Raw genomic sequence first — 56714 nt, 5'->3', positions numbered from 1 at the left:
CCCGGCGGGCAAAAATATTGCCGATATTATCAATGCGGATCGTGCAGCCCTCGGCACGGCACCACTGAATGAACAGGTCGCGGCCCTGGCGCTCCAGGTCGGTCAACGCCTGACGGTTCACGCCGCCCTTGGGCGTGGCCCCTAGTTTGGCCATCTCCATGAGCGACGCCCAAAGGCGGTCACTGTCGGTACGTAAATCTGTGCGGTGGCTGGGGGTAACGTAGGTGTTCATCTCATGTCTCCTCGCCGAATCAAACGGCGGTATATTCCGTTGGCAGATCGTGCAGCTTGGATCGATGGTGCGAGTTATTCGTTAGTGCGGTGCTGACCAGCATCTGGGCGGCCATTTCCGTTTCCAGTGCGCTCATGTGGTGCTCGGCATCGGCCATGTGCTCGGCCATGATGCGTCGCACACGCGGGGTATCTTCCGCGCGGTAGGCGTCCACCAGTTGGCGGTGGTAATCCTGGTTGGCGTGATCGAACTGCTTGCGTTCGGGCACGTAGGCTTTTTTGATCACCACGAGATCGCGCAGCATGTCGTTCAGAAACTGGCACATGAAGGCGAGCAGGGGGTTTGGGCAGGCATGGGCCAGCCGTTGATGAAACTCCAGCTCCAGAAAGCGCTGGTGCCGGTGGTCGTCTTCATCACTGGCGCAGCAGGCGCAGGCCGCCATGTTGGCTTCCAGCTGCTGGAAGTCATGTTCGGTGAGCCGTCCCACAACCGAAGCGGCCAGCTCGACTTCCAGCAGTTTGCGTAGCTGGTACACCTGCTTGCCATCCAGCTGCTGGAAGTGCAGGAAGTTACGCAGCATGCGGCTGGCGGGCTCCATGCTCGGCTGATTGATGACCGCGCCCCCTTTGGGCCCGGTCTTCAACGTGATGAGCCCCTCGACTTCGAGAATCTTGAGCGCTTCGCGCACGGTGCCCTTGGCGCTTCCGTAAAGCTCCATCAGCGCTTTTTCGTTGGGTAGCCGGTCGCCTTCCCCTAGCGACTCTGCGGCTATCCAGCGCTTGATGTCGTCACTGATCAGCTCGGCGAGCTTGGGTCTGCGCGGCGCGGCAGCAGGGGCTTGAGTCATCGACCCACTCCTTATTTGCGAAGAGCGCTGGTGGACACTGCCTGGGAGTAGGCGGGCAAGCGCTCTGGGTGATACTCGGCATCGTAGTCATGGCGTGCCTGGGTAAAGCGTTCCACGACGGCGGTATCGCGGCGGTTCAGCACATGGCTGAGTGCCACGAACAGCGCTGCATTCAGCAGCAAGCCCCAGACCCCGGCGTGGTAGCCAAAGGGGGCACTTAGCGGGCCAAAGGTCATGAGCAGGACACACGCCACCCCCGCCCACAAGCCCACCAGTGCGGCCGTGGGATGGGCCTTTTTCCAGGTGATGGCACCGAGGGTGGGAATGATCAACTGGGCCGTGCCCGCCAGTGCTGCAATGCCGATGGTGACCAGTACACCCGGCACGGTCAGCGCCATGATGTAAGCGGCCAATGAGAAGCCCACCAACGAAAGACGGCCGATGTAGACGATGCGTGCCTGGGTGGCATCACGGTTCACGTAGCGTTTGTAGATATCCATCGTCACCACGGTGGACACCGCGTGAATCTGCGAGTTGGCCGTGGACATGGCTGCCGAAGCGCCCGCCGCCATGATCAGCGACGCGAGCAGGTAAGGCGCATACTCCATGAGCATGATGGGCAGAATCTGGTCAGGATTGGCGATGTTGGGCTCGAGCAGTACGCCCGAATAGCCGGAGAGAACCGAGCCGACATAGGCAAAGGCTGCCAGACCCAGCAAAAACGGCATCAAGTTGAACAGCTTGCCGTGTTTGACCGAGTACATGCGCAGCCAGATTTGTGGGCCCATGAAGGCCCCGATAGCGGTAATGGCAAACAGCGAGAACCACATGGGGTAGCCCATCGTACCGTTCGGCCCTGGCATGGTGAGATGCTCGGGGGAGCTTTGTTGAAGCTGGCCGAACAGCGCCGTTGGGCCACCCACCTGGGTCGAGATGTAATAGCCTGCATAGAGCATGCCGAAGAACAGCAGCGCGCCATAGATCACGTCGGTCCAGGCAATGGCGCGAATGCCGCCAATCCACACGTAGATAATGATGATGAAGTAGAAAAGCAGGGCCGCTAGCCAGAAAGGAATCAGCCCGCCGGAGGCGACTTCGATTAAATAGGCGCCGCCGGTTAGCTGGATCTGCAAATAAGGCACGGTGAAAATCAGCGTAATCGCCGCCACGGTAATACGCAGCGCTTCGCTGTTATAAAAATCACCGATTAAGTCTGAAGGCGTTAAATAGTTGAATCGTTTGCCTAAAAACCAGACTCGTTTGCCAATCCAGTAGTACATGAAGCCAAACAGCAGGTTCCAGGCTAACGCAGTAAGAAATACGGGCCCGTTGGTATAAAACGTGGCATTGGAGCCAAGGAACGCGAACGCGCTCCACCAGGTGGCGGCCACGGTAAAAAATACCGCGATGCTGCCCATGGCGCGACCCTGGACAAAGAAGTCCTCGCTGGTTTCCTGTGACTGTCGAGCCGATAACACGCCCACCATGAGTGGGATGATCATAAAGGCTGCAATGATGATTAAGCTGCCGGTCATGATGAACCCCTTTTCTTACCGCTGTGAAGTGGCGTGAACAGACGAAGGTTCGGGGCTACCCCAGTTGGTGAAGTAAGCCACCAGAAATAGCGCCGTCAACGCAAACCACCAGAAAAGGTTCCAGACCAGTAGAAAGGGGAGTCCCAACACCATGGGTTCAATGCGATTAGCCAGCATGATGACGGGGCTTTCCAGCATGAAGAAGCTGAAAATCATACCGCCATAAAGCGATAGCTTGAGCGGAGTTACGTGTTTCATAGCGATTTAGCCCTTTGTTTATATTGAGTTCATGAGCTTTGTTTCAAACGTTGACGCGCCAGCGGCCCGTCTTCGCAAGCCGAGCTTCAGGCGCAGAGTAACGTTTGGGCGTGTTCCAACTTTTTTATTGTATTTATTCGTATAAATATAATGGTTAGGCCGATTTTGCTGCTTCGTCAAGCGCTGGCAAGTCCTCAGGGCGCGCTATTACGTATCTATTCCCTAACGTGAACAAAAGAAAAGCGTAATTTTACATACGTGTCGAGTGGCGCATGCTGGCTGCATGCTATATTGCCAGGCAGCCGAACATGAGGAGACGAACACCATGTTGGACGTACAACGACCATCCGCCACGCAGACCGCCGAGCACGCATCCCGTGAAGGGGGAGCGTCTGCGCCGCTGAATCAGCACTATTGGATGCCCTTTAGTGCCAACCGGGACTTCCGTGCCAACCCGCGCATGATTGCGGGCGCCGAAGGGCGTTATTACATCGATGACCAGGGACGCAAGCTGTTCGATTCGCTCTCTGGCCTGTGGACCTGCGGGGCGGGCCATAACCATGAAGAGATTCAAAAAGCGGTAGCGGCGCAGTTGGGCACGCTGGATTTTGCCCCCGGCTTTCAGATGGCCCACCCGTTGGCGTTCAAGCTGGCAGAGAAGGTCGCCAGCTTAACGCCTGCCGGGCTGGATCACGTGTTTTTCACCAACTCCGGCTCAGAAGCCGCCGATACCTCGGTCAAGATGGCCAAGGCGTATTGGCGGTTGAAGGGTAAGCCGGAAAAAACCCGCATGATTGGCCGCGCCAAGGGCTACCACGGGGTGAATATCGGCGGCACCAGCCTGGGGGGCATTGGCGGTAACCGCAAGCACTACGGCCAGTTGATGGACGTGACGCACCTGCCCCATACGCTGCAAGCGGGCCATGCCTATACCCGTGGCCAGGCGGAAACCGGTGCTGAGCTGGCCGATGCGTTGCTGGATCAAATTGCCTTGCACGATGCGTCGACCATTGCCGCCGTGATCGTGGAGCCCATGTCGGGCTCGGCGGGGGTGATCGTGCCGCCCAAGGGCTACTTGAATCGGCTGCGGGAAATCTGCACCGCCCACGATATTCTGCTGATTTTCGATGAAGTCATTACCGCCTTTGGCCGCAGCGGCGCCACCACTGGTGCCGAAGCGTTTGGCGTCACGCCGGACATCATGAACGTGGCCAAGCAGATCACCAATGGAGCGGTGCCCATGGGGGCCGTGATCGCCTCCCGGGAGATTTTCGACACCTTCATGCACGCCGGTGGCCCGCAGCATGCCATCGAGTTTCCCCATGGTTACACCTACAGCGCTCACCCCGTGGCCTGTGCTGCTGGCCTGGCGGCGCTGGAGCTGTTCGAGCGTGAGGACTTCCCCGCTCAGGTCAGTGCGATTGCCCCGGTGTTCGAGCAGAAACTGCACGCCCTGAAAGGCCGCCAACATATCGTCGATATTCGCAACTACGGCCTGGCCGGTGCCCTGCAGCTTGCGCCGCGTAACGGCGACCCGACGATTCGCCCCCGCGATGCCCATATGGCGCTGTGGGAAGCCGGTTTTTACGTGCGCTACGGCGGTGACACCCTGCAGTTCGGCCCTCCCTTTGGCACCACGGAAGCCGAGCTTGAGCGTTTGTTCGATGCCGTCGCCAGTACCCTGGATTCCTTGGCATAACCTTGGCCCACCCTGTTTCGGAGTTTCATGATGAGTGTTGTTTCCCACCTGATTAATGGTGAACTGGTGGAAAGCCAGCGTACGCTGGACGTGACCAACCCCTCCACGGGCAAGGTGGTTCGCCAAGTGGCGGATGCCAGCGCGGCGGATGTGGAGCGGGCGATTGCTGCGGCTCAGGCGGCGTTTCCTGCCTGGCGTGATACGCCGCCCGCCAAGCGTGCCCAGGTCATGTACCGCTTCAAGCAGCTGCTGGAAGAGCACGCTGACCGCCTGGTGCAGCTGGTCAGCGAAGAGCATGGCAAGACGGTGGAAGACGCCATGGGCGAGCTCAAGCGTGGCATTGAAAACGTCGAATACGCCTGTGGCGTGCCGGAGCTGCTGAAAGGCGAGTACTCCCACAATGTGGGGCCGGGAATCGATGCCTGGTCCAACTTCCAGCCGCTGGGCGTGGTGGCGGGCATTACGCCATTCAACTTCCCCGCCATGGTGCCGCTGTGGATGTACCCCATGGCGATTGCCTGCGGTAATACCTTTATCCTCAAGCCCTCCGAAAAAGACCCGTCGGCCGCCATGGCCGTGGCCGAACTGTTGCAAGAGGCCGGGCTGCCCAAAGGCGTGATGAACGTAGTGCATGGCGGTCGCGAAGCGGTGGAAACCCTGCTGGATGCCAAGGCCGTGAAAGCCATTTCGTTCGTGGGCTCTACCCCCGTGGCAGAGGCGATCTACTCCCGTGGCTCGGCGGCAGGTAAGCGCGTTCAGGCGCTGGGTGGAGCCAAAAACCACGCAGTGATTCTGCCGGACGCCGACCTGGAAAACGCCGCCAACACGCTGATGGGCGCCGCCTACGGCAGCTGCGGCGAGCGCTGCATGGCGATTTCGGTGGCGGTGTGCGTGGGTGATGAAACCGCCGACCGTCTGGTCGACACCATGCTGCCCAAGATCGCCCAGTTGAAGGTGGGCCCCGGTACCGATAAAGGCCTCGATATGGGCCCGCTGGTCACCGCCGAACATCGCGATAAAGTGCTTGGGTTTATCGAAGACGGCGTTAACGCTGGCGCTTCGCTCGTGGCGGATGGGCGCGGCCTGAGCGTGGCTGGCCATGAAGAGGGCTATTTCGTCGGTGGCTGTCTGTTCGATCACGTCACTGCGGAGATGCGCATTTATCAGGAAGAGATCTTCGGGCCGGTACTCTGCGTGGTGCGGGTCGGTAGCCTGGACGATGCCATGCAGCTGATCAACGACCACGAATACGGCAACGGCACCTGCCTGTTCACCCGCGATGGCGAAGCCGCCCGCCGCTTCACCGACGGTATCGAAGTGGGCATGGTAGGGGTGAATGTACCGCTACCCGTGCCGGTGGCCTACCACAGCTTTGGCGGCTGGAAGCGCTCGCTGTTTGGCGACCTCCACGCCTACGGCCCAGACTCGGTGCGCTTCTACACGCGTCGCAAAGCGGTTTCCCAACGCTGGCCCTCCGTCAGCGAAGCCACCCGGGCGGAGTTCTCGTTTCCCACCAACCAGCGTTGACGCGATGCGCTAACTACGCCATCTTCTCTGCACCACCGCCTGCCTCCTCGTGGGGCGGTGGTGCAGTTTTTGGTGCGTATTGTGAGAGGGTGTTTACAAATGTCACGAGGGACGGCCAGGCAAGGCGAAATCAGCCGAAAAAGCGCAGTTTACGAGGTGTAAATGAGCATTTTGAGGTTGGTTTCAGCGCCGCATGGCCTAGCGCAGTAGTTTGTAAACACTCTCTGAGCGGACGGTTGCAAAGGGATACCAGTGTGGCGAGAACACAGGACGAAATACGGCAAACCAACGTCAAGAAAATCCTTCAAGCGGCGGAGCAGCTGTTTGCCGAAAAAGGCTACGCCGGTGCCTCCATGGGCGACATTGCCCAGTTGGCCGACCTGCCAAAGTCCAACGTGCACTACTATTTCTCGACCAAGAAGGCGCTCTACCAGGAGGTGCTGCTGGCGCTGCTGGAGGTGTGGAAGCAGGACGCGCTCTGCTTCGAGCTGTACGACGACCCACGGGTGGTTCTCTCCACCTACATTCGCGCCAAAATGAATCATTCTCGCTACCGCGCCCATGGTTCCAAGATATGGGCGGCCGAAGTGATGCAGGGCGCCCCGATTCTCAAGGAGCGGCTGCGCGACAACCTCTATGAATGGGCCAAGCTGAAAGAGTCGAAAATTCGCGAGTGGATCGACTCCGGCCAAATCAACCCCGTCGAGCCTTCGTACCTGCTCTACATGATCTGGGCCTCTACCCAGCACTACGCCGACTTCGACTACCAGATTTACCTGCTCAACGACGATAAACCGCTGGACGACCTGCAGTTCGAAAAAGCCGTGCAGTCGGTGACCTCGGTGATTTTGAGAGGGATTGGGTTGACGGCTTGAATCACACTCAAGTGCGAAGCGGTACCGACGTATCAAACTTATGCCGCTTGCGTGATAGCAGCGTGCGGAACTTGCGCAGGTTGTCGTCACCGTAGAGCACACGGTCGCAGAAGTGGTCGTATTCATCTAAATCGGCCACCGTGACGATCAACACAAAATCGCATTCCCCGGTTACTTGATAACACTGTTTTACTTCAGGGGCGCCCAACGCTGACGCTAAAAACCGTTGGTATAGTAGCTTGTTATCCCTCTCCATGGTGACTTCCACCACTATATGCAGGCATGGCCCCATGGTATCGGGGTTGAGCAGTGCAACCTCCCGTTCAATGATTCCCGCGTCGCGCAATCGATTGACTCGCTTTAAACAGGCCGAGGGAGAGAGCCCTATCTCATCCGCCAACGCTTGATTGGTCAGGCTGGCGTCACGTTGAAGCTGGTAAAGAATTCTTCGATCAATGGCATCCATGAAATAACCTGCTCTTTCTTTGTTTATAAAGAACGAATATTGATTGCTAGTGCTGTATTGGAGAGAAGATTCTGCGTCATCGTCGATATCATAACGTTTGTCCGAGCGATGACAACGAGGGATCAATGCGGATCGACATTTACCATCTATTGGCTGGGGCAGGCTGTTTATTGCAAGACGCGCTGCGTGTTTACGTGACGTTACTCAAAATCCTGATTCCGGCACTGCTCATCGTCAAAGGGTTAGAGCTCTTGGGGGGGATCGGCTGGCTGGGGTCGCTATTAGCCCCCTTGATGAGTGTACTGGGCTTACCCGAGCAAATGAGTATTGTATGGGCGGCGGCGCTCTGCACCAATTTGTACACCGCCATGGCGGTATTTCTTCAAGTCGCCGCTGATACGCCTTTGACTGTTGAGCAAGTCACCGTGTTGGGTGCGTTAATGCTGGTAGGACACTCGATACCTGTTGAAGGAGCCGTTGCCAAGCGGGCTGGTGTCCCTTGGTGGGCGACGTTGGTACTGCGCGTAGGCGGAGCTTTGCTGCTGGCTTGGCTTTTGCACTGCTTTTATACGTACTTTGGCTTGTTACAAGTGCCTGCTGTATGGATATGGCAGCCAAGCTTTTCATCAGCACCAACGATAAGCGGATGGGCGATAGCACAGCTTGAAACGTTGGCGCTTATTTTTGTGATTATTTTAGCGCTGCTGGTGTTGTTGAAACTGCTAAAAACGCTTGGCTTGGAGCGTTGGATACATCTTGGCTTACTCCCGCTACTCAGGCTATTAGGCATCGGGCGTTCGGCCGCCAATGTGACGGTGATTGGATTCACGTTGGGGCTTAGCTATGGCGCAGGGCTATTGATACGGGATGTGCAAACAGGGGTGTTGAGCCGGCGCGATAGCAAGCTGGCTCTTTGCTTTCTCGGCCTTTGTCATAGCGTTATCGAAGACACGTTGCTGATCTTGATGCTTGGTGCTGATCTCGTGGGCATCTTATGGGCACGGCTGTTATTTGCCGTGATCGTCACTGCTGTGATTGCTCGTTGGACGTTACACACAAAGAGTGACCCATAGGCCATCATACTGGCTGTCGTAAGCGTAAAACGGATACGCCCAATCCAATGAAAGCACACCCCATCAAGCGATTGGCCCATGTCATCCGCGAGCGACTGCTCAGCCAGCGGGCAAGCAAACGGCTTGGCAAGCATTAATTTTGCCTTGCCTCACCGACGCCTGCAGGCTAACTTCCGGCGGGTTGCCGACCACTAAAAAGGCGCCTCGGGCGATTCGTAGGGAGGGGCTGATAGTGCCGGTTCCTGAGGTGTCTTTTTATACAAAGTGGGCTCCTGGCCCAGCCGCTCGGCCATGAAGCTGATAAAAGCACTCAGTTTTGGTAGCAGGTATCGAGTCGGTGGATAAAGTACCCAAGCCTCGCCACCATAATAGTGGGTCTTGAATTTCCATTCCGGCAGTACTTGTACGATATCTCCCTGCTGCAATGCATGGCGAGCGGTGAAGTACGGCAAACTGCCGATGCCAAGATGCTGTAACACTGCGTCAAGCCTTGCCCCGGTGTGATTGACCGCGTATCGGCCACGCACCTTGACGCTCACTTTCTTGCCCCCGCGCTGGAATTTCCAGCGGGAATCACCGGGCTCCTCGCCCAGAAAAATGCAATTGTGCACTTTCAGATCGTGCGGATGTGCTGGTGTGCCCTGGCGCGCGAGATATTCTGGTGTCGCGCAAAGCATGTGGTCTATGTCAATGAGCTTTCGCCCCATCAGCCCGGGTGAAGGGCGATCCGTAATATGGATTGCCAGATCCACCTGATCATCAATCAAGTCCACATAATTGTCATTGAGCTGTAGCTGAACGTCGATTTTGGGGTAACGGGCCAGTAAGTCAGGAATGTGGGGATGGATGACGAAACGTCCTACCGCCTTCGGCACACTGACGCGTATTAGCCCTTGGGGTTCTGGGTCGAACTGCCCGGAAATGGCCATCACGGCTTGCGCTGCGTTCACCATATCAACGCAACGCCTATGAACCTCATGCCCGCTTTCGCTCAGCCGTAGTTTGCGGGTCGTACGCTGGAGCAGTCGGGTGCCCAATGCCTTCTCCAGGCGGGCAACCGAGCGGCTGATTGCCGAGGGCGTTGCGCCCAGCTGACGTGCCGTTTCAGAGAAGCTGCCGGTTTCGACCACCTTGACGAAGACCGCCATTTCGCCCAACAGGGCGACCATCCGATTTGTGCTCATGAGGCAAAGAGTATTTGAATTTGAGATGGATTATCGCAGCCGCTCTTTGTCAATACAATTGATAATCGATGGGAGAGGAGCGGCTATATGACACCGTATTATCTTGGGGAGTTTCTTGCCCTGGCCGCCATTCACTTTCTTGCCGTCGTGGCGCCGGGGCCGGATTTCGCTGTAACGATTCGCCAGAGCGTGCTCTATGGGAGGCGTTTAGGCATCGCTACGGCGGCCGGCATTGGGGCCGGTATCTCGGTGCATGTGATCTATACCTTGCTGGGGGTCGGCGCGTTGATGCACACAACCCCCTGGTTACTGAGTGCGGCCGAGTTGGTGGGCGGAGCCTACCTGTTATATCTCGGCGTCACGTTCATCCGGCAGGCAGGCAAGCACACAGCAGGGTTGGCGCTGGATGCCGCAGCCGAGACAGGGGCAAGAAGCTTTCGACAGTCGTTCGCGCTGGGGTTTCTGACTAATGCTACCAACCCCAAGGCGACGCTGTTTTTCCTGGCCGTGTTCACGACTGTGGTCAGTGATTCGACGCCATTGCGTATTCAAATGCTTTATGGCGGCTGGATGTGCCTAGTCAATGCCGGTTGGTTCGTGTTGGTCAGCCTTGTGTTTACCAGCCCGCCTGTTCGCGAGCGATTTCTGCGTATCGGTCACTGGTTCGAGCGGTTGATGGGAGTGCTGCTCATCGCCTTTTCGATGCGTTTGTTGTGGGGAATTGCAGGAGTGATTTTCACCTTTTCAAACTAAGGCACTGCTTGTTGTGCATGCGCTACAGGTCTCTTACTACATATCACCCATAGTCAAGTCTGGAGTTGATGCAGGAGATGCCGATAGGTGCATGATACTTATAGATTTCTCGCCAATGGTTCAAAGAATATGAATATAGTTTTTTCTCTGCTACCGATTCTGATTGCGCTACTTGCGGGGTATGCGATTGGAAGACTGCTTCCCACCCAGATCCGTAAGCCGCTTTTACATTCCATAGCACCTTTGGTTTGGGTGCTTCTATTCCTTATTGGCTTCGAGTTTGGTGAGGTGATTTTGTCGGCAAGCTCGATAGGCATCGTGATGAAGGCCGCGTTTATTTTTGCAGTCTGCACCACGGTGTTTCCATGCCTGCTCATTCTCATGCTTAAAAACAGTCGGCAAAGTTTCCCAGCCAAAGCGCGTCCGCCATTCAGATTGAGCTATATCTGGCCGCCGCTGAAAGAGTGCCTCATAGCCTTGGTGATGGTTGGGCTGGGCGGTGTGCTTTACCTTCTGCAGGATCGCATTCTAGAGGGGGCTCTGGTGCTTCCGTCAAGCGGTGCCATGCTACTGCTGCTAATTCTTTTGGTCGGCATCGACCTAACACAAATCAAACTTAATGTGCAGTGGTTGTCGTGGTCGATATTGGCCATTCCCCTGGTCGTTGTTCTGGGCTCCTTGGTCGGTGGTGCTATGGCTGCCTGGATTACTGGTGAAAGCTTGCGGGTCTCCTTGGCCCTTGCCAGTGGTTTTGGTTGGTTTACGCTTTCTAGCGTCATGATCGGTGATGCGCTTGGGCAAGTGTATGGAACGATGGCACTCATGACAGACCTGCTTCGTGAACTGCTTGCTATTATGGTGCTCTACGCCTTGGGACGGCATCAGCCGCAGATTGGTATTGGCAGCGCCGGGGCAACTGCGCTGGACTCGACGTTGCCGATTATCAAGCAGGCCTGTTCGCCCGATGCGGTGCCATTGGCTCTGGTTAGCGGGTTCTTGTTGACGCTGCTGGCACCGGTGTTCATCACTATCATGATTCCAGGGATTTGAAAGCAGCTTTAACCGCCTGATTGAATTCGTCGCCAGGCGATCATGAGAGGAGTGGAGTCCCGAGCAGGCCAACGCTTTCAAGGGCGGTCAAAAAACCAAAAAATTGCCATCCAGGCCCTTGAAAATCGATTGAGCGCTCCTATGTTGCGAATTATAGAGGCTGCCTCGGTGGAGTGGATAAGAGGCCGCCTCTTATCGCAAGTCTCATAGTCTGCTTAACGTAGGAGGTATTCGATATGTTCGATGATCTCAAGCGTTTTGAAACGGGCTCGTCTCAGCAGTTTGACTGGCTCAACCAGTTGCTGGATAGCTTCTTTCCTGATCGTAATACGATGGACATTCGAGCGGTGCCGCGGGGCAGTTTTCCCATGGTCAACATTGCCCGTAGCGACGATGCCGTCAGGGTCTATGTGTTTGCCGCAGGGTTGGCTCCCTCGGATCTGACCATCGATGTTCAGGACAATGTGCTGACCCTGCGTGGTAAACGAGACACCGTGAAGGGGCTCCATGAGGATAATGACTCGCGTCAGGTACTGCGCCGTGAGCGCGTCAGCGGGGAGTTCGTTAGGTCGATCGCCTTACCCGAGGGTATTGACGTCGAGCGGTCAGAAGCTCGCCATGCCCATGGGGTGTTCGAGATCGTGCTGCCCAAACGCGAGGAGCTCAAGCCGCGGCGTATAGAGGTTCAAGCGGCGTAAATCATGCGTTTAACCTTGTTAAGGAGGGATAAATCATGAATGACATCGTCCGTTCATCCAACTCCCATTACTCCCCGGTTCAGCAGCAAGGGCAGAGCAGCCAGGATCGGCACTATACGGAAGCGTTTTTGCCAGCGGTGGATATTATCGAGGAGGCTAACGCGCTCAAGCTGGTAGCCGATATGCCCGGCGTCACACCGGAGACGCTCAAGGTAGAGATCGATAACCATGTGTTGAGCCTGGAAGGGGAGATAGCGCTGAATATGCCGGAAGGGCTCAGCGCCTTGCATGCTGAAGTGCGCGGTCAGCGCTTCGCGCGGCGCTTCAACCTGAGTCCGGAGGTAGATAGTGAGGCCATTACGGCCACTATCGTCAACGGCGTACTGACGCTGACGCTTCCCAAGCAAGAGAGCCTCCGGGCGCGCCGTATCGAGGTCCAGGCGGCGTGAAGGTAGGCAATGCATGATGAAAAGGAGGAGTGTCCGCGATACCGTGGACACTCTTTTGTACTTCTGGGGCATCACTGTCGGTAAAGCGTGCCCTTGCCCACCACTATGGCGTGCCCACCCACCGTCACCCACCCAGGCTCGATATCGCCATTAGCTGCTGTATAGATGATGCTGGGACGGCCCATTTCAATGCCTTGATGAATCGTGCAATGCAGTGCGTCGCTGGTGAGCGATGCCAGATAGTGGGTCAGGGCGGCGGCGGCACTGCCGGTTGCGGGGTCTTCGCAAAGGCTGGCATGCATGCAGAACATGCGGCTACGAATCACCGTGCGGGTCGCCTCGTGTCGTTCGATGACGTAAAGATAAACCTGGGGGGCCTCGCTGGTCATCACCGCACTGGCCCAAAGTGCCGATGAAATGCGGATGTTCTCCAGCGCCTTCACATCGGCCAGCTCGATCAAATGAAAGGGCAGCCCCAGGGAGGCCATGACGGGGTCGCCTATCACCTGATGGATATCGAGCCCCAGCAGCTCAACGGCCGTCAGCCGGTCGATCGGGCTGGCGGCCAGTAGGGCTGGTTGCGACGTCGTGAACATGGCCTGGCCGTTTTCGTAGCGAACCGTCAGCGCACCAATGGGCGGGTGAAGCACCAGGGGGTGCGTGGGGTTGGCGAGTTCCAATGCTGCCAGCAAGTGTGCGGTACCCACTGTTGGGTGGCCTGCAAACGGAAGTTCTCTCGTCGGCGTGAAAATCCGCATTGGATAGTGGTTCGGTTGCGTGGCGGCACTCAAAAAAACCGTTTCTGCCAGATTCAATTCATTGGCCAAGGCCTGCATGGTGGAGGTGTCCAGTTCATCGGACGCCAGAAAAACCGCGAGCGGGTTGCCGGTAAATGGCTGCTCGGTAAAGACGTCCAGCAGGTAGTAGTCAGCACTTTTCATGGGGAGTCTCCTCAAGGGGCGTATGTTTCCAGAACGCTTTATGGCCTTCTTGGGCTGCCTGGGCGCGGGTGATGCCAATATCCTCGAGTAGCCGGTCATCCAGGGTCAGTAGCTGGCGGCGGCTACGGCGGTAGTGGCGGTACTGATGCAGTTGGAGACGTAGCTGACAGCGGAGCTGGGCAAGACTGAAGCGTGGCATGGCGAATCCTCCAGGGGCATGGCGGTGGGCTGCAGGACTAGAATATTCGGCGCCGTTTCTTTGATACAGACATAGGTTTTTTTATTTTTAAGATACAGATGGGCGTGTTATACCTCTGTATGGCAGTTGGGTACGTTATCTGTATGGTGGGGTGGGCTATAAGAAGGGAATTGTCATGACGCGCTATGAAGAAATCGCCGCTATCCTGCGCGAGCGTATCGAGCACGGTATCTACCGTGTGGGCGACCGCCTGCCCTCCATTCGAGCGGTGTGCCAGGAGCTGGACGTGAGTATCTCGACGGCCCAGGAAGCCTACCGGCAACTGATGGATGTGGCGTTGATCGAGTCGCGGCCCAAGTCGGGTTACTTCGTGCTGCCGAGCCGAGCACCCTCGGTGCTGCCGTCCATGTCGCGGCCTGCCCAGCGGCCGCTGGACATCTCTCAATGGGATCAGGTGCTGGAGCTCGTGGCTACCCAGCGCGATGATCAGCGGCTGCTGTTGGGGCGGGGAGTGCCTAACCTGGAGTACGAGACGCTGCGCCCGCTCTCCAGAATCTTGGCGGGTCTTCACCGTCGCAATGATCTGCATGGTTTCAACTATGACAAGCTGAGCGGCAGTCCCGAGCTGCGCCAGCAAGTCGCCAGGCTCGCGGTCGCGTCTGGCTGCCTGCTGCATCCAGATGATCTGCTGATCACCACGGGCTGTCAGGAAGCGCTGGCTATTGCCTTGCGCACGCTGACACAGCCCGGCGATGTGGTGGCCGTCGACTCGCCCAGTTTTTACGGCACCATGCAGATTTTGAAAGCCAATGGTCTGAAGGCATTGGAAATCCCCACTGATCCGCAAACGGGCATCAGCCTTGAGGCGCTGGAGCTGGCGTTGGAGCAGTGGCCGATCCGCGCCATACAGGTCACGCCCACCTACAATAACCCGTTGGGGTACACCATGCCGGAGGATCGCAAGCGGGCGCTGTTTCAGCTTGCCCAGCGTTTCGATGTGGCGATTATCGAAGACGATATTTACGGTGACTTGTCCTTTAGCCTGCCAAGACCGCGCACCGTGAAATCCTTCGATGACGATGGCCGCGTGATGTTGTGCAGCGGCTTTTCCAAAACGGTGGGGCCGGGGCTACGGGTGGGCTGGCTGGCGCCGGGGCGTTATCGCGATCAGGCGCTGCATATGAAGTACGTCTCCACCGGTGCTTCAGCCACGCTGCCCCAACTGGCCGTGGCGGAGTTCGTTGCCAAAGGGCATTACGAGCGGCACCTGCGCCACGTGACCCGGCAATACCAGCGCCAGCGAGACGTCATGATCGGTTGGGTGCAGCGCTACTTCCCGCCTGGTTCGGGCATCAGCTACCCCCAGGGCAGCTTCCTGCTCTGGGTAGAGTTACCCGCCGCGGTGGATTGCGTGAAGCTCAATCAGCGTCTGGCGCAGCATGCCATCCACGTGGCGCCGGGCTCGCTGTTCTCCGCCTCCGGCAAGTTCCGCCAGTGCCTGCGGCTGAACTATGCGTTTACGCTCACCCCCGCCATCGAAGACGCGGTGCGAACGGTAGGTGAGCTTGCCACTGAGATGGTGGAGGAGGCGCAGGCGTCGCTCGTATAAAAACGACAGAATCAGTCAGTAAGCACATCCAATAGCGCCCTGCACGAGTCGTCTCCCATGAGTGAATGCGAATGCCATAAGAGAGACCTCACTTCTTGAAAACGCTGCATACGTATACGATTGCGCGAGGCTTGGTGCGATTTTTATAGGTTTCTGCAACATACTGATTTTACTGTTCTTTAATAATATTGTTCTGGTCAAAAATCGATCTAAACCGCTGGTGAACTTTCTACTGAACATTTTTATCTTGCAGAACAGCCATCTACAATTAGTCCGTTCCCCGCAGGCGCGGGGATGAACCGCGTTGTCCCGCAGACCGCGCATGTACTCCATGCCGTTCCCCGCAGGCGCGGGGATGAACCGCCGCGGTACTCTTCAGCGGTCTGGTCGCCTTGCCGTTCCCCGCAGGCGCGGGGATGAACCGTAATTTCTTGACGGATAACGCCTAAATTATAGCCGTTCCCCGCAGGCGCGGGGATGAACCGTACACCCATGCCTCAACAGCGCCTGCTGGGGCCCGTTCCCCGCAGGCGCGGGGATGAACCGGACGTTGCTGATATTGAATTAGTATTGGGTGACCGTTCCCCGCAGGCGCGGGGATGAACCGGACAGTCAGGCGTCAGCCGCGATCCGCCAGAACCGTTCCCCGCAGGCGCGGGGATGAACCAGACAAACACGCTCTGATGGAGGCCAGCCGGGCCCGTTCCCCGCAGGCGCGGGGATGAACCGCGGCTACGCTCTCCGGTATTGTTTCTCGCTGGCCGTTCCCCGCAGGCGCGGGGATGAACCGTGGTGGACGCGGTGCCTTGGTAGACGCCGATACCGTTCCCCGCAGGCGCGGGGATGAACCGTTGGCATGAAACGAATCGGAGGCCTCGGCTAACCGTTCCCCGCAGGCGTGGGGATGAACCGCTGCTCGCCAGCCCCTTCCGTGCTTGGTGTGACCGTTCCCCGCAGGCGCGGGGATGAACCGCGCATGAAGGCCGAGCAGGAAGAACGCCGTAACCGTTCCCCGCAGGCGCGGGGATGAACCGCATTCGGATGTAGCCAAATGCTGGGCACGCATCCGTTCCCCGCAGGCGCGGGGATGAACCGAGAATGCCCTCGGGGTCAGCGCGCTACGGGCCCCGTTCCCCGCAGGCGCGGGGATGAACCGTCTACTGTGGCGCGACTACAGAGAAGCAAGCCCCGTTCCCCGCAGGCGCGGGGATGAACCGGCAACGAGTTCTCGCTGATTGAGCGCGACGGTCCGTTCCCCGCAGGCGCGGGGATGAACCGAGATCGGCATCAAGTACAACACCTACTACCGCCCGTTCCCCGCAGGCGCGGGGATGAACCGATAGAGCTGCCGTGGACCCCGGTAGTCGCCATCCGTTCCCCGCAGGCGCGGGGATGAACCGTTACAGCAGCACCGACAGCAGACATTGCAGACCCGTTCCCCGCAGGCGCGGGGATGAACCGGCGATGAGCGCCGGCCGGATGAGACAGAATGACCGTTCCCCGCAGGCGCGGGGATGAACCGGCGGAGAAAAACAACCGGCGCATCGAGATTCACCGTTCCCCGCAGGCGCGGGGATGAACCGTGTATACGCCTGTCGCCGCACCGTTGCCGATGCCCGTTCCCCGCAGGCGCGGGGATGAACCGCTCGAACTCCGAGCGGGCATAGGGCGTTAATCCCGTTCCCCGCAGGCGCGGGGATGAACCGCAGCGTGTGACGATTCCAGCCGTGACGGGATGCCGTTCCCCGCAGGCGCGGGGATGAACCGCACGAGCAACCCAGGCGGCAAACCGCTACATCCCGTTCCCCGCAGGCGCGGGGATGAACCGGTCAACTACGCGGCCGAAGCGGCTGGCCAGGCCCGTTCCCCGCAGGCGCGGGGATGAACCGTCCATGCGGGCGACTTCGCTACCAACAGGAAGCCGTTCCCCGCAGGCGCGGGGATGAACCGGTGCCGCTGGGTAGCCGGTAGCTGACCACCACCCGTTCCCCGCAGGCGCGGGGATGAACCGATCATACAACGGTTGGAAACAACCGCTTTGCGCCGTTCCCCGCAGGCGCGGGGATGAACCGTATGGTGTTTATACCGCTGCCCAGGCTCGAGACCGTTCCCCGCAGGCGCGGGGATGAACCGCTGCGAAAGCCCGCGAGTGCTGGAGGTGCCGCCCGTTCCCCGCAGGCGCGGGGATGAACCGGGTCAGGCGTCAATAGGTAGGCCGGGGCGTTGCCGTTCCCCGCAGGCGCGGGGATGAACCGTGTTGAGGCCAAGAAAGGCAAGGGCACTACGTCCGTTCCCCGCAGGCGCGGGGATGAACCAGCAGCTCCATTGGGCAGCTACCGCTCGGAGTCCCGTTCCCCGCAGGCGCGGGGATGAACCGGGATGTCGCTAATGGGTATGGCGCACGACGGTCCGTTCCCCGCAGGCGCGGGGATGAACCGTTCGAGACGAGAAATAGAGTTAGAAGATAAACCCGTTCCCCGCAGGCGCGGGGATGAACCAAGTTGAAGGGAGCGTTTTCTGGCTGAAGTGGTCCATTGTAAACATAGGAATACACTGTGGACGGCGATCAGGCTAGTGCCTCCAGGATCATCGACTGAATATTCATATCTAAGGCTGGTGTGGAGCTAGAAGTGCGTCTGGAGGTATGAATTCTTGCAAATTTATAACTCTGGGGTTATTTTTTAATTGACCAAAAGAACAAGGAGGAAGGGTGAAAAGCAAGGATGTCATCAAGGAGATGGAAGCTGATGGATGGTATCTAGATCGTGTTAGTGGGAGCCATCACGTATTCAAGCACCCTACCAAGCTCGGCAGTGTGCCCGTGCCTCATCCGAAAAAGGATTTGCCTAAGGGCACCATCCACAATATCAGAAAACTTGCGGGGCTCAGGTAGCTCGGCCGTTCAGGAGGTAACTCATGCAATATCCGGTTGCTATCGAATGGGGCGATGAACACACCGCCACCGGTATCGTCATTCCGGACATTCCCGGTGCTGTGACAGCGGGTGACACGACCGAACATGCTTATGAAATGGCAGTGGAAGTGGCTCATATCCAGTTGGAAGAATTAGCCAACGAGAATAAAGATATTCCCATGCCGCGCAGCATTGCGGAGCATCGCCAAAATCCAGAATTTGAAGGGTGCGGCTGGGGGATTATTGATATTGATATCACGCCCTACCTCGGCAAAACCGAAAAGGTGAATGTGACGCTGCCAGGTCACGTCATTCGTCAGATCGACCAATACGTGACCACCCACGGTATTAAAAGTCGTTCTGCGTTCATTGCCTCGGCGGCATTGGAAAAGCTGAACCACGCGTAACGAACAGGCTGGCTCGAAGCGAAAGACGTATTTATATAGCGAGGCTGAAGCCACAGTCCGAATGGAAACCCCGCACTCTACCGAGCGCGGGGTTTTTTTATGATGACGCAATGCGTTCCATCACCGGTCGTTTTGGACCTTTCTTTCGACCTCTAGACACGCTATCGTCAGTTTTGGTGAGATGGCTAATTTTAATGAGCTGATATGGCTGTCGGTGGAGTCGCCAATGCTCTGCGTTGGTAACCAGGTGGATGTGGTAGCCATCCAGATGAAGGGAGAACATTTTGATCATGCCGAGCAGACCCCCACGCCTACCGGCCTATCATCGTTATGCTGGCAAGGCCCTACCGCGACAGTCAGAGGATGCCTGTCATTTGCTTGCTTGGCATAGCCTGGATGTAGCGGCCGTTGGCTGGCACCTGCTGGCCCCTGAGCGCCCTTTGACCCAACAGCTGGCTGCGCGTCTGAGTATTGAGACCGAGTCATTACGACGGCTGATGGTTTTTTTATTGGGGCTTCACGACCTGGGCAAGTTCTCCCGAGCCTTTCAGGAGGTACTTAAACTCTCGCTCGACGGCATGGCAACGCCGCAAGGCGATGCCTTTGAGCGTCAAATCAGCCGAAGCGTAGCAAGGGGATGGGCATATCATGTTGGTAGATAGTTTTTCCAGCCTGTCAAAAGCTGCGCGGAGCCTATGGTCAAAAAGCGCTATCGAGGGGGGAGGGCATAATCTTTTAGCGCACATGCTGGACGTGGCTGCAGTGGTGGAAACCTTGCTCGAACGTGAGCCACAAAAAAGCCTGGATTGGGCGAGTCACGCGCTTGGATTACCGCGCGAAGGCGCTATTCGTTGGATTGCTGCCATTGCCGGATTGCACGATTTTGGCAAGGCCATCCCGGGCTTCGTACTCAAGTGGCCGTTAGGCCATGCACGTGCTCAGGCTGCCGGTCTTATTTTCCTTGGCCGAGCAGAAGCGCGTAACAATCATTCACTGGCCACTGCAGCCCTTCTAGTAGAGCCGCTCAGCGAGCTGACAAAGGCTCCGTGGGGGTGGGTGCTTGCGGTTGTGCAGGCGATCGCTGCCCATCATGGTCGTCATTTTCGCGCAGACGAGACAGGCCGTGGGCGGCCTCTAGGCGAGCCTCCCGATTGGGCACGAGCGCGTCGCGAGATACTCGATGTGTACTGGCAGATCCTGAATCCTCAAGGGTGTCCGAGCCACGAGGATCTGGATCTTGTAGCGGTGAATTGGCTGGCCGGTTTGACCAGTACCGCAGATTGGATTGCATCCAACGTGGAGTGGTTCGCGCTTGGCGAGCGCCGTGACGATCTGCAGGAGTATTACGATCATGCACGCTCGCTCGCTGTGGATGCACTGGAAAATGCCGGTTGGCCACGGTTTCGCCAGATTTTGACCAATCCTTTCACGACGGATGCCCTGCTTGGCCGTATTCGCGGCGAGCCGACGGCGCCGCGCCCGTTGCAGCAAGTCGGTGAGGCGCTGCTTCAAGACGCGTGCGGGCCTACCTTGCTGCTCGTCGAGGCGCCGATGGGTGAGGGCAAAACCGAGTTGGCTTACCTGGCTTATCTTCGTTTGCAGGCTGCTAACGCGCATCGCGGACTCTATGTCGCCTTGCCCACACAGGCGACCGGTAATGCGCTTTTCGACCGTACCCAAAAGTTTCTTCACGCCTTTGACGACACTACGGCCGTAAAACTCGTTCATGGTGGTGCGGCTATGAGCGAGCAGCTACAACATTTGCGCGGTATCGCGCATGATAAGCAAGAGAGTATCTCGGCCTCGGTCTGGTTTTCCCAGCGGCGTCGGCCATTGCTGGCGCCGTACGGTGTGGGTACAGTTGATCAAGCACTGCTCGGCGTGCTCAATGCCAAACACCATTTCGTGCGGCTGTGGGGATTGGCAAACCGAGTGGTCGTGCTTGATGAAGTGCATGCCTATGACACCTATACCAGCGTGTTGATCGAGGCTCTTGTGCGTTGGCTCAAGGCCATGGGGAGCTCAGTCGTCCTTATGAGCGCTACCCTGCCAAAAGACAAGCTTGATCAATTGGTGCGTGCCTGGGGCGCCGATCCACACGAAGTGCCAGAAACCGATTACCCGCGCCTGACGAAGATCGATGCCTCTTCGATTCGCTGTGAGACGTTCGAAAGTCGGCCGCAGGGTCCCATTACTCTGCATGGCCTCGATGAGTCGTTGGAGGCGATCAAGGACCAAGCGGTCGCGTTGCTCGAAGAGGATGGTTGTGGCGCGGTGATCGTCAATACCGTTGATCGTGCTCAGCAACTATTCCGTTTACTGGAGTCGTACGCAAGCACCAACAGCATCGAAATAGTCCTGTTTCATGCACGATTTCCTTCGGACCAGCGTTCGGAAATCGAAAAGCGTGTACTCGAACTTTTTGGCGAATCGGGAAAACTCGAGGATGGGACGCGACCACGAAAGGGGTTGTTGATTGCGACCCAAGTCGCGGAACAGTCGCTCGATCTGGACTTCGATTTCATGCTGAGCGATCTCGCCCCTATCGACCTGCTTTTGCAGCGAGTCGGCCGCATGCACCGTCATAAGCGGGAGCGACCGACCGCGCACAGGCAGGCACGCTTCTGGATTGCAGGGTTGCATTACGACCATTTGCCGTCATTCAAGGCCACCGCTTGGGAGTATGTGTATGACCCGTACGTACTGGGGCATACGTGGGCCTGTCTACGCGAGCTGCAAATGCTGCAGCTACCAGCCGATATCGATACGCTCGTGCAGCATGTCTACAGCTTTCCAGAATTGCCGACCTCGATTAACGCACAGACCCGCGATTTCATCGAAATCGAGTGCTACGGTGCTCGTTTGGGCGTCGAAAAGGGCAAGCGTCAACAAGCGACCGATATATCGCTCGACCCGGAGGATGAGCCAGCCCGGGCCTACCAGAACAAGCCCTATGGCGGTGATGATGAAGAGGGCATGCGTAATGTGACCCGGCTGGGGCCAGAGTCGGTGAGTCTGGTGCCGATCAATGTGATCGACGGCGCGTGGACGGTCGACGGCATCGTTATCGATCCGGCGCAAATACCGTCCGACGATGTTGCTCGCCGCCTCTATGCCCGACAGCTGCGCGTATCGCGCAAGGCGGTCGTACTGCATTGCAAGCAGACCGAGCTGCCTGTGGTATTCGCCGATCATCCTTTATTGCGGCATCTACACCCCATGCCCATGGCCGAGGGCCGCTGTGAACTGGGTGAACAGTCGCTTTATCTCGATCCGGATCTGGGGCTCGTTTATGAAGCGGGTGAAAAGTGAGGGGAGGAAGTTCCTCCCCTCGTCGACCCCACGTGTGTGGGGAGGTTTAGCAATTCGCGCATAGGCAAAAGGACTATTCGGTTCATCTCTGCTTGGGCAGAGTGCTCGACTATAAGCCAATCGTCGGGGGACGTATATTTTCTTGGTTGAATTTATATAAAAACCTATTCTTGGAAATAGTTAAGTCGTCTGGGGCGTTTCAGTGCGGGGGAGTACATGACAGACACGAGCGATAGCATTCGGGTGGGCGCTGAACTTTCTGTTCCGGCCTATGACCTGCTCCGAGAACCCTGGTTGTCTGTCTGTCTTGCAGACGGAACGGTTACCTCAATGGGGCTGCTCGAAACGTTCGAGCGTAGTCGGGAGATCGTCGCGCTGGCGGATACCGCGCCGCCGAGTGTCGTGGCGCAATACCGGTTGCTGCTGGCGATTACCCATCGCGCCATCTCCACGGCGCAAGGACGCTGGCGAGAGTCCGAGCGGGCTGCATGGTACCGAGACGGCCTGCCCGTTGATGCGATACGCACCTATCTTGAGCAGTGGCACGACCGCTTCTGGCTATTTCACGATACCCATCCGTTCATGCAGGCGGCCGTTCTGGATACGGCCGGGCCGACCCGCGATAAACTCAAAAGCGTAGCGCAAATATCCTTGGCAAGTGCCACCGGCAATACGCCCGTGGTATTCGACCACGCCTATGACAGCGAGCCAGCAGAGCTCACCCCGGCCCAAGCGTTGAACAAGCTGCTCGGGTTTCTGCAATTCACGCCCGGCGGGCTGGTCAAGGTGTTTCGTGGTTCGGACAAAGCCGGGGCGCTGGCCAATACCGCCGCGGTGGTTCCCTTGGGCCAGACGCTGGCGGAGACGATCGCGCTGAGTCTCCATCCGGATGAACGACGCTCGAATGCTGAACCGGATCTGCCCAGTTGGGAGCTCGAACCGCTCACGGAAAAACAACTTGTCGGTGAGCCGGTATTTGCCACCGGGCCGAATGATCGCTACACGCGCCAGAGCCGTGCCGTGCTGTTCAAGCGTGAGGAGAACGGCAATATTCGCTGGCTGCGTTTCGGGGCTGGACTGGCTCTGGGCGATAGCGAGACCCAGCCCGACCCGATGGCTAGTTTTCGATCCGGTCAAAACGGGCTCGTACGCATTAGCTTTACGGAAGGGCGCGCGACATGGCGCGATCTACCCGTGCTTGTACCCGGGCCTGAGACCGAAACCGAAAACCGGCGTCCGGCTGCGGTCATCGCGTATGCCGCAAGCCTGCATCAAGCACTCGGACCCGGCTCGAACCGTTATCAGCCGCTATTGGTGGCCGGACTTGCGAGTGATCAGGCCAAGCTGCTGCGCTGGCGTATGGAGCAGATCGTGCTGCCAGCCAATCTGATGGTCGATCTCGACCGCTCCGAGACCCTCCAAGAGAAAGTGGCAGATGCCGAAGCACTCTACTACACGCTGCGAGCGGTGGCGCGCGGGATGCTCGCCGACAGCATGCCGGATCCGGACAACAAGGAGACAAAGGCCCGAGCTCAAAGTCTTCTGGCGGCCGGGCCACTAGCGCCCACATATTTCGCGTCGGCCGAGCGAGCTTTACCCATCTTAATGGCGCAGCTCGCCGCGGACGAATTCGAAGCCGCGACCGCTAACTGGAACGATACGCTGTGTGACGCGGCCCAACGTGCCTGGCGCGATGTAGTCGTGGGATTGGGTAGTACGCCCCGCGGGCTGCGTGCAGAAGCCCGGCACTATCCGCGGCTGCTGGGTCTGCTCAGCAAATACTCGACCAAGGCAGGCTTCGCCGCAGGAGAAAAGCCATGACCTCCCATGCCGGCAAATTCGTCGGTTATCTCGAAACCCTGTATGCAAATAATCCCGGAGCCATTGCCCGCCTGCGCCATAGCTTGGCTCAGCCGATCGGCGAAGATCCAAAAGCGGTGGCGATTGTCGAGCGTTTTGCAGGCGCGGAACGCGACGTGGACGATCCGTATCGACTGGCGCTGTATCTCACTGCCGGTTTATATGCGAGCCACCCGGAACAGGCAGGCGCCACGATTGCCGAGGCGTTTGGCACGCTATGGCGTACCCGGCAAAACCCCAGCATAGAGCAGCGTTTCATTGCCCTGCTGCAAGCCGATGAACAGCAGATCGCGGCACGTCTGCGCCAAGCCACGACGCTGCTCGCGGCAGATGGCTACGGGTTTGATTACGTTCAGCTCATAGCGGATATCGCGTTGTGGCTTGATCCCCTCAAGGAAGAGTATCGGTGGCAAGCTATGCGCCAGCGTTGGGGCCGCGAGTTTTACCGCACGGCGTTAGCGGATCAGGCCCTGCAAAATGAGCCCGACGCGCTAAAGCAGCACCTGCTGATGCTTGCTAAGAATGAATCCCCGGGACTGGCTCGTCTGCGCCGAAGCCTGACGCTGCCGCCTGGTGAAGATCCAGCGGTATTCCCCTGGATTGAGCCTTTCATTGATCCTGCCTGGGAAAGCGGTGACCCGAGACGGCGTGCGCGCTACCTCGTGGCAGGCCTTTTCGCGGCCCATTCAGAATACGAGCCGGATTGTACCTTGGCTTTCGCGCTTAACCGGTTGGCCGCGCAGGAGAAAAATGACGCAGAAAGCGTTGAGCGTCGTTTCATTGCGGTGCTTGGTGCATCGGGCGACACCATCGCCGATCATCTACGCCAGGTGGTGGCGTTGCTTCGCGATACCCAAATCGGCTACGACCCAGCGCTTCTTATCAAGGATATGGAAGTCTGGTTGGCACGCACGCCGAACGTGGCACGCCTCGATCGGTGCCGCCAGCGCTGGGCACGGGATTTCTACTGGATCCCGCGTAAAGACGAACACAATAACCAATCCGAAATAACACAAGAGCAGGGGGCCTGAACATGCGTGCATTCCTCGAGTTTCACATCATCCAGAACTTCGCACCGTCCAATCTCAACCGCGACGATACGGGGGCGCCCAAGGACGCGATCTTTGGCGGCCATCGTCGTGCGCGGGTGAGCAGTCAATGCTTCAAGCGGGCCACACGCTTGGCGGCGGCAGAATATGATCTCATCGACGAAGCTCATCGCGGCATTCGCACCAAGCGGCTCAAGCGGCTGCTGGTGGAGCGTTTGGCCGACCGCGATCCTGAAGAATCGGCCGGTAAGATCGAGAGCGCCTTGGCAGCAGCCGGTTTGAGTTCGTCAAAGAAAGACAAGGAAAAGACCGAATATCTTTTGTTTCTCGGTGAGAAGGAGATTGCCGGGTTCGCGGAATTGGTCGACCAATATTGGGACGAACTGGCCGACGTCGATGCAACGGCAAACAAGAAACAACGCAAGGCCTCGGCCCCGCCGGAAGTCACTAAAAAGGCTAAGGCGTTGCTCGATGGTGGCAAGGCGGTGGACATTGCCCTGTTCGGACGTATGCTCGCTGATTTGCCAGCCGTGAATCAGGATGCAGCGTGCCAAGTGGCGCACGCGATCAGCACCCATCGGGTCGAGCGGGAATTCGACTATTACACTGCAGTAGATGATCGTGCGCCGGATGACAATACTGGCGCCGATATGATCGGTCAGATCGAGTTCAACTCGGCGACCTTCTATCGCTATGCAGTGCTCGACCTCTACAAGCTATTCGATAATCTCCAGCAGGATCGAGAGCTTGCCCTATCGGCCGTCGAAGCATTCGCGACCGCGTTCGTGCGCGCCGTGCCCAGCGGCAAGCAAAACACGTTCGCGGCCCATAACGCGCCGGATTTTATCGGTGTAACTCTGCGCCACATCGCCCCCATGAGCCTGGCCAACGCCTTCGAGAAGCCGGTTGTCGCCGATCTGCGTATATCGTTGACCGAGCAATCGGTCGAACGCTTGCACAAGGCCGATGAAAAGCTGTCTGCCGTTTACAGCGACGGTCAAGACCAGTGGCTCTATCTGGATCTCACCGGCCAATGGCCTGACAAGAACCGGGGCGAAGCGCAGCCCAATCTCAGTCGACTCGCCCAGCGCGTGCGCGAACTCGCAGATGACGCGCTGGAGGCATAGACGTGGCGACATTGCTGATGTGCTTGGCTGGTCCCATGCAATCATGGGGGACGACCAGCCGATTCGACGAGCGAGATACGCAGCTAGAACCCTCTAAGTCCGGTGTTATCGGCCTGGTTTGCGCCGCACTTGGCCGCGATCGGGCAGAGTCTGTCTCCGATCTCGCGGCCTTGCGCATGGGGGTACGTGTCGATCGCGAAGGTATCCCTATGCGCGACTATCAAACCGCTACGGGAGTGGTCGCCTCATCCGGCAAGGCTGACGCCAATCGCACCGTCGTCAGCCAGCGCTACTACCTGTCGGATGCTGCTTTCCTCGTCGCGCTCGAAGGTGAGCGCGAACTACTGGCTCATATCCATAAGGCCCTACGGGCGCCGTACTGGCCATTGTCGCTGGGCCGCAAGAGTTTTGTACCGTCTCGCCCGGTATTCATGCCGGATGGTTTGCGTGATGGTAGCCTTTTGGAGGTGCTGGGATCGTCAGTGCTGCTCACCGAGGACGATACGTGTCAGGAAATGCAGCAGCGACGCGTTGTCATCGAAGATGATAATGAAGGCACCGTTCGGGTCGATCAACCGATAGCACCATTCTCCGAGCGCCGATTTGGCCCTCGTTTCGTCAAGACGTTGCAACTGACGCCAGGGGGTGACGATGTATCTCACTCGACTCACGCTTGACCGGCGCAATGCAAGCGTCAGGCGGGATCTGGCCGATGCTTACGAGATGCATCGGTCGCTAGTACGAGCCTTCGTGAACGATCCTGATGATGAGCCACCGCGTTTTTTGTGGCGACTGGAGCCCGATTCGGGTCGGCAGGATCCCATCATTGTTGTTCAGTCGCTTGTTCAGCCTGACTGTTCAGGATTCGGGTGTCCGGGCTATCTGAAAGCACAGGTAGAGTCTAAAAATATCGATGTTGATCGAATTCTGACAGCGAGAGGGAAGTATCGATTCAGGCTGTTTGCCAACCCTACGGTGACGCAAGCTGGAAAAAGAGTCGGGCTTGCCAGTGAAGAACTGCAGTGTCAGTGGCTGGCGCGGCAGGCTGCCCAGGCGGGCTTTGATGTGGAGACAGCGCTGGTGATGGCGACAGAAATGCTTGATGTTCGGCAAGGTGACATTCGTTTGCGGCAGGCGTGGTTTGAAGGTGTGCTAACCGCTACTGATCCAGCCCTTTTAAAAAATGCGATCAAAAAGGGAATCGGCCCCGGCAAGGCTTTCGGGCTCGGTCTGCTAAGTATTTCTCCAAGATGATGAAAATACCATGAGCTTCATCCCCCTCAAACCCATCCCGATCAAGGACCGCATGTCGATGATCTTCGTCGGCATGGGCCAGATCGACGTGCGCGACGGTGCCTTTGTCGTGATCGACGAGGTCAACGGCGAACGCATGCACATTCCTGTGGGCTCGGTGGCGTGTTTGTTGCTGGAACCGGGCACGCGAGTCTCACATGCCGCGGTCAAGCTGGCCTCCGTGGTAGGTACGTTATTGATCTGGGTGGGCGATGCCGGGGTGCGGCTCTACAGTGCAGGGCAGCCCGGTGGGGCGCGCTCCGATAAGCTGCTCTATCAGGCCCAGCTAGCGCTGGATGAGAATTTGCGGCTCAAGGTCGTGCGCAAGATGTTCGAGCTGCGCTTTGGTGAAGCGCCGCCCTCACGGCGCAGCGTCGAACAACTCCGCGGGATCGAGGGAGCACGCGTGCGCAAGACCTACCAGGTACTGGCCAAGCAGTATGGTTTGAAATGGCAGGGGCGACGCTACGACCCGAAGCAGTGGGATGCCTCGGACGTGGCCAACCAGTGTCTTTCGGCAGCCACGGCGTGCCTCTACGGTATTACCGAGGCGGCGATTCTGGCCGCCGGATACGCGCCGGCCATCGGGTTTCTGCATACCGGTAAGCCGCTGAGCTTCGTCTACGACATCGCCGATATCGTCAAATTCGAGACCGTCGTTCCGGCAGCGTTTCGCATCGCCGCGAAGAACCCGCCAATGCCGGAGCGCGAGGTGCGCATTGCCTGCCGCGATGCCTTCAAGCAGACCCTGCTACTGCAACGCATCATCCCCATGATCGAAGAGGTGCTGGCGGCGGGCGAGATCGAACCGCCACCACCGCCAGCTGACGCCGTACCGCCCGCCATCCCCGAACCGCCGTCGGTGGGCGATAGCGGCCATAGGAGTCAATGAGATGGCCATGCTCGTCGTTGTCACCGAAGCCGTGCCACCTCGATTACGCGGGCGGCTGGCCGTCTGGCTACTGGAGATTCGCGCTGGCGTGTATGTGGGCGATGTCAGTAAGCGGATTCGAGAAATGATCTGGGAACATGTCAACGTCCTGGCCGAGGATGGCAATGTCGTCATGGCCTGGGCCAGCAACCATGAGTCCGGCTTCGAGTTCCAGACCTATGGTGCTAATCGGCGTGAGCCTTGGGATCACGATGGGTTGCGTCTGGTACGCTTTCTGCCCGCCGAAGCTAAGTAGCTGATAATCCTAGATCTTTAAAAATGCAGTTTGTACAAAAAATAAGCAAAATCGTTGGTGGAATTTCTGCTGTCGATTTTTCTTTTTTAGATCAATTATCTACAGTTAGACCGTTCCCTACAGGCGTGGGGATGAACCGCAGGAGTTTACCCCATGGATTCATATACAGCACCGTTCCCTACAGGCGTGGGGATGAACCGCACATGGTGACCGGGAAGACGATGCGCGTTGACCGTTCCCTACAGGCGTGGGGATGAACCGGAAATGCGCTTTGAAGCGGTTGCCGTGTCAGGCCGTTCCCTACAGGCGTGGGGATGAACCGAAAGCAGGCATTAGAAGATTACCGCTTAGAACCCGTTCCCTACAGGCGTGGGGATGAACCGCCCCTTCATGGTTCTCCTATGTTGATGCAAACCCGTTCCCTACAGGCGTGGGGATGAACCGCACATTCCAAAGTCTCGGATAACCACTTTGGCCCGTTCCCTACAGGCGTGGGGATGAACCGCGTTAGAGTCTTATGTTGCATTGTTCGCAGCTCCGTTCCCTACAGGCGTGGGGATGAACCGCAATCCCTCCTTTTTGGGCACTGAGGGCGTGTCCGTTCCCTACAGGCGTGGGGATGAACCAAAACCAATAGTAGAAAGATTATGACCACTAACCCGTTCCCTACAGGCGTGGGGATGAACCGTGCTTTGTCTATCATTGATACTGCACTCAGGTCCGTTCCCTACAGGCGTGGGGATGAACCGACTACTTCGGGGGTGCAGCATGAACGTTGCTGCCGTTCCCTACAGGCGTGGGGATGAACCGATATTGGCGCGCATGATCGGGGTCTGGTCCTGCCGTTCCCTACAGGCGTGGGGATGAACCGCGCGAGCTGAACCTGCGTGGTGAGTGGGTGCCCCGTTCCCTACAGGCGTGGGGATGAACCGTCGTTTTACCCTTATTTACAGCGCCTTTTTTACCGTTCCCTACAGGCGTGGGGATGAACCGCGCAGGCCCGCACCCAAGAGATAGCGGACGAACCGTTCCCTACAGGCGTGGGGATGAACCGTTGTCAATCGGCGTGGCCTTAGCCATCGGTGCCCGTTCCCTACAGGCGTGGGGATGAACCGTTTGGTATCAAGCCGCCTGAGTGCTTTGTCTACCGTTCCCTACAGGCGTGGGGATGAACCGGCCGCTAACGTGGCCGGCACCATGATGGCGGCCCGTTCCCTACAGGCGTGGGGATGAACCGTCATAAACATAATCAGAAATGGCATCCTGCAACCGTTCCCTACAGGCGTGGGGATGAACCGCTCATGGAGAAATGGCTCTCTGCCCAGCACACCCGTTCCCTACAGGCGTGGGGATGAACCGGCGTGACCCGTTACGCAATCGAGGTTAGCACTCCGTTCCCTACAGGCGTGGGGATGAACCGAGCGGTTAGCGGCAGTAGCGGGCAGTTGCGCCCCGTTCCCTACAGGCGTGGGGATGAACCGGGGAAATAATATGTCAAGGCTACGATTCACAACCCGTTCCCTACAGGCGTGGGGATGAACCGCCGCCAGCCGCCGCAGCTGCCGCGCCCAGGGCCCGTTCCCTACAGGCGTGGGGATGAACCGCAATATAGGAGAGACCAGAGGGGGCCGTTATACCGTTCCCTACAGGCGTGGGGATGAACCGCCGCTCAAACGGCAGAACAACGGGCAATCACCCCGTTCCCTACAGGCGTGGGGATGAACCGGCTGAGTTCAGTCTGCGACCATGTCGCCAGCACCGTTCCCTACAGGCGTGGGGATGAACCGGAAAGCCGGAAGAGATACCACCCTGAACACCACCGTTCCCTACAGGCGTGGGGATGAACCTGCTTGGTACCGTGGCTATCGGGGTCGTTATTGCCGTTCCCTACAGGCGTGGGGATGAACCGTAATCGCGGATGGCTACGGCACGTTCATAACCCCGTTCCCTACAGGCGTGGGGATGAACCGCCATTCACGCGTGCCGCCGTATCTGGGCGAGCCCGTTCCCTACAGGCGTGGGGATGAACCGGCCTGGCGAGCGCTTTCATCAAGCGTGCGTCCCCGTTCCCTACAGGCGTGGGGATGAACCGGGCTGGGGACCAGGTGACTCCGAAAGTCCGTGCCGTTCCCTACAGGCGTGGGGATGAACCGCTCCGCGTCCTCCCCGACGCCAATCAGGTAATCCGTTCCCTACAGGCGTGGGGATGAACCGAGCTGCTGGCCATCGACTGGATCGCGCCGAAGCCGTTCCCTACAGGCGTGGGGATGAACCGTCCATACGAGACATATCCCACTTATTGGGCTCCCGTTCCCTACAGGCGTGGGGATGAACCGCTACGTGCTGGGTCAGGCTGCTGTAGGTGAGCCCGTTCCCTACAGGCGTGGGGATGAACCGTATGGCGTCAGCCGCATCATCCAGGTGCTGGTCCGTTCCCTACAGGCGTGGGGATGAACCGCTGAGCTTGCCTGTTTTGACGAACTCCGTCAGCCGTTCCCTACAGGCGTGGGGATGAACCGATAACGAATATGATCAATGGAGGGAGCGTCAGCCGTTCCCTACAGGCGTGGGGATGAACCGTCTTCCAAATCATCCCGACGTTGCGGGTATGGCCGTTCCCTACAGGCGTGGGGATGAACCGGGTGAATTAACCACCGGAGGTAACATGAACAACCGTTCCCTACAGGCGTGGGGATGAACCGTGCCCGCTCGCAATTTCAAGCAATACAACAAGCCGTTCCCCACAGGCGTGGGGATGAACCGGGCGGAACGTACCGCCGAGCGGTTGGAGGTTACCGTTCCCCACAGGCGTGGGGATGAACCGCCCGTTGACAAACTGAAAATTATGGGGCTTGACCGTTCCCCACAGGCGTGGGGATGAACCGATTCGCTCTGGCGAAGAGCAATACACAGTACCCCGTTCCCCATGCTCCAGCTTGATGCGGTGTTCGCTGCGTTGAGGGGCAATTAGCTCGGCGTGGCGAGCGATCGGCTGTAAATCTTCCGGATGCTCTATACGATCCACCATGAGCAGGCCATCCAGGTGGTCTACCTCGTGCTGGATCAGTTCAGCCAATGCCGCTGAAAGGTGATGCCAGTGGCAGGTTTTGCCGTTTTCGTTTTGGTACGTCAGGCTGATACTGGCGTGGCGCCTGACATTGGCAATATGGCCGGGCACGCTCATGCAGTCGTCCCAAACCGGCCGCGTCTCTTGACTTCGCCAGACAATGGCTGGGTTGATCAAGGTAAATGGGCGGCCGCCCAACTGAACCGCCACGATGCGCAAGGGTTCGCCTATTTGAGGGGCAGAGAGGGCACGGCCAACGCCGGTGCGTGCTTTGAAATCGACAAGTGTGGCATGTAGTTCGGAAATTACCTTTGCGATATCGGGTGTGATTTCTTCTACTGGCTGTGAAGTAGCTCTTAAGCGTGGGTCGCCCTCGGTCAGGATCGTGCGTACCTGGTTCATGGTGTTGTCTCTGCCTGTATGGTTAAGTCTTTGCTTGCGTTGAGTTAGCTTAACGGGCAAGGCCTTTTTACTGGCCGCATATCCTGACGGCCATTGCGGGGAGACTGCATAATGAGTGACCAAACTGCGGGCGAGCGGCCCACAGAGCAACTGGATGATTTTGATCGTCGGATTTTGGCTATTTACCAGCACGATACGCGTGTGACCGGGGAGAGTATCGGCCAGGCGGTTGGCTTATCGGCGGCAGCAGTTCAGCGGCGGCTCAAACGGTTAAGGGCGCGGGGCGTTATTATTCAGGAGGAGGCTCGGCTGAATGCTAAAGCATTAGGCTTGCCAACTACCTGCATTGTCGGTGTCGATCTCGAGTATGAACGCAACCAGCATGTCGATGAGTTTAAGCAGCGGATGCGAGAGCACCCCAATGTGCAGCAATGTTATTACGTCACAGGGAGCATGGACTTCGTGCTGATCGTAGTGACCCGTACGCTGCAGGAGTACGAAGATTTTACCCGCGAAGCACTGATGGAACACCCCAATGTGCGTTCGTTCACAACGATGGTTGCCATGGACGCGGTCAAGTCGGGATACGCATTGCCTTTAAGTGACTGAGCCTCTGAGTATTATGCTCTTTCAGCCGGATGAAGAGTACTTCATCTGTGCCCCTCATTTACGAGGTACTTATGCATCGCCATGCTCTCACCTACCGGACCTTCGGTAATCCGCTTGAAACATTGAACATGGAAACGGCTGAGGTGCCTGAACTGAGCGCGAATAAGCTCAGGGTCAGTATGCTGTGTGCTCCCGTGAATCCCTCTGACCTGATTCCTATCCACGGAGCGTACTCGCATCGCATAGCACTGCCCGCCGTTGCGGGCTACGAAGGCGTAGGGCGCGTGATGGAGGCACCTCAAGCGTATGCTTCGCTGATCGGAAAACGTGTGCTTCCACTACGCGGTGAAGGCACTTGGCAGACGCTTGTGGATTGTGACCCTGCGCTTGCCGTGCCTGTCCCGGATGACATTCCTGATGCCGTGGCAGCACGGGCCTACATCAATCCCTTGGCAGCTTTGACGATGCTGGAAATGTGGCCTGTCAGGGGCAAGCGTGTGCTGCTCACTGGCGCGGGTTCGAATTGCGCGGAATACCTGGGAACATGGGCCTACCAGCATGGGGCTCGTGAAGTCATTGGGGTATACCGCTCCGAGAGCCGAGCCGCCCGCCTCGAACAGCTGGGTATTCGGCCGCTATCCCTTCAGGATACGTCGCAGATCACCCATGTGGCGCGCGTGTCCGATGTGGTCTTTGACGCCTTGGGCGGTCCAGTGGCCTCGAACATTCTGCAGTCAATGGCGCCTGGTGCGATGTTTATCGCCTATGGGTTATTGACGGGGCAGGCTGTTCAATTGGATGGCAAACCTCGCGCTCATTACAGAAGGTTTCATCTGCGCGATAGCTTGGCCAGGATGCCTGCAGACACCTGGCAGCATCAGTTCCTGGCCATCTGGAAGCTGCTGAGCCAGCTAGAGATGCCGAATTATCGCGTGTTTGCATGGCAGGATTGGCAGCGAGCGGTCGAGGCGGTGCTGCAGCCACAGAGCCAGAAAAGCCTATTGGACTTTACTCGCCTGGCGTAGGCGATGATGACCGTAGCAAGTCAGCCCGGGCGCTGAAACTGCCTGCGCGCCTGTTCCACCTGTTCGCGTGTGATGCAGTGGAGCGAGTGGTCGTTGAGCAGCCCCATGGCCTGCATAAAGGCGAACGCCGTGGTGGGGCCGAAGAATTTCCAGCCGCGTTTTTTCAGCTCCTTCGCCATGGCGATGGATTCTGGCGAGGTGGTCTGCGATTGAGGGGCCACGGTGTCGCTGGGCTCATAGCGCCAGAAGAACGCCGCCAGCGACCCTTCCTGCTCGACCATCTCCTGGGCGCGCTGGGCGTTATTGATGGTGGCTTCGATTTTTCCACGGTGACGAATGATGCCCGCGTCTTGCAGTAAGCGCTCCACGTCCTGTTCGCCAAAGTGGGCTACCTGATGAAAATCGAAGTGGTGAAAAGCGGCGCGAAAGTTGTCGCGCTTATTGAGGATCGTGCGCCAGCTGAGCCCCGACTGAAAGCTTTCCAGGCAAAGTTTTTCGAACAGGCGCTGGTCGTTATCGACCGGAAACCCCCACTCCTGGTCGTGGTACGGCAGGAATTCCGGCGCTCCTGCGCACCACTGGCAGCGGGGTTGCCCATCCGGGGCGATAAAGCTGTTCGTCATCAGTCGTGTACCGTGGTCAGTGGATCAGGCAAACCATTCCCGAGCGGTGCGCCACAGGCACATGCCGGTGAAATAGACCGATGTCAGCACCCAGCCCCACAAGGCCCAGGCGGCATGGGCGGGGTTCGAGAGAATCAGTGAAGTCGTGCAGACACACCACACCAGCGTGACCGTGATGTTCAGCGGCATGAATTGCCGTACCCGGAAAGGGTGCAGAAACTTCATGCGGGTGACGGTGAGGGCCGCCATGAGCAGAATGATCGCGAAGGTGACAAACGGCGGAAAATCAAGAATGTAGAAGTAGGCGGCGATGATGTTCCAGGCAGCAGGAAAACCGACAAAGTAGTTGTCCTGGCTTTTCATGTTCACGTTGCAAAAGCAGAACATGGAGGAGAGCAGGATGATGAAGACCGAGAGCAGTTCGAAGTGGGTGGGCAGCTCGACGAAAAAGTAGATGAACAGCGCCGGGATGAATGCCCAGGTGAGATAGTCGATCACCATATCCAGCGTGGAGCCATCGAAGTGGGGCAGAATGGTCTTCACTTCATACTTGCGCGCCAGGGTGCCGTCCAGGCCGTCTACCATCATGGCGGCGCCTAGCCACAGCAGGCAGGCCACGGGGTTGTTATCGATCAGCGCCAACAGCGCCATGGTGCCCAGCAAGACACCGCTGGCAGTGAAGACATGCACGCTCCAGGCCTTGTAGACCGAGGCGCGCGATTCTGTGTGTGAAGAGAGCAATTGAGCCACCTTGACCCCATGGGGAACGGCCGTTCCCTTTCTATCAGGTTTATAAATGAGCGTATAAAGAACGCTACACTACTACAAGAGTGCCCCCCTAGAATACGTTGGTCTTGTGACCATTGCGGGAAAGTGGCGTGTCGGGAGTGCGGGTTTGATGGGCCAGATACGCGTTGCTCAGCCACTGTCCTGCCCAGGCCAGGGTCTGTTCGTTGGCACTGGCATAGCCAAGCACCAAACCGAATCGCTTGTTGGCGGAAAGGTAGTAATGTGACAGTGGCGACAGTGTAATGCCCGCCTGGGCAGCATGACTGACCAGAGCCGTTTCCTCCTCGATACTGCTCAGCTCGGCCAGCAAGTGCATGCCAGCATGCCCCTCCGATAACCGTAAACCTGCCGCAACGGCGGGGGCCAGGGCGGCACGTAAACAGCTTTGGCGGTGACGGTAGGCCGTCCGCATGCGGGTGATGTGGCGGGTGAAGTGACCACTGGCCATGAAGGCGGCCAGTGCCGACTGGAGTGGGTAGTGACCCTCTCGATGTAAACGGGCCTGGGCCCGGCACACATCGGGAGCGAGTTCAGGCGGGGCGACCAGATAGCCCAGACGCAAACCGGGATACAGGACTTTGCTGAACGTGCCCACATAAATGACCGGCGCCTGTTCGGTCAGCCCCTGGAGTGATGGGAGCGGTGGGGTGTCATAGCGAAACTCACTGTCGTAATCGTCTTCGATGATCCATCCGCCGCAGCGTTCGGCGACGTCCAGCAGTGCCAACCGACGAGTGACGGGCATGGTCACGCCGGTGGGGTATTGATGGGAGGGGGTGGTATAGATCAGTCGAGGGGCGGGAGCACTCTTTTCGCCCAGAGCCGGGTCGAGCCCATCGGCATCAACGGGAACGGGCGTGACATCGAGCCCGGCTGCCAGAAAGCAGGCTTTGGCACCGCCGTAGCCAGGCTCTTCCATCCAGACCGCGTCGTCAGGGTCGGTCAGTAGCTGGGTGATCAGCTCGAAGGCTTGCTGTGCCCCTTGAGTGATGATGACCTGTTCAGGCTGGCAGCGTACCGCCCGAGAGAGCCTCAGGTAGTCGCTGATCGCCACTTTCAATGCTGCCAGCCCGCCGCCGGTCTGATAATCCATCCACGCCACATCGGCGTTGCGCTGATGCTGGCGCACAAGCCGTTGCCACTGCGCTTCAGGAAACAGGTCCAGGGCGGGTACGCCGGGTGAGAACGCTCGGTAGCCGTTGCTGAGCGTCTTGCTCAGCGCCAATAGGGTGCGCCCGCGGGAAGAGTAGTGAACGGCCTTTGGAGGCGGTGTGGTCTCGGTATCCAGCACGCGAGGCAACTGCGCTACGTAAAGCCCCGCCCCTTGGCGTGCCACCAGCAGCCCCTCGGCCAGCAGCCTGTCCGTTGCCGCGAGGACGGTATTGCGGCTGACGCCCAGCGCATCCGACATGTGACGTGACGAAGGCAGCCGCTGGCCCGCCGTGAGTTTACCCTGGCGTACCCATTCCTTGAGCGGATGGTATAGCCGCTGACTGAGTGATCGCGTTGCGTGTTGATGCATGCGCAAGGCCAATGCGTCGATGATCCAGTCACTGTCGCTGGCGCTCTGTTTCACTGGTTCTCCTGAAAGGGTGCAAAGTGGCTCTTTTTAAGGAACCACTATAGCGGCAGACTGGGGCATTACTCCATGACTATCGAGGCAATGACATGACCCAGATTCGTCCAGCGGTGTTTGATGACCTGGCTCCCTTGAGTGAGCTGCTCGATGGCTATCGCCAATTTTACCAACAGCCCAGCGACTTGCCGGCTGCACGGAGGTTTCTCGAATTGCGGATGGGGTTGGGCGACTCCTACATTCTCGTCAGTGAGGCGAGCGATGGCTCACTGACGGGGTTCGTGCAGCTCTACCCGGGTGTTTCCACCGTGGGGCTGAATGCTCGGTGGACGCTCAATGACCTCTTCGTGCAGCCAGCGTCGCGCACGCAAGGCACCGGCAGAGCGTTGATGGAAGCCGCCGCCAGGCTGGCCCAGGAGCATGGAGTCGCACGCTTGATCCTCATGACACAGGTAGAGAATCAGCGCGCCCAGGCGCTTTACGAGTCACTGGGCTGGCAGCGCAATACGGCGTTTTATGGCTATCTACTGGATGTGAAGTAAGGAGGCAACGATGACCACACCCCCCATGTCAGCGGTGATGGCATTTCCACCCGCGCCACCTGACCGCATGGCATCGGCCATGCATGACAAGCTTTGCTACCACACGGATGCCTGGGACGTGGCGCAGGATTTGGCCGCAGGCATCAACGACATCGTGGTGATCGATGCGCGTAGCTTCGAACACTACTGTGCTGGGCACATCCCTGGCGCCATCAGCCTTCCTCACAAGGAAATGACTCCCGAGCGCTTGGCGGAGTTGGATAAGCAGCGCGTCTACATCACCTATTGCGATGGGATTGGGTGTAACGGCTCTACCAAAGCAGCCTGGAAGCTGGCCAGCGCAGGGCTACAGGTAAAAGAGCTGCTGGGAGGTCTGGACTTTTGGCGACGTGACCAGCATCCGGTGCAAACCGGGGCGCAGCGCGGCAGTCTGGACGCCTCGGGGCTCAACGACTGCGGTTGCTGAGCCTGCTCGAATGCCGCAAGCCCTAACCAAGCCATGGTGGCGTCACGATGCGTGCGGGCTCCCGCTGCATGATGATGTCACCGTGGCGGACGGAGAGCAGTACGTCACCCTGGTTGCGTAGCACGCTGTAGTCGTCTTCTCCATCCAGCAGGTTGAAGCTGGCGGGTTTGCCCACCTCGATACCGTAACGTGCCTCGATGTTGAGCGTGCGGGCGCTGTTGTCGGTGATCAGCGACAGCGCCTGGCTGAAGTCCTGATAGCCCATCATCTGGCAAATATGCAGGCCAAAATCCAGCGTTCGCAGCAGTTTGCCGTTGCCCAGCGAGTACCAGGGGTCGAAGATGGAGTCTTCGGCAAAACAGACGTTGATACCGGCTTCGTTGAGTTCCTTGACGCGTGTTACGCCGCGCCGTTTGGGGTAGGTGTCGAAGCGCCCTTGCAGGTGGATGCTCTCGGTGGGGCAGGAAATGAAGTTGATGCCCGAGCGCTTGAGCAGCAGAAACAGCTTCGAGCAGTAGGCGTTGTCGTAGGAGTGCATGGCGGTGGTGTGGCTGGCGGTCACGCGGCTGCCCAGCTCATGAAACAGTGCCTCACAGGCGAGCACTTCGAGAAACCGCGAGTTGGGATCATCGATTTCGTCGCAGTGCACGTCCACCAGGCGGTCGTACTTGATGGCCAGCTCGATGACGCTCTTCATGGATGCCACGCCCAACTCTCGCGTGTACTCGAAGTGAGGAATGCCGCCTACCACATCGGCGCCAAACTCCAGCGCCTCTTCCATGAGCTTGTCGCCGCCAGGGTAAGAGAGCAGGCCATCCTGTGGAAAGGCCACCACCTGAATGTCGATTTTGTCCTTCAGCTCGTCTCGCAGTGTGCAAAGGGTTTTCAGGCCTACCAGGCTGGGGTCGCTGGTGTCGGCATGGGTGCGCACGAACTGCACGCCGTTGCCGATCAACAGGTTGAGGGTCTTCAGTACGCGCTCCCGAATGTCCGCCTCGTCGAGCAACGGCTTACGCTCCCCCCAGCGTTCGATGCCCTCGAACAGCGTGCCGCTCTGGTTCCAGTGAGGCTCGCCAGCGGTCAGGGCCGCATCCAGGTGGATATGCGGCTCGATAAACGGCGCACACAGCAGTTTGCCGCCCGCATCCCTCTGGCCTTCGCCTGCCGTTTGCGGCGCATCCTGAGCGGTGATTGCGGTGAAGACGCCGTTCTCGATGTCCAGCCGATAAAGCCCAGGGCGCTGGTGAAGGCGGGCATTGATGATCTGCATGTTCATAAACAGGTGCTCACTTATTGTTTGGCCGTCGATGGGAAGCTATCACTCAGCGTAGCGTGGTGGGCGCATATGTGAAGATGCAGCAAGCCGCATGCCAATCAGGCGTGGTCAGGTAACAAGAAACGTTTAAATTTTTAGCTACTCGTGCGCGTCTTTAATGGTAGTTTGCGAAAAGAAGACAGAAATAACGAACGCGCACGCGCACGCGCACCACAAGGTAACGAGCGCTCTGCATGGCGTGGCGCTAACGTGCCATTGACAGGATCGATGATCAGCAATGGGCGATGTGGCAAGACGTGGCTGAGGGGGAGTCGGCCAATATGAAACCATCAAGCTCGGAAGAGCCACCGTCGCCAGCCGTCCGGTTGCCCTGGTACCGGACGCTGGTCTGTAAAGTGGCGGTATTCATGGTGCTGGGGGTAGTCTTTGCCTACTCCATGGGGGCCTTGCTGGGCTTTGCCATCGTGGAGCGCAGTGCACGCGAACAGTGGGCCCGGGAAGCGCTGGTGAATGCCCAGATCGTGAGCGCCACGATTCGGCGTATCTACACGAATGTCGCGGTACGCACGGACCTCTCAGGCCAAGTGACGCACCTGGTGTCCGAACAGCCCATTGGGGATGAAGACTCGGTGCTCAGCACGGGGTTCAGCCCCGTGGATGTGTTGGCGCTGGCGAGTGCGCAAACGCGCCACAACGTCTGGCTGTTTTCACGTTTGCCAGATGGCGGCTTCGCCATGGTCGCCGATGCCCACCACGGTGAAGAGACCACGCTCGAACTCCCTCACGTCCCAGAGCTGTCGCTGGCTGCTTCTGGCAGTGAGCTGTACGTGGGCTTTGCCCGGCTTGGCGAGCAGGAGCACTTCATCAGCGCATTGCCCATTGTGTCTCCTCAGGGGGAGTTATGGGGGGTGTCGGTTGCCACCATTGGCACCAAGGCGACGCTGTATCAGGTGCACCGCGAGCTACTGCTGAAAGTCGTCGCCTCACTGGGCATCGTGCTGTTGGCCACGGCCTTGCTGTTGAGCCTGCTGATGCATCAGCTGTTCAAGCCCGTGCCGCGTCTGATCAAGGCGTTGACGCATATTTCTCATAATCGAACCGAGCAGGCAACGCCCTACACACAGCGCCAGGATGAGATTGGCTGTATGGCCCAGGCCATTGAAGCGTTACGCAAAAAAGTCGTCGAGCGCGAGCTGCTGCTTGAGGTCAAGGAGGAGGCGCTCAAGTTCCAGCACCTGGCGCACCACGATGCGCTGACCAAGCTGCCTAACCGTGTTCAGTTCAACGAGGCCTTGCAGGTCGCCGTCGCGCAGCTGTCGGGAGGCGAGCGCTTCAATGTGATGATTTTTGACCTGGATCGCTTCAAAGCCGTCAACGATACGTTAGGGCATGCCGCCGGGGATGAACTGCTGGTCCAGGCCAGCCGACGGGTACAGCGGCTGTTGGCCGAGCGTGAGCTGGTGGCGCGCCTGGGAGGCGATGAGTTCGCGATTCTCCAGCCTGTTCACCACCATGCGCTGGACGAAGCCAGTGTGCGGGCAGGGCGGCTGGTCGCTGCGCTGCGCGAGCCCTTTGACCTGCAGGGAGAGCGCGTCCAGATTGGTGTCAGCATCGGGATTGCCCTGGCCCCACGGGATGGCGAAAGCAGCCATACGCTGTTGCGCAGTGCCGATGTGGCGCTTTACGCTGCCAAGGCCATGGGGCGAGGGCGTTATCAGGTGTTCAGTAGCGGCATGACCATGGGAGCCAGCCATGACGTGTAGCGTGATCGGGCGGTATATCGCGTTGATGGGCTTGCTGCTGCTGGCCATGGGCACGGCCAGCGCCCAGACAGGCCCGACGCTTGCGCGCATTCAGCAGGATCACACCATTCTGATTGGGCACCGAGAACACGAGGAGCCGTTCTCCTACGTGGTGGAAGGGCGGCCCATCGGCTACTCCATCGATATTTGCCAAGCAGTGGTCGACAGCATCAGCGCTCGGCTGGGTGGGCCTGCGCTGGCAGTCACCTTCGTGCCGGTGACGCCCGCCAACCGCTTCATCCTGCTGAGCAAGGGCGATATCGACCTTGAGTGTGGTGTGACGACCAATACCGCAGAGCGGCGTCGGCAGGCAGCATTTTCCTACCCCCATTACTTCAGTACTACCCGCTATGTGTCGCTGACGAAGAATGCGCTGGATCGCATCGAAGACCTGACAGGACGCAGCGTCGTATCGACCACAGGGACGCTCAATATCGAGCAGCTCAATGCCATGAACCGGGAGCAAGGCCTCAATATCTCGGTCATGCTGAGTCGCTCCCACGACGAAGCGTTCACCATGGTAGCTGCCGAGCAGGCGTCTGCGTTCGTGATGGACGATATCTTGCTGGCGGGCCTGGTGGCGTCCGATGCCTCTCCCGAGCGCTTTCATATCTCGTCGGAAGCGCTGAGTGACCCCGAACCGTATGGCCTGATGTTGCGCCGTGACGACCCCGAGTTTTTAGCCTGGGTCAATGAAGCGTTACGCGCGCTCTATCAGAGTGGCGACATGCTGGCGCTTTATGAGAAGTGGTTCTTGTCTCCCATTCCGCCCGACCAGCAGGTGGTGGGGCTGCCCATGAGCCCTCAGCTGGAGGCCGTTCTGGCACACCCGGAAGCATTCGCTGAGTAAGGAGTGAGTCATGTCACGAAGATACAGGCGCTGGTGGGTGGGGTTGATGGCCTCCTTGGGCGCCAGTGCGTTGTCGTTCGCTGCCGAGATCGACACCTTGGAACGCCTCAGGGAAACCGGCACGCTGCGAGTTGGCTATGGCGATACGGCGCCTTTTTCCTATACGGATGATCAGGGCCGCGTGGTGGGGTATTCCATCGAGCTTTGTCAGCGGGTGGCGGAGCATTTACAGCAGCAACTGGCACTCCCCCACCTGGAGATCGAATACGTCTTCCGTACCCCGGGTAACCGGGTTCAATTATTGAACAGCGGTGTGATCGATATCGAATGCAATGCCAGTACGAATACGGCAGAGCGCCGCCGTAGTGCGGATTTTTCGCTGAGCCACTTTTTCGTCTCCGTGCGCTATGTTGCGCTGGCAAAACATGGGTTTGCCACGTTGCAGGATCTGGCGGGGCGCAGCGTCAGTGTGGCGCGGGGAACGGTGAACGTGGGGCAGATCAATCTGGCCAACCGCGAGCAGCGTTTGAACCTGTCGGTAGTGCCGGTGGAAACGCTTCAGGAGGCTTTTGACCTGGTCACCCATGAGCGGGTGGCGGCGTTTGCCATGGATGACATTCTGCTGAGCACGATGATGGCAGAAACCGGCAACCCTGCGGCCTATCGCCTGTCGGAAGAGGCGATAACGGCGGAGGAGCCGCTGGGACTGCTGATGCGCCGAGGCGATGACGCTTTTGTCGAGCAGGTGAACCAGGCGCTGCGCCAGATCTATCAAAGCGATGAGATGCTGGCGCTTTACGAGCGGTGGTTCCTGCAGCCGTTGCCCGGCAAGGAACTTACTCTGAACGTGCCGCTGAGCGAAACGCTGAAAAACCACTTTGCCAATCCCCAGGCCACCCCACAGACCACCCCTCAGGCTGTTTTACAGGACTAGGCGCGGGCTTTTTTAGCCGTGGCAGTACTGGGGGCTTTCTCGCGTCGTTCGGCCAGGTGCTCTACCTTGCGCTGCTTTTCGTACAGGAAGCGCAGCACTTCCTGGCGGTAGCGGTTGTAGCGGGGGTCGTCGGCCAGCGTGATACGGTTGCGGGGGCGCGGCAGGTCGATGTCGAGAATTTCGCCAATGCGCGCCGAGGGGCCGTTGGTCAGCATCACGATACGATCAGACAGCAGCACGGCCTCATCCACATCGTGGGTGATCATGATGACGGTATTCCCCAGCTCGTCCTGAATGCGCATCACCTCTTCTTGCAGGTGGGCGCGTGTCAGCGCATCCAGGGCGCCAAACGGCTCATCCAGCAGCAGTACCTTGGGCTCCATGGCCAGAGCGCGGGCGATCCCTACCCGCTGCTTCATGCCGCCGGAAATCTCCGACGGGCGTTTGTCGAGGGCATGGGACATACCGACCATGTCCAGATTCTTGAGAATCCAGGCGTGGCGTTCGGCCTTGGTCTTGCGGCGGGCAAAGGTCTTGTTCACCGCCAGCGCCACGTTCTCGTACACTGTGAGCCAAGGCAGTAACGAGTGGTTTTGGAAGACCACGCTGCGGTCGGGGCCTGGCGCATTGACCTCCTTGCCATCCAAGATGACCGCGCCAGAGGTCGAGGAGGTGAGTCCGGCGATGATGTTGAGCAGGGTCGACTTGCCGCAGCCCGAATGGCCAATGATCGAGATGTACTCACCCTTGGCGACGCCCAGGTCGATCTCCTTGAGCACGTTGGTAGTGGCACCTTTGGTGGCAAAGGTCATGTCCACCTGCTCGACGCTTAAATAGTGTGAAGCCATGATCCAATCTCCTGGGTTAGCTTTGGGTGGTGCCACGGGTCACGCACTGGCCGATGAAGGCCACGATGCGGTCAAGAATGAAGCCCACGATACCCACATAGATGAGTGCCAGCACGATGTCGCTGAGCATGGAGGCATTCCAGGCGTCCCAGATGAAAAAGCCGATGCCCACGCCGCCAATCAGCATCTCGGCGGCCACGATGGCCAGCCAGGAAAGCCCTACCCCAATGCGCAGGCCCGAGAAGATATAGGGTGCGGCGGCGGGCAGCATGATACGGGTGAAATACTCCATGCCGTTGAGGCGAATCACGCGGGCCACGTTGCGGTAATCCTCGGGGATATTACGCACCCCCACCGAGGTGTTGATGATGATGGGCCAGATGGCGGTGATGAAAATCACGAAAATGGCCGAAGGAGTGCTGTCCTGAAACCCGGCCAGTGAAATCGGCAGCCAGGCCAGCGGAGGCACGGTGCGCAGCACCTGAAACACCGGGTCGAGGCCACGCAGGGCCCAGGTCGATTGGCCCACCAGCACGCCCAGGCTGATACCTACCACCACCGCCAGCAGGTAGCCATAGGCCACGCGTTCCAGGCTGGCCAGAATCTGCCAGCCCATGCCCTTGTCGTTGCCGCCGTAGTCGTAGAAGGGATGAATGATCAGCTCCCAGGTATCGTTGAGCACCTGCGAGGGCGGCGGCAGCGCCGCGCCAGGATGGGAGCACAGCGCTTCCCACAGGCCGATCAGAATGGCCAGCACGACCACCGGCGGCAGCACGTTCTTGACCAGGGTATCGCGCAGGCGTAGCAGCACAGGGTGCACGCCTGGCATGGGGGTAGATAGCGTATTGGCTCTTGATGAAGTCGTCATGAGGTTCTCCCAGGCTGCCTGGCTCAGGCCAGCGCCTTGATCTCCAGGCTATCGAGGTAGGCTTGCGGGTTTTCCGGGTCGAAGACCTTGCCGTCGAACAGCGTTTCGACGCCGCGAGAGGTGGAGTCCGGAATGTCTGCCGAGGCCACGCCGAGGGCGTGAGCGGCTTCTCGCCACAGGTCTTCGCGGTTGACCTGCTCGATCAAGGCCGCGCTGTCGAAGTCCTGCGGCAAGTAGCCCCAGCGCTTGTTCTCGGTCAGGAACCACAGGTCGTGGCTCTTGAAGGGGTAGGAGGCGTGCTTGTCCCAGTAGCGCATCATGTGCGGATGGTTTTCCACGACGCGCCCGGTGCCGTAATCGAAGTTGCCCTGAATACGGTCGATGAGGTCGGCATAAGGCGCATGAATCCAGCGGCGGCGTGAGCAGATCTGGGCCATCTCCTCGTGGTTGGCCGGGTCTTCGCACCACATTTGCGCTTCCATGATGGCCATTAGCAGCGCTTTGGTGGCGTTGGGGTGGGCTTCGACGTAGTCGCTGCGCATGGCGAAGGCTTTTTCCGGGTGATCGTTCCACAGCTCGCCGGTGGTATTGGCGGTGTAGCCGATGCCCTGGTTGATCAACTGCTGGTTCCAGGGCTCGCACACGCAGAAGGTGTCCATACTGCCCACCCGCATGTTGGCCACCATCTGGGCCGGCGGGATGGTAATGGTGGAGATGTCGCGGTTGGGGTCGATGCCCCCGGCGGCCATCCAGTAGCGAATCCACATGTCGTGGGTGCCGCCGGGGAAGGTCATGGCAGCGCTGACTTCGCTGCCTCCACTGCGCTTTTCCGCCAGGGCCTGGGCAAACTCACGGGTATCCAGCGCAACCTTGAGGTCGGCGTACTCATCGCCCACCGAGATGCACTGCCCGTTGAGATTGAGGCGCGCCAGAATGCTCATCGGCACGGGAATGTTGTTGGGGGTCATGGCACCGCTGGCGATCAGGTAAGGCATTGGCGTCAGGATGTGTGCGCCATCGATCCCGTTACGTTGGGAGCCCAGCACCAGATTGTCTCGGGTGGTACCCCAGGAAGACTGCTTGAGGACCTCCACGTCGGTCATGCCGTGCTTGGCAAAAAATCCTTTTTCATCGGCCACGAACAGCGGCGCTGCATCCGTCAGCGCAATGAAGCCGAGTTTGGCCGACGTAGTTTCCAAAGCGCCGTTGGCAAAAGCCCAGCTCATGGGCAGGCTGCTGAGCACGGCAGAGCCTCCCACCACGGCGGCGGAGCTTTTGAGAAAGTGGCGACGTTCCGGTGAGTGGGACGAAGAGATTTTTTTGCGCATGACACGGTTCCTGCCCTTTGGAGACAAAAACGGCGCCTGCAATCAGCCCCGGTTGAGGAGCTATTGCAGACGCCGTTGTCTGTTGATCGTCTTTTTTATCGCCAGGCCCACGTTGGCCCAGTTCGCTATCCCCTTGCCTTGTGCAGCTAACATGCCAAATGGCTGAGTCATTTTTGCGAAACATCAGCTTTTCAAAAGGTTAGTCAGAAGTAGGATAGGGCCAGCTTGTGGTTAAAGGGAGTGGGTATGGTGCGCTGCAGCGTAGAAATGGTGCAGTTTTAGCAAAGCTGCACGAAAAAGAAGCAGAGTTGTTAGCAAGTTATCTATAACGTCAAACAATGTGAACTCTATTGTCTCATTGGTTACCTTGCCTAGAATGCCAGCCACACATTGAGGCTTGCGTAGCGAGCACTATATTAAAGAAAAGACGTTTCCCTAATTGACTGGAAAACGGCGATTTGTCGGCAGGGGGGGGCATGAAGCGATTACTGGCAAATATCTCGATAAAAACAAGTCTGACGTTCACGTTGGTCATTAAAGCCGCCGGGCTGGCGGTGTTAGCCCTTGGAGAGAATGTAAGCGGCATGGGGTCAGTCTCCGTGTCCTGTTCTCGGTGAATTGGGAATCCCCTTCCTTTTGAGGGTGCAGTCAAGGATGAAATATCGGCAGCCTCCCAGGAGCAGAGCGCGGGCATCGAGCAGGTCAATCAGGCCATCGCCCAGATGGATGAGGTCACCCAGCAGAACGCGGCGCTGGTGCAAGAAGCGTCTGCGGCGGCCAGTTCGCTGGAGGAGCAGGCCGAGCGGTTGGAGGGCGTGGTGGCGGCATTCCGCCTGGAGCAGGGGAGCGAGCGCCGTCAGCCCGCGCTGGCTACCCCGCCGCGCCGCGGCGAGCTGCAGCGCCCTCAGCTTACGGGGAAGGCGAAGCCCAAAGCGGCCGCCAGTGTCGAACAGGAGTGGGAAGCGTTTTAATAGGCTGACGTTATATCCATGAGCCACAGAGCCCCGCCACCGTCAACCGGTGGCGGGGCTCTGTGTTTTGCATCTGTATGGTCAAGCAGCAAGCCGACTATTCAGACAGAGCCTAGTTGAGCGCGCTGGCCACTTCCTCGATTTGCAGGGCCAGGCTCTGCAGGCCGCCGCCAGAGAGGTACCAGAGCGCAGGGGTGAGCATTACCAGGTGGGCGTCCGTGCCTGCTTCCGCCCACTGCTGGCGAAGCTGCTCGGCGTCTGCGGGCTCGTTGCCAATGGCAGCACTGCGATCGATCACCAGCACGATCTCAGGGGCGATCTCGGCAATGGCGTCAGCGGAAAGCGGCGTAAAGGTGCGTTCGCCGCGTACTTCGGGGGTGACGCTCTCGGGCATCTCCAGGGCAGCAATGCCCAATACTTCATGAACCACCGGATGCTGATTGAGCATCAGGTTGCCGCCATTATGGGTGACCACCAGCGTCGTCGGGGCGTCCTGCAGTGCTTCCCGCTGGCGCTCGATCTCGCTATTCAGCGTCTGCAGGGCCTCTTCGGCTGCGTTTTCCACCGCCAGTTGGCGAGCCAGTTCACGCACGTTGCGCTCGACGGAGTCAAGATACGCCTCATCGGCCACGCTGGCATCGAATAGCGGGGCGATTTCGCCCAGCGCGTCGGCCCACTCTGCCTGGCGGCCGGTGTGTACGACCAGCGTCGGGTTGGCCTCTGCCAGTGCCTCCATGTCGGGGGAGCGCAGGCCGCCGATGTCGGTGTAGCGGTCGGCGGCATACTGCTCGAGGTAGCTTGGTAAGCTGGCTTTGGGCACGCCCACCACCTGTTCACTCACTCCCAGGGCGTCCAGTGTATCCAGGCTGCCTAGATCAAACGTGGCAATGCGCTGGTCGGCGCTCGCGGCGGCGCTGGTCAGCAGTAGTGCAGTGGTGATGGCGGTTACTTTCATGAGAGGCCCTTTTTTGAGGAACACAGCTTTGAGAAACACAGCTGTTATTTGAGAAATATAGCTATATGCAATAATTTCTCATCATCGCAGCAAGCAGCGGCGTTGTCGCGTGTTGAAAGGGGAACGGCACGTTGCAGAAAATGCGACCGCCTCCGTAGAGGCGGTCGTGGTGGCGCATGGTGATCAAGCAACCAGGCGACTAAGAGGCGACGCGGAAGGGGTTGCGCGGGTCGTTATCCCAGGCGAGGAAGGGCTTGCCGGTTTCCTGAGGCACCATGGTGATGCAGTTTTCCACCGGGCAGGTGATCTGGCACAGGTTGCAGCCCACGCACTCGTCTTCGATGACCTCGTAGCGGCGCGCGCCGTCCTGCTCGGTGAGCTTGGCAATCGACTGGTGAGAGGTGTCCTCGCAGGCGATATAGCAGCGGCCACACTCGATGCACAGGTCCTGGTCGATATGGGCGATGGTCTTGAAGTTGATGTCCAGGTGTTTCCAGTCGGTGGTTTGCGGCACCGCCTTGCGGGAAAACGCTTCGATGGAGTCGTAGCCTTTTTCCGCCATCCAGCGGGAGAGGCCATCTTTCATTTCCTCCACGATCCGGAAGCCATTGAGCATGGCAGCGGTGCACACCTGCACGCTGCCTGCGCCGAGTGCGATGAATTCCGCCGCATCCCGCCAGGTAGAAATTCCGCCAATACCGGAAATGGGCAGCGTGGGCGTGGCGGGGTCTCGGGCAATTTCTGCCACCATGTTTAGTGCGATGGGTTTCACCGCGCTGCCGCAGTAGCCGCCGTGGGTGCTCTGATGGCCCACGGTGGGTTTGGCGACCATGTTGTCCAGATCGATGCTGGTAATGGAGTTGATGGTGTTGATCAGCGAGACTGCATCCGCGCCGCCTCGCAGTGCCGCCTGGGCGCCCACGCGTATATCGGTGATGTTGGGGGTGAGCTTGACGATGACCGGCTTGGAGTAGTGCTTTTTGCACCAGTAGGTGACTTTTTCGATCAGGTCGGGGTTTTGGCCTACTGCTGCGCCCATGCCGCGCTCCGGCATGCCGTGGGGGCAGCCCAGGTTGAGTTCGATGCCGTCCGCACCGGTGGCTTCCACCAACGGCAGGATATACGCCCAGGCTTCCTCGTTGCAGGGCACCATGATGGAGACGATCAGCGCACGGTCCGGCCAATCCTTCTTCACCTGGGTGATCTCTTGAAGGTTGATCTCCAGCGAACGGTCGGTAATCAGCTCGATATTGTTGAAGCCGATCACCTCGCGGTTTTTTCCGTAGTGGGCCGAGTAGCGGGAGGAGACGTTGACCGCTGCGGGCTCTTCGCCAAGGGTTTTCCACACTACGCCGCCCCAGCCCGCCTCATAGGCGCGCACCACGTTGTAGGCTTTGTCGGTGGGCGGGGCCGAGGCCAGCCAGAAAGGGTTGGGGGCTTTGATACCGGCAAAGTTCACCGACAGATCGACGCCGTTCACCACGCTGTCGCCGTTGTTTTTCTTGCCTGGAAAAGAGAGGGTGTTGAAAGGTGTGGTGTTCATGCGGCCTCCTGCTGGGCGGCGAGCGCTTGATGAATGGCGTGGGCGGCCAGCTTGCCGTGCTGCACGGCTTGTACGGTAAGGTCCTGGCCGAGTTTTACGCAGTCGCCGCCGGCATAAACGTTGGGCAATGAGGTCTGGAACAACTCATTGACGTGGATGCGCTCGCCATCCCGGGCCAGTTCGGAGGCGGTGGCATCGCGTAGGCTGTCGCCCTCGAAGCCCTGGCCGATGGCGGTGAAAATGGCATCCGCCGCGATCTCGAAGGTCTCACCCGTGGTGGAGAGGCGGCCCTGCTGCTCTGCGGTGTTGGCAAAACGCATGCCTCCCACTCGCCCTTGATCATCCAGCAGAATTTCGTCCGGCTGTGCCCAGGTCACCATGCGCACGCCATTGGCCTTGGCGATCTCCTGTTCGTGGTCGGTGGCGGACATTGCCTCAACGCCGCGGCGATACACCAGCGTCACTTCCGTCGCGCCCAGTCGCGCCATTTGCGTGGCCATATCGATGGCGGTATTGCCTGCGCCAATCACGATGCAGCGCTTGGCTACGGCCAGGCTGCCCAGGTCATCGGTTTGGCGCAGGGTCTTGATGTAGTCCACGGCGGGCATCAGACCCGGTGCATCCTCGCCGGTTAGCCCCAGCGTGCGGCTGGCTCCCAGCCCCAGCCCCAGAAACACGCTGTCGTACTGCTGGCGCAGGGTATCGAGAGTGAGGTTGTCGCCCAGACGTTGGCCGTACTGGAGGTCGATGCCGCCAATGTCCAGCAGGAATTCGACTTCCTTGCGGGCAAAATCGTCGGTCATCTTGTAGCGGGCAATGCCGTACTCGTTGAGCCCGCCAGGCTTTTGCTCGGCCTCGAAGAGGGTGACCTGGTGGCCCAGCATGGCCAAGCGATGAGCGCAGGAGAGGCCCGCAGGCCCCGCGCCCACCACGGCAACATGGCGGCCAGTGCTGGCGGCCCGCTTGAAGGGGTGGCTATCGAACTGCATGTGATCGGTAGCGTGACGCTGGAGCAAACCGATCAGTACCGGCTGGCACTCGGCGTCGTGGTTACGCACGCAGCTGCGTTCGCAGAGGATTTCCGTGGGGCACACCCGGGCGCAGCTGCCGCCGAGGATATTGGCTTCCAGAATGGTTTCTGCTGCGCCATTAATGTTGTTGTCACTGATTTGGCGGATGAAGCTGGGAATGTCGATGTCCGACGGGCAGGCCTCGACGCAGGGCGCGTCATAGCAGTACAGGCAGCGCTGGCTTTCGATGATGGCCTGGCGCGGCGTCAGCGGCGGATGCAGGTCGCTGAAGTTGCTTGCCAGCGTCGCTGGGTCGTAGGTGCCGACCTCTTTTGCGCTGGGCAGATGATCAAGTGAATGGGTCACGGTCGTTTCTCCCTGGTCCTTCTGGATCGTTCTGTTCTTCGTGGGGCGTCTGTTCTTTGTGGGGCTAGGCTCAGCGAGTGACCGCCACGGGGGCATTCAGCTCGGCACGTTTTGCGAGCAGCTCGAACACGCCGGGGTAGGCGGGGCGTTCTAAGTAGCGCCCTGCGCCGCGCTCGGCGTGCAGCTCGCCATCCCGCCAGGTCCATTTGCCCTGGCTGATGGTATGGCGGGCAATGCCGCGCACCGTCTTGCCCTCGAAAATATTGAAATCGACGTTCTGATGATGGGTCTTGGCGGAAATCGTGCGGGTGCCGTTGGGGTCCCAGACCACGAGGTCGGCATCGGCACCCACTTGAATCGCCCCTTTGCGCGGGTAGAGGTTGAAGATTTTGGCGGTGTTGGTGGAGGTGACCGCCACGAACTCCTGGGGCGAGAGCTTGCCGGTATTGACCCCTTCGTCCCACAGCACGGCCAGGCGGTCTTCCACGCCTGCGGTGCCGTTGGGAATCTTGGTGAAGTCGTCTTTCCCGGCGGCCTTCTGCTCTTCGCAGAAACAGCAGTGGTCGGTGGCGGTGGTTTGCAGATTGCCAGATTGCAGGCCGTGCCAGAGCGCTTCCTGGTGGCCTTTGGGCCGGAAAGGCGGGCTCATCACGTGGGCGGCGGCGGTGGCCCAGTCCGGGTGCTGGTAAACGCTGTCATCGATCACCAGATGGCCCGCCAGGCACTCGCCGAACACCGGGTGACCCTGCTGGCGGGCGTAGGCGATTTCATCCACCGCGTCTTTGGTGGAGACGTGCACCAGGTAGACCGGCGCGCCCAGGGTGGAGGCAATGCGAATGGCGCGGCTGGCGGCTTCGCCTTCCACCTGCGGTGGGCGGGAAAGCGGGTGGGCTTCCGGCCCGGTGATGCCCTGGGCCAGCAGCTTCTGCTGCATGTGGTAGACCAGTTCGCCGTTTTCCGCATGCACGGTGGGCACCGCGCCCAGCTCCAGGCAGCGGGAAAAGCTCTCCACCAGAATGTCATCGGTGGCCATGATCGCGCCCTTGTAGGCCATGAAGTGCTTGAAGCTGTTGACCCCGTGGTCGCGTACCAGGGTGCCCATTTCCTCTTTGACGCTCTCATCCCACCAGGTGATCGCCACGTGGAAGGCGAAGTCGGTGGCGGATTTTTCCGCCCAGCCCTGCCAGGTCTCGAAGGCTTCCAGCAGCGACTGACCGGGGCTGGGGATCACGAAGTCGATGATCGTGGTGGTGCCGCCCGCCATGGCGGCGGCGGTGCCGGTGTAGAAGTCTTCGCTGGCCACCGCGCCCATGAAGGGCATCTGCATGTGGGTGTGGGGGTCGATGCCGCCAGGCATCACCAATTGGTTGCTGGCATCGACGATCTCGCAGCCTTCCGGCACGTCCAGGTCGGTGCCAATGGCGTGGATTTTGCCGTCGACACACAGCACATCGGCGCGGTAAGTGTCGGCGTGGGTGACCACCGTGCCGCCCTTGATCAATAAGCTCATGGTTCGCTCCTGTCGTTGTGTTTAGCCAGCAGAATCATTCACCGTCGGTGAGGCGGGTGTAGGTCTCGGGGCGTCGGTCGCGGAAGAACTGCCAGTTGTTGCGCACCTCGCGCACCATATTCAGGTCGATCTCATGCACCAGCAGCTCGTCTTCCGTGGCGCTGGCCTGGGCTTCGATCTTGCCGCGTGGGTTGACGATGTAGCTGGAGCCGTAGAAGTCGCCGATATTCCAGGGCGCCTCGGTGCCAACCCGGTTGATGGCGGCGATGAAGCAGCCGTTGGCAGCCGCAGAGGCGGGTTGCTCAAGCTCCCAGAGGTATTGGGAAAGACCGGCCACCGTGGCCGAAGGGTTGAAAATCACGTCGGCGCCGTTGAGCGCCAATGCCCGCCAGCCTTCCGGGAAGTGGCGGTCGTAGCAGATGTACACGCCGATCTTGCCGTAGGCGGTATCGAAAACCGGCCAGTTGGATTTACCTGGTTTGAAGAAGAATTTCTCCCAAAAGCCAGCCACCTGGGGAATGTGTGTCTTGTGGTATTTGCCTAGATAGCTACCGTCAGCGTCGAACACCGCTGCCGTGTTGTAGTAAACGCCGGTCTCGGTCTCTTCATAGATAGGGACGATGATCACCATGCGGTGCTCGGCCGCGAGCTTTTGCATCATCTGGCAGGTGGGGCCTTCCGGCACCCGCTCGGCGGCGGCGTACCACTTGCTGTCCTGGCTGGGGCAAAAATAGGGCTGATTGAACACTTCCTGAAAGCACAGCACCTGCACGCCTTGCTCGGCGGCTTGCTGAATCATGGGCAGGTGCGCTTCGTTCATCGCGTCACGAATGGCGCCGGGTTCCTGATCGGTGCTGGTATTCAGGGCCATCTGGATCAGGCCAATCTTCATTTTCTGCATGGACTACCCCTCTTTTGTCATAACGCGACGACCTCCGAATGGATGGGAGGCCAGCTATGGGTGGCTTTTCTGCCGGTATCGATGAGTGGCGGAAAAGATCGCTAGGCGTGTCATGACATCGACTCATGGTCGAAACTTATAATTGTTAGCAAAGCTGTCAAGATAGACAGCTTTTTGAACATAGCGCTGGTTGAAGACGTTTTGCAAGAAGTTTTTATGAAAAGCCTGGCTGTCTTTCAAGTGACTGTTTTTGCTGTTTTTTAAGTTTTTTATTGTCCGTTTTTATCAATTTGGTGAGGTGTTGCACTATTATGGCGTTTCATTTTTATTTTTTTTAAATCAATGGTTTGTGTTTTATTTTTTGGTTTTTATATTGATGTTTTGCATTCTTGTGGTGCGTTTTATGAATATTTCGCTACCCTGTTTAGGAGGTTTTAATACCCGTGACTATAACAACAATGATACAGAGGGCTTCGTCTTTATATATGTCTGTTTGGTCAGCTTTGTGTTCAATGAGTTAGCGGTGAGCGCGTGGTTTTGGGCACGCTTATTGCTGCGCAACCTGTTGAACCTTTGAAGATAAAAAGGCAATGGCGAGGCTGAGGAGACAACGATGACGGCAGCTAAATCTCGAATGATCGATCAGCAGGGGTTGGTCGAACTGGCAGTGGAAGACGATGTGCGTGAAAGCCCACGCTTCAACGACGATATTGCGCCTACCGAAGCAAAAGAGCGTACCTGGAGCAAATGGAACATTGCGGCGCTGTGGGTCGGTATGTCGATCTGCGTGCCCACCTACACCCTGGGCGGCGTGCTCACGGCCTACTTTGGGCTGAGCGTGGGCGAGGCGCTGCTGGCCATTCTGCTGGCCAACGTGATCGTGCTGATTCCGCTGACGCTGAACGCTTTTCCCGGCACCAAATTCGGCATTCCCTTTCCGGTGGTGCTGCGCTCTTCGTTTGGCATCCTGGGTTCCAACGTGCCTTGCCTGGTCAGGGCGCTGGTGGGCTGCGGCTGGTTTGGCATTCAAACCATGTTTGGCGGGCTGGCCATTCACCTGCTGCTGTCGGCGCTGTTTCCCGCCTGGGCGGCGCTGGGAGGCGTCGGCGAGGTGATTGGTTTCTTCGTGTTTGGCGCCATGAACCTGTACGTGGTGATTCGCGGGGCCGAGTCGATCAAGTGGCTGGAAACCCTGGCGGCACCGCTGCTGTTGGCCGTGGGGATCGGACTGATGATGTGGGCGTGGCCGCACATGTCGATGACCGAACTGCTGGCCCAGCCGCCGTCGCGCCCGGAAGGGGCTTCGGTATATGGCTATTTTTTTGCTGGCCTGACGGCCATGGTGGGCTTCTGGGCGACGCTGTCACTGAACATTCCTGATTTCAGCCGCTTCGCCAAGAGCCAGAAGGACCAGATCGTCGGGCAGATCCTGGGCTTGCCGTTGACCATGTTCTTCTTTGCTGCCTTGGGCGTGGTATTGACCGCCGCCTCGGAAACTCTGGTAGGCCAAACCGTGGCCGACCCGGTGCGCTTGATCGGCTATATCGACAGCCCTTTCTGGGTCATCATGGCCATGCTGCTGATCATCGTGGCGACCATCTCGACCAACACCGCTTCCAATATCGTCTCACCCACCAATGACTTTCAGAACATTGCCCCCAAGCTGATCAATCAAACCCGTGGCGTGCTGATGACCGGCGCCGTGGGGGTGCTGCTGATGGGCTACGACCTGCTGCAAAAGGCGGGGGTGGTGAGCCAGGGCGTTTCACTGGAGCAGATGTACTCCAACTGGCTGCTGGGCTACTCCAGCCTGCTGGGCCCGATTGCAGGCATCATGGCGGTGGATTATTTCCTGATCAAACGCCAGCGCCTGGATGTGCCTAGCCTGTACATGGACCACCAGGCTTACCCCGCGGTCAATATCGCCGGATTCATTGCCTTCGGCATTCCGGTGAGCCTGACCCTGCTGTCGCTGCTGACCGGTACCATGAACTGGTTCTATGACTACGGCTGGTTCACGGGCTCGGCGCTGGGGGCGGTGGTGTACTACGTCGCCAGCCGTACGCTGGCGTCGTCTCCCCAGGCAGGCCCTGTGCCGCTGATGGCCAGCGAGGCGGCTCGCCAGCCTTGATGCGGTAGCGCATGGCGCAGCCAGCTGTCAGGTAGAGCCTGACGGGCTGCGCCGCTAGGCTTTGTACGAAAACTGCCTATGCTCGCCCATACGGCGTTAAAAATCGGCTCAAAGTACTCATTTACACCTTGTAAACTCCGTCTTTTCGCCGATTTTTGCCTTGTCTGGCCATCGCTCGCCGACTTTTCTTACAAAGCCTAGTTAGCTTCCTTCACCAGCCCCAGGAAGGCATCCACCACGCGGTTGGGGCGGCGGTCGTGGCGGGTAATCAGCACGAACGGGATGCGATACGCGTAGTGCTGGGGCAGCAGGGCGCGCATCTTGCCTGCGCTGACCCACTGGGCGGCCACGTGTTCGGGTAGAAAGCCAATGAAGCGTCCGGTCAGGATCAGGAAGGCAGCGCCTTCTCGGTCTGACGCAGAGGCTCGACGGTTGAGTGCTTCGTGGGCCTGGCGGGCTTTTTCCGGTAGCGGGTAGCGGGGCTGTATGGCGGGGTACTGGGCAATGTCGCCTGCTTCGAGCCTCTCATCGGCCTGTGGAAACAAGGGGTGCTCTGCCGAGCAGTACAGGTATGACGGCTCGTCGTAAAGCCAGCGCGTCTCCAGGCTGGTCGGCAGGTTCACGGCAGGCACCACCCCGACGTGCAGGTGCCCATCCATGACGCCCCGGATCACCGCGTCCGAGGGTTCCATATGAATATTCACGGTCACCGCATGGTTGGGCGCCGTCAGCGCCGCCAGGGCGTGGGTAACGTTCATGGCGGGTAGCGTCACCAGGTTATCGGTGATGCCGATATTCAGCTCGCCCTTGATGGTGTGATGCAGTGCATTGACATCGCTTTTGAAGGTTTCGAGGGCGGTCAGCAGGGTCAGGCCTGCCTGGTAAATCTCCTTGCCTTCTTCGGTCAGGCTGAACCCACCGCGACCTCGCTGGCAAAGCGAAAACCCCAGGCGGCTCTCCAGGTCGCTCATGTGCTGGCTGATGGCCGAGCGGCTGATGCCCAGCGTCGTTTCTGCTGCGGTGAAGCCACCGCACTCCACCACGGTCTTGAAGATACGCACCAGGCGTATTTCGTAATCGCTCATTTGTCCCAGAGATGCCATGGCTGCCTCGTTGCCCTGCCGGTCATACCGATATGAGGATTTTGATGACGGTTTTTGCCAAAAATTGATATACATCAAAAAAACATCGCGCCACACTTCAACAGTCCCACCCATGTCTCGGGCTGGTGTATCTTCCTCTGTCTTTTTTCACTCTATCAGGTGCGCCCACGGGATGCCTGACTAAGGTATGCATGATGTCGCTCCCGCCGAGTGATGGACTCTCCCGACACCTTGATACGCTGCCTCGCCATCGTCGTTACCGCCATCGCGTCATTGCCATTTACATCGTGTCGCTGTGCGTGATGCTGGTACTGTTTGGCTGGCTGTTGAAAGGGCAGTACGAGCAAGAGCTGCAGGCCGCAGAAGCGCGGGCTGCTGCCCGCGCCAGCGTGGTGGCTGAATGGGCGAATGGAGTACTGGGGCAGAGCGCGCAGGCGCTGTTTGGGCTCGAAGAGCTGCTCGAACGTCAGACGGCAGGCGTGCCTGACCGTGAGGTGCAGGTTCAGGTAGCGCTGGAGAACCTGACGCGCTATCTGCCGTTGATCGATGAGCTTGGCGTGTTGAATGCAGACGGGCGCGCCTGGGTAAGCAGTGGCGACAACCGTCATGCGGGCAGGGACCTGAGCCAGACGGCACTGTTTCGAGGTTTCAGCCAGTCAGCGTATGACGAAGTGG

General features: G+C 58.8%; 50 protein-coding genes, 2 pseudogenes and 2 CRISPR repeat arrays (2 of these 54 only partly in view). Of the genes and pseudogenes, 30 read left to right on the top strand and 22 right to left on the bottom strand.

Annotated features, from left to right (window positions below; all coding sequences use genetic code 11):
• The 4 genes in view from LG409_RS16395 to LG409_RS16380 are tightly spaced (at most 19 nt apart) and all read right to left on the bottom strand, a layout consistent with a single transcriptional unit that may run on beyond the window.
• Positions 1 to 232 carry the 5' portion of a Zn-dependent hydrolase gene (locus LG409_RS16395; RefSeq protein ID WP_227407159.1) on the bottom strand. 1040 nt of this gene lie to the left of the window's left edge, so the window shows 232 of its 1272 coding nt (coding positions 1-232); the start codon lies at positions 230 to 232; its stop codon lies off the left edge, out of view.
• 19 nt (positions 233 to 251) lie between these two features.
• Positions 252 to 1079, bottom strand: a complete 828-nt coding sequence (locus tag LG409_RS16390; protein ID WP_096922002.1) for a FadR/GntR family transcriptional regulator — start codon at positions 1077 to 1079, stop codon at positions 252 to 254.
• Positions 1080 to 1090: 11 nt separating this feature from the next.
• On the bottom strand, positions 1091 to 2614 hold the full coding sequence (locus LG409_RS16385; protein ID WP_227407158.1) for a sodium:solute symporter family protein: 1524 nt from the start codon (positions 2612 to 2614) through the stop codon (positions 1091 to 1093).
• A gap of 15 nt (positions 2615 to 2629) precedes the next feature.
• A complete protein-coding gene (locus tag LG409_RS16380; protein WP_227407157.1) occupies positions 2630 to 2872 on the bottom strand; it encodes a hypothetical protein in 243 nt (80 codons plus the stop codon).
• Positions 2873 to 3197: 325 nt separating this feature from the next.
• Between LG409_RS16380 and LG409_RS16375 the strand changes: the two genes are divergently transcribed.
• From LG409_RS16375 to LG409_RS16365, 3 genes are all read left to right on the top strand, one after another.
• Positions 3198 to 4571: an aspartate aminotransferase family protein gene (locus LG409_RS16375; RefSeq protein ID WP_319799332.1), complete on the top strand. Its 1374-nt coding sequence runs from the start codon at positions 3198 to 3200 to the stop codon at positions 4569 to 4571.
• Positions 4572 to 4601: 30 nt separating this feature from the next.
• Positions 4602 to 6098, top strand: a complete 1497-nt coding sequence (locus LG409_RS16370) for a CoA-acylating methylmalonate-semialdehyde dehydrogenase (protein ID WP_039175116.1) — start codon at positions 4602 to 4604, stop codon at positions 6096 to 6098.
• A gap of 254 nt (positions 6099 to 6352) precedes the next feature.
• Complete coding sequence (locus LG409_RS16365) at positions 6353 to 6973, top strand: TetR/AcrR family transcriptional regulator (protein ID WP_016915179.1); 621 nt, start codon at positions 6353 to 6355, stop codon at positions 6971 to 6973.
• Between the two features lie 7 nt (positions 6974 to 6980).
• Here LG409_RS16365 and LG409_RS16360 read toward each other — a convergent pair whose 3' ends face one another.
• Positions 6981 to 7439, bottom strand: a complete 459-nt coding sequence (locus tag LG409_RS16360) for an Lrp/AsnC family transcriptional regulator (protein ID WP_100732141.1) — start codon at positions 7437 to 7439, stop codon at positions 6981 to 6983.
• A gap of 125 nt (positions 7440 to 7564) precedes the next feature.
• On the opposite strand from LG409_RS16360, the gene LG409_RS16355 reads away from it, so the two are divergent.
• The gene (locus LG409_RS16355) at positions 7565 to 8512 is read left to right on the top strand and encodes a nucleoside recognition domain-containing protein (protein ID WP_227407156.1); all 948 of its coding nucleotides are present in this window, start codon (positions 7565 to 7567) and stop codon (positions 8510 to 8512) included.
• A 191-nt stretch (positions 8513 to 8703) separates the two neighbouring features.
• Here LG409_RS16355 and LG409_RS16350 read toward each other — a convergent pair whose 3' ends face one another.
• Positions 8704 to 9681: a LysR family transcriptional regulator gene (locus LG409_RS16350; protein ID WP_227407155.1), complete on the bottom strand. Its 978-nt coding sequence runs from the start codon at positions 9679 to 9681 to the stop codon at positions 8704 to 8706.
• Between the two features lie 102 nt (positions 9682 to 9783).
• Here LG409_RS16350 and LG409_RS16345 point away from each other — a divergent pair, with 102 nt between their 5' ends.
• The 4 genes from LG409_RS16345 (at position 9784) to LG409_RS16330 (ending at position 12646) form a co-directional block, all read left to right on the top strand.
• Entirely contained in the window at positions 9784 to 10449 is a 666-nt protein-coding gene (locus LG409_RS16345; RefSeq protein ID WP_227407154.1) for a LysE family translocator, read from the top strand.
• Between the two features lie 87 nt (positions 10450 to 10536).
• The gene (locus LG409_RS16340) at positions 10537 to 11499 is read left to right on the top strand and encodes a lysine exporter LysO family protein (protein WP_227407153.1); all 963 of its coding nucleotides are present in this window, start codon (positions 10537 to 10539) and stop codon (positions 11497 to 11499) included.
• Positions 11500 to 11735: 236 nt separating this feature from the next.
• Positions 11736 to 12197, top strand: coding sequence for an Hsp20/alpha crystallin family protein (locus LG409_RS16335; RefSeq protein WP_227407152.1), 462 nt, complete (start codon positions 11736 to 11738; stop codon positions 12195 to 12197).
• 35 nt (positions 12198 to 12232) lie between these two features.
• Positions 12233 to 12646, top strand: coding sequence for an Hsp20/alpha crystallin family protein (locus LG409_RS16330; RefSeq protein WP_100731314.1), 414 nt, complete (start codon positions 12233 to 12235; stop codon positions 12644 to 12646).
• 71 nt (positions 12647 to 12717) lie between these two features.
• Here LG409_RS16330 and LG409_RS16325 read toward each other — a convergent pair whose 3' ends face one another.
• The gene (locus tag LG409_RS16325; RefSeq protein WP_227407151.1) at positions 12718 to 13587 is read right to left on the bottom strand and encodes a PhzF family phenazine biosynthesis protein; all 870 of its coding nucleotides are present in this window, start codon (positions 13585 to 13587) and stop codon (positions 12718 to 12720) included.
• Entirely contained in the window at positions 13574 to 13786 is a 213-nt protein-coding gene (locus LG409_RS16320) for a DUF1127 domain-containing protein (RefSeq protein ID WP_081194578.1), read from the bottom strand. The genes LG409_RS16325 and LG409_RS16320 overlap by 14 nt, the downstream gene beginning before the upstream one ends.
• Before the next feature lie 175 nt (positions 13787 to 13961).
• Between LG409_RS16320 and LG409_RS16315 the strand changes: the two genes are divergently transcribed.
• The 12 genes from LG409_RS16315 to cas2e all read left to right on the top strand — a co-directional run bounded on the left by LG409_RS16315 (position 13962) and on the right by cas2e (position 28544).
• Positions 13962 to 15395, top strand: coding sequence for an aminotransferase-like domain-containing protein (locus tag LG409_RS16315; RefSeq protein ID WP_227407150.1), 1434 nt, complete (start codon positions 13962 to 13964; stop codon positions 15393 to 15395).
• Positions 15396 to 15668: 273 nt separating this feature from the next.
• A CRISPR array of direct repeats spans positions 15669 to 17894; the repeat unit is 29 nt; unit sequence CCGTTCCCCGCAGGCGCGGGGATGAACCG.
• A gap of 211 nt (positions 17895 to 18105) precedes the next feature.
• Entirely contained in the window at positions 18106 to 18288 is a 183-nt protein-coding gene (locus LG409_RS16310) for a type II toxin-antitoxin system HicA family toxin (RefSeq protein ID WP_081138750.1), read from the top strand.
• A gap of 23 nt (positions 18289 to 18311) precedes the next feature.
• Positions 18312 to 18716 carry a type II toxin-antitoxin system HicB family antitoxin gene (locus tag LG409_RS16305; protein ID WP_081138748.1) on the top strand — a complete coding sequence of 135 codons (405 nt, stop codon included), beginning with the start codon at positions 18312 to 18314 and terminating at the stop codon, positions 18714 to 18716.
• A gap of 290 nt (positions 18717 to 19006) precedes the next feature.
• Positions 19007 to 19378, top strand: a complete 372-nt coding sequence (locus LG409_RS16300) for a CRISPR-associated endonuclease Cas3'' (protein ID WP_227408139.1) — start codon at positions 19007 to 19009, stop codon at positions 19376 to 19378.
• On the top strand, positions 19365 to 22028 hold the full coding sequence (gene cas3 / locus LG409_RS16295; protein ID WP_227407149.1) for a CRISPR-associated helicase Cas3': 2664 nt from the start codon (positions 19365 to 19367) through the stop codon (positions 22026 to 22028). Before LG409_RS16300 ends, cas3 begins: the two co-directional genes overlap by 14 nt.
• Positions 22029 to 22244: 216 nt before the next feature.
• On the top strand, positions 22245 to 23849 hold the full coding sequence (casA, locus tag LG409_RS16290; RefSeq protein WP_227407148.1) for a type I-E CRISPR-associated protein Cse1/CasA: 1605 nt from the start codon (positions 22245 to 22247) through the stop codon (positions 23847 to 23849).
• Complete coding sequence (casB, locus tag LG409_RS16285; RefSeq protein ID WP_227407147.1) at positions 23846 to 24919, top strand: type I-E CRISPR-associated protein Cse2/CasB; 1074 nt, start codon at positions 23846 to 23848, stop codon at positions 24917 to 24919. The genes casA and casB overlap by 4 nt, the downstream gene beginning before the upstream one ends.
• Positions 24920 to 24921: 2 nt before the next feature.
• Entirely contained in the window at positions 24922 to 26064 is a 1143-nt protein-coding gene (gene cas7e, locus LG409_RS16280) for a type I-E CRISPR-associated protein Cas7/Cse4/CasC (protein ID WP_227407146.1), read from the top strand.
• Between the two features lie 2 nt (positions 26065 to 26066).
• Positions 26067 to 26741, top strand: a complete 675-nt coding sequence (gene cas5e / locus LG409_RS16275; RefSeq protein ID WP_227407145.1) for a type I-E CRISPR-associated protein Cas5/CasD — start codon at positions 26067 to 26069, stop codon at positions 26739 to 26741.
• Positions 26716 to 27318, top strand: coding sequence for a type I-E CRISPR-associated protein Cas6/Cse3/CasE (cas6e, locus tag LG409_RS16270; protein ID WP_227407144.1), 603 nt, complete (start codon positions 26716 to 26718; stop codon positions 27316 to 27318). The genes cas5e and cas6e overlap by 26 nt, the downstream gene beginning before the upstream one ends.
• 10 nt (positions 27319 to 27328) lie before the next feature.
• Positions 27329 to 28249: a type I-E CRISPR-associated endonuclease Cas1e gene (cas1e, locus tag LG409_RS16265; protein ID WP_227407143.1), complete on the top strand. Its 921-nt coding sequence runs from the start codon at positions 27329 to 27331 to the stop codon at positions 28247 to 28249.
• A 1-nt stretch (position 28250) separates the two neighbouring features.
• A complete protein-coding gene (gene cas2e / locus LG409_RS16260; RefSeq protein WP_081138738.1) occupies positions 28251 to 28544 on the top strand; it encodes a type I-E CRISPR-associated endoribonuclease Cas2e in 294 nt (97 codons plus the stop codon).
• A 110-nt stretch (positions 28545 to 28654) separates the two neighbouring features.
• Positions 28655 to 31429: direct repeats of the CRISPR family, unit length 29 nt; unit sequence CCGTTCCCTACAGGCGTGGGGATGAACCG.
• Between the two features lie 179 nt (positions 31430 to 31608).
• On the opposite strand, the pseudogene LG409_RS18740 reads toward cas2e, so the two are convergent.
• Positions 31609 to 32013 (bottom strand): annotated as a pseudogene (locus LG409_RS18740) (peptide deformylase); the annotation flags it as partial.
• Positions 32014 to 32124: 111 nt separating this feature from the next.
• On the opposite strand from LG409_RS18740, the gene LG409_RS16250 reads away from it, so the two are divergent.
• Together LG409_RS16250 and LG409_RS16245 are read left to right on the top strand one after the other, a co-directional pair.
• A complete protein-coding gene (locus LG409_RS16250) occupies positions 32125 to 32622 on the top strand; it encodes an Lrp/AsnC family transcriptional regulator (protein ID WP_227407142.1) in 498 nt (165 codons plus the stop codon).
• Between the two features lie 71 nt (positions 32623 to 32693).
• Positions 32694 to 33647, top strand: coding sequence for a zinc-dependent alcohol dehydrogenase family protein (locus tag LG409_RS16245; protein ID WP_227407141.1), 954 nt, complete (start codon positions 32694 to 32696; stop codon positions 33645 to 33647).
• A gap of 20 nt (positions 33648 to 33667) precedes the next feature.
• Here LG409_RS16245 and LG409_RS16240 read toward each other — a convergent pair whose 3' ends face one another.
• From LG409_RS16240 to pdxR, 3 genes are all read right to left on the bottom strand, one after another.
• Entirely contained in the window at positions 33668 to 34270 is a 603-nt protein-coding gene (locus tag LG409_RS16240) for a DNA-3-methyladenine glycosylase I (RefSeq protein WP_227407140.1), read from the bottom strand.
• 24 nt (positions 34271 to 34294) lie between these two features.
• A complete protein-coding gene (gene pcsA / locus LG409_RS16235) occupies positions 34295 to 35011 on the bottom strand; it encodes a phosphatidylcholine synthase (RefSeq protein WP_422822524.1) in 717 nt (238 codons plus the stop codon).
• 97 nt (positions 35012 to 35108) lie between these two features.
• Positions 35109 to 36581 (bottom strand): MocR-like pyridoxine biosynthesis transcription factor PdxR, encoded by a 1473-nt coding sequence (gene pdxR, locus LG409_RS16230; RefSeq protein ID WP_227408138.1) that lies wholly within the window; start codon positions 36579 to 36581, stop codon positions 35109 to 35111.
• A 146-nt stretch (positions 36582 to 36727) separates the two neighbouring features.
• Between pdxR and LG409_RS16225 the strand changes: the two genes are divergently transcribed.
• On the top strand, positions 36728 to 37177 hold the full coding sequence (locus LG409_RS16225) for a GNAT family N-acetyltransferase (RefSeq protein WP_039175123.1): 450 nt from the start codon (positions 36728 to 36730) through the stop codon (positions 37175 to 37177).
• 10 nt (positions 37178 to 37187) lie between these two features.
• The gene (locus LG409_RS16220; protein WP_227407139.1) at positions 37188 to 37643 is read left to right on the top strand and encodes a rhodanese-like domain-containing protein; all 456 of its coding nucleotides are present in this window, start codon (positions 37188 to 37190) and stop codon (positions 37641 to 37643) included.
• A gap of 22 nt (positions 37644 to 37665) precedes the next feature.
• Here LG409_RS16220 and codA read toward each other — a convergent pair whose 3' ends face one another.
• Positions 37666 to 38919 carry a cytosine deaminase gene (gene codA, locus LG409_RS16215; RefSeq protein WP_227407138.1) on the bottom strand — a complete coding sequence of 418 codons (1254 nt, stop codon included), beginning with the start codon at positions 38917 to 38919 and terminating at the stop codon, positions 37666 to 37668.
• 320 nt (positions 38920 to 39239) lie between these two features.
• Here codA and LG409_RS16210 point away from each other — a divergent pair, with 320 nt between their 5' ends.
• Genes LG409_RS16210 through LG409_RS16200 form a run of 3 tightly spaced genes read left to right on the top strand, consistent with a single transcriptional unit; the run spans position 39240 to position 42505 of the window.
• Positions 39240 to 40682, top strand: a complete 1443-nt coding sequence (locus LG409_RS16210) for a GGDEF domain-containing protein (RefSeq protein WP_227407137.1) — start codon at positions 39240 to 39242, stop codon at positions 40680 to 40682.
• Positions 40672 to 41571 carry an amino acid ABC transporter substrate-binding protein gene (locus tag LG409_RS16205; RefSeq protein WP_227407136.1) on the top strand — a complete coding sequence of 300 codons (900 nt, stop codon included), beginning with the start codon at positions 40672 to 40674 and terminating at the stop codon, positions 41569 to 41571. Before LG409_RS16210 ends, LG409_RS16205 begins: the two co-directional genes overlap by 11 nt.
• Positions 41572 to 41581: 10 nt before the next feature.
• A complete protein-coding gene (locus LG409_RS16200; RefSeq protein ID WP_227407135.1) occupies positions 41582 to 42505 on the top strand; it encodes an amino acid ABC transporter substrate-binding protein in 924 nt (307 codons plus the stop codon).
• Here LG409_RS16200 and LG409_RS16195 read toward each other — a convergent pair.
• From LG409_RS16195 to LG409_RS16185, 3 genes are read right to left on the bottom strand one after another with little or no spacing between them, the layout of a single operon-like run.
• Positions 42502 to 43353, bottom strand: a complete 852-nt coding sequence (locus LG409_RS16195) for an ABC transporter ATP-binding protein (protein ID WP_016915169.1) — start codon at positions 43351 to 43353, stop codon at positions 42502 to 42504. The genes LG409_RS16200 and LG409_RS16195 overlap by 4 nt on opposite strands.
• 16 nt (positions 43354 to 43369) lie before the next feature.
• A complete protein-coding gene (ntrB, locus tag LG409_RS16190; protein WP_039175127.1) occupies positions 43370 to 44221 on the bottom strand; it encodes a nitrate ABC transporter permease in 852 nt (283 codons plus the stop codon).
• 23 nt (positions 44222 to 44244) lie between these two features.
• Complete coding sequence (locus tag LG409_RS16185) at positions 44245 to 45549, bottom strand: CmpA/NrtA family ABC transporter substrate-binding protein (protein ID WP_016915167.1); 1305 nt, start codon at positions 45547 to 45549, stop codon at positions 44245 to 44247.
• Between the two features lie 647 nt (positions 45550 to 46196).
• Between LG409_RS16185 and LG409_RS16180 the strand changes: the two are divergent.
• Positions 46197 to 46520, top strand: a pseudogene (locus tag LG409_RS16180) (methyl-accepting chemotaxis protein); the annotation flags it as partial.
• 112 nt (positions 46521 to 46632) lie between these two features.
• Here LG409_RS16180 and LG409_RS16175 read toward each other — a convergent pair.
• From LG409_RS16175 to LG409_RS16155, 5 genes are all read right to left on the bottom strand, one after another.
• A complete protein-coding gene (locus tag LG409_RS16175) occupies positions 46633 to 47475 on the bottom strand; it encodes an ABC transporter substrate-binding protein (RefSeq protein WP_227407134.1) in 843 nt (280 codons plus the stop codon).
• Positions 47476 to 47674: 199 nt separating this feature from the next.
• Positions 47675 to 49018 (bottom strand): NAD-dependent dihydropyrimidine dehydrogenase subunit PreA, encoded by a 1344-nt coding sequence (preA, locus tag LG409_RS16170; protein ID WP_227407133.1) that lies wholly within the window; start codon positions 49016 to 49018, stop codon positions 47675 to 47677.
• Complete coding sequence (locus LG409_RS16165) at positions 49015 to 50394, bottom strand: NAD(P)-dependent oxidoreductase (RefSeq protein WP_227407132.1); 1380 nt, start codon at positions 50392 to 50394, stop codon at positions 49015 to 49017. The genes preA and LG409_RS16165 overlap by 4 nt, the downstream gene beginning before the upstream one ends.
• A gap of 70 nt (positions 50395 to 50464) precedes the next feature.
• Positions 50465 to 51904, bottom strand: a complete 1440-nt coding sequence (gene hydA / locus LG409_RS16160; protein ID WP_227407131.1) for a dihydropyrimidinase — start codon at positions 51902 to 51904, stop codon at positions 50465 to 50467.
• 34 nt (positions 51905 to 51938) lie between these two features.
• Positions 51939 to 52805: a nitrilase-related carbon-nitrogen hydrolase gene (locus tag LG409_RS16155; protein ID WP_227407130.1), complete on the bottom strand. Its 867-nt coding sequence runs from the start codon at positions 52803 to 52805 to the stop codon at positions 51939 to 51941.
• 613 nt (positions 52806 to 53418) lie between these two features.
• Here LG409_RS16155 and LG409_RS16150 point away from each other — a divergent pair.
• Positions 53419 to 54936 carry an NCS1 family nucleobase:cation symporter-1 gene (locus tag LG409_RS16150; protein WP_096922019.1) on the top strand — a complete coding sequence of 506 codons (1518 nt, stop codon included), beginning with the start codon at positions 53419 to 53421 and terminating at the stop codon, positions 54934 to 54936.
• Positions 54937 to 55133: 197 nt separating this feature from the next.
• Here LG409_RS16150 and LG409_RS16145 read toward each other — a convergent pair whose 3' ends face one another.
• The gene (locus tag LG409_RS16145) at positions 55134 to 56039 is read right to left on the bottom strand and encodes a LysR family transcriptional regulator (protein WP_227407129.1); all 906 of its coding nucleotides are present in this window, start codon (positions 56037 to 56039) and stop codon (positions 55134 to 55136) included.
• 194 nt (positions 56040 to 56233) lie between these two features.
• On the opposite strand from LG409_RS16145, the gene LG409_RS16140 reads away from it, so the two are divergent.
• On the top strand, positions 56234 to 56714 hold the 5' portion of the coding sequence (locus LG409_RS16140) for a bifunctional diguanylate cyclase/phosphodiesterase (RefSeq protein WP_227407128.1). It continues 2600 nt past the right edge of the window; the window shows 481 of its 3081 coding nt (coding positions 1-481); its start codon is at positions 56234 to 56236; its stop codon lies beyond the right edge, outside the window.

This window comes from Halomonas sp. NyZ770 (genome assembly GCF_020616575.1).
Classification (GTDB): Bacteria; Pseudomonadota; Gammaproteobacteria; order Pseudomonadales; family Halomonadaceae; genus Vreelandella; species Vreelandella hamiltonii.
Note: the sequence above shows the minus strand (reverse complement) of the source record. Positions and strands in the feature narration are given on the sequence as shown.

Excerpts from the sequence above, each read along its gene's own strand:
- LG409_RS16390 (WP_096922002.1), bottom strand. The coding sequence starts at position 1,079 with ATGACTCAAGCCCCTGCTGCCGCGCCGCGCAGACCCAAGCTCGCCGAG.
- LG409_RS16385 (WP_227407158.1), bottom strand. The coding sequence starts at position 2,614 with ATGACCGGCAGCTTAATCATCATTGCAGCCTTTATGATCATCCCACTC.
- LG409_RS16380 (WP_227407157.1), bottom strand. The coding sequence starts at position 2,872 with ATGAAACACGTAACTCCGCTCAAGCTATCGCTTTATGGCGGTATGATT.
- LG409_RS16375 (WP_319799332.1), top strand. The coding sequence starts at position 3,198 with ATGTTGGACGTACAACGACCATCCGCCACGCAGACCGCCGAGCACGCA.
- LG409_RS16370 (WP_039175116.1), top strand. The coding sequence starts at position 4,602 with ATGAGTGTTGTTTCCCACCTGATTAATGGTGAACTGGTGGAAAGCCAG.
- LG409_RS16360 (WP_100732141.1), bottom strand. The coding sequence starts at position 7,439 with ATGGATGCCATTGATCGAAGAATTCTTTACCAGCTTCAACGTGACGCC.
- LG409_RS16355 (WP_227407156.1), top strand. The coding sequence starts at position 7,565 with ATGCGGATCGACATTTACCATCTATTGGCTGGGGCAGGCTGTTTATTG.
- LG409_RS16350 (WP_227407155.1), bottom strand. The coding sequence starts at position 9,681 with ATGGTCGCCCTGTTGGGCGAAATGGCGGTCTTCGTCAAGGTGGTCGAA.
- LG409_RS16345 (WP_227407154.1), top strand. The coding sequence starts at position 9,784 with ATGACACCGTATTATCTTGGGGAGTTTCTTGCCCTGGCCGCCATTCAC.
- LG409_RS16335 (WP_227407152.1), top strand. The coding sequence starts at position 11,736 with ATGTTCGATGATCTCAAGCGTTTTGAAACGGGCTCGTCTCAGCAGTTT.
- LG409_RS16330 (WP_100731314.1), top strand. The coding sequence starts at position 12,233 with ATGAATGACATCGTCCGTTCATCCAACTCCCATTACTCCCCGGTTCAG.
- LG409_RS16325 (WP_227407151.1), bottom strand. The coding sequence starts at position 13,587 with ATGAAAAGTGCTGACTACTACCTGCTGGACGTCTTTACCGAGCAGCCA.
- LG409_RS16320 (WP_081194578.1), bottom strand. The coding sequence starts at position 13,786 with ATGCCACGCTTCAGTCTTGCCCAGCTCCGCTGTCAGCTACGTCTCCAA.
- LG409_RS16315 (WP_227407150.1), top strand. The coding sequence starts at position 13,962 with ATGACGCGCTATGAAGAAATCGCCGCTATCCTGCGCGAGCGTATCGAG.
- LG409_RS16305 (WP_081138748.1), top strand. The coding sequence starts at position 18,312 with ATGCAATATCCGGTTGCTATCGAATGGGGCGATGAACACACCGCCACC.
- LG409_RS16300 (WP_227408139.1), top strand. The coding sequence starts at position 19,007 with ATGCCGAGCAGACCCCCACGCCTACCGGCCTATCATCGTTATGCTGGC.
- cas3 (WP_227407149.1), top strand. The coding sequence starts at position 19,365 with ATGTTGGTAGATAGTTTTTCCAGCCTGTCAAAAGCTGCGCGGAGCCTA.
- casA (WP_227407148.1), top strand. The coding sequence starts at position 22,245 with ATGACAGACACGAGCGATAGCATTCGGGTGGGCGCTGAACTTTCTGTT.
- casB (WP_227407147.1), top strand. The coding sequence starts at position 23,846 with ATGACCTCCCATGCCGGCAAATTCGTCGGTTATCTCGAAACCCTGTAT.
- cas7e (WP_227407146.1), top strand. The coding sequence starts at position 24,922 with ATGCGTGCATTCCTCGAGTTTCACATCATCCAGAACTTCGCACCGTCC.
- cas6e (WP_227407144.1), top strand. The coding sequence starts at position 26,716 with ATGTATCTCACTCGACTCACGCTTGACCGGCGCAATGCAAGCGTCAGG.
- cas1e (WP_227407143.1), top strand. The coding sequence starts at position 27,329 with ATGAGCTTCATCCCCCTCAAACCCATCCCGATCAAGGACCGCATGTCG.
- cas2e (WP_081138738.1), top strand. The coding sequence starts at position 28,251 with ATGGCCATGCTCGTCGTTGTCACCGAAGCCGTGCCACCTCGATTACGC.
- LG409_RS16250 (WP_227407142.1), top strand. The coding sequence starts at position 32,125 with ATGAGTGACCAAACTGCGGGCGAGCGGCCCACAGAGCAACTGGATGAT.
- LG409_RS16245 (WP_227407141.1), top strand. The coding sequence starts at position 32,694 with ATGCATCGCCATGCTCTCACCTACCGGACCTTCGGTAATCCGCTTGAA.
- LG409_RS16240 (WP_227407140.1), bottom strand. The coding sequence starts at position 34,270 with ATGACGAACAGCTTTATCGCCCCGGATGGGCAACCCCGCTGCCAGTGG.
- pdxR (WP_227408138.1), bottom strand. The coding sequence starts at position 36,581 with ATGCATCAACACGCAACGCGATCACTCAGTCAGCGGCTATACCATCCG.
- LG409_RS16225 (WP_039175123.1), top strand. The coding sequence starts at position 36,728 with ATGACCCAGATTCGTCCAGCGGTGTTTGATGACCTGGCTCCCTTGAGT.
- LG409_RS16220 (WP_227407139.1), top strand. The coding sequence starts at position 37,188 with ATGACCACACCCCCCATGTCAGCGGTGATGGCATTTCCACCCGCGCCA.
- codA (WP_227407138.1), bottom strand. The coding sequence starts at position 38,919 with ATGAACATGCAGATCATCAATGCCCGCCTTCACCAGCGCCCTGGGCTT.
- LG409_RS16210 (WP_227407137.1), top strand. The coding sequence starts at position 39,240 with ATGAAACCATCAAGCTCGGAAGAGCCACCGTCGCCAGCCGTCCGGTTG.
- LG409_RS16205 (WP_227407136.1), top strand. The coding sequence starts at position 40,672 with ATGACGTGTAGCGTGATCGGGCGGTATATCGCGTTGATGGGCTTGCTG.
- LG409_RS16200 (WP_227407135.1), top strand. The coding sequence starts at position 41,582 with ATGTCACGAAGATACAGGCGCTGGTGGGTGGGGTTGATGGCCTCCTTG.
- LG409_RS16195 (WP_016915169.1), bottom strand. The coding sequence starts at position 43,353 with ATGGCTTCACACTATTTAAGCGTCGAGCAGGTGGACATGACCTTTGCC.
- ntrB (WP_039175127.1), bottom strand. The coding sequence starts at position 44,221 with ATGACGACTTCATCAAGAGCCAATACGCTATCTACCCCCATGCCAGGC.
- LG409_RS16185 (WP_016915167.1), bottom strand. The coding sequence starts at position 45,549 with ATGCGCAAAAAAATCTCTTCGTCCCACTCACCGGAACGTCGCCACTTT.
- LG409_RS16175 (WP_227407134.1), bottom strand. The coding sequence starts at position 47,475 with ATGAAAGTAACCGCCATCACCACTGCACTACTGCTGACCAGCGCCGCC.
- preA (WP_227407133.1), bottom strand. The coding sequence starts at position 49,018 with ATGAACACCACACCTTTCAACACCCTCTCTTTTCCAGGCAAGAAAAAC.
- hydA (WP_227407131.1), bottom strand. The coding sequence starts at position 51,904 with ATGAGCTTATTGATCAAGGGCGGCACGGTGGTCACCCACGCCGACACT.
- LG409_RS16155 (WP_227407130.1), bottom strand. The coding sequence starts at position 52,805 with ATGCAGAAAATGAAGATTGGCCTGATCCAGATGGCCCTGAATACCAGC.
- LG409_RS16150 (WP_096922019.1), top strand. The coding sequence starts at position 53,419 with ATGACGGCAGCTAAATCTCGAATGATCGATCAGCAGGGGTTGGTCGAA.
- LG409_RS16145 (WP_227407129.1), bottom strand. The coding sequence starts at position 56,039 with ATGGCATCTCTGGGACAAATGAGCGATTACGAAATACGCCTGGTGCGT.